This window comes from Sphingobium sp. LSP13-1-1.1 (assembly GCF_040676415.1).
Classification (GTDB): Bacteria; Pseudomonadota; Alphaproteobacteria; order Sphingomonadales; family Sphingomonadaceae; genus Sphingobium.
In genome coordinates, this window is sequence record NZ_JBEGHU010000023.1 from 442,884 (window position 1) to 497,327 (window position 54,444).

Annotated in this window: 60 protein-coding genes, 1 tRNA gene and 1 other RNA gene (1 of these 62 cut by a window edge); 30 read left to right on the top strand and 32 right to left on the bottom strand. The window is 64.1% G+C overall.

The genetic code is table 11. The features are described 5' to 3' along the window. Positions 1-16 precede the first annotated feature (16 nt). From MRBLSP13_RS14260 to MRBLSP13_RS14280, 5 genes are read left to right on the top strand one after another with little or no spacing between them, the layout of a single operon-like run. Positions 17-394 (top strand): hypothetical protein, encoded by a 378-nt coding sequence (locus tag MRBLSP13_RS14260; protein WP_363755157.1) that lies wholly within the window; start codon positions 17-19, stop codon positions 392-394. A 60-nt stretch (positions 395-454) separates the two neighbouring features. Further along, the gene (locus MRBLSP13_RS14265) at positions 455-1,141 is read left to right on the top strand and encodes an N-acetylmuramidase family protein (RefSeq protein ID WP_363755159.1); all 687 of its coding nucleotides are present in this window, start codon (positions 455-457) and stop codon (positions 1,139-1,141) included. Then, positions 1,138-1,410: a hypothetical protein gene (locus MRBLSP13_RS14270; RefSeq protein ID WP_363755161.1), complete on the top strand. Its 273-nt coding sequence runs from the start codon at positions 1,138-1,140 to the stop codon at positions 1,408-1,410. The genes MRBLSP13_RS14265 and MRBLSP13_RS14270 overlap by 4 nt, the downstream gene beginning before the upstream one ends. 22 nt (positions 1,411-1,432) lie before the next feature. Continuing rightward, positions 1,433-1,807 (top strand): hypothetical protein, encoded by a 375-nt coding sequence (locus MRBLSP13_RS14275; RefSeq protein WP_363755163.1) that lies wholly within the window; start codon positions 1,433-1,435, stop codon positions 1,805-1,807. 1 nt (position 1,808) lies between these two features. Next, positions 1,809-2,021, top strand: a complete 213-nt coding sequence (locus tag MRBLSP13_RS14280; RefSeq protein WP_363755165.1) for a hypothetical protein — start codon at positions 1,809-1,811, stop codon at positions 2,019-2,021. A 405-nt stretch (positions 2,022-2,426) separates the two neighbouring features. Here MRBLSP13_RS14280 and MRBLSP13_RS14285 read toward each other — a convergent pair whose 3' ends face one another. Further along, positions 2,427-2,621 (bottom strand): hypothetical protein, encoded by a 195-nt coding sequence (locus tag MRBLSP13_RS14285; RefSeq protein ID WP_363755167.1) that lies wholly within the window; start codon positions 2,619-2,621, stop codon positions 2,427-2,429. A 166-nt stretch (positions 2,622-2,787) separates the two neighbouring features. Between MRBLSP13_RS14285 and MRBLSP13_RS14290 the strand changes: the two genes are divergently transcribed. The 3 genes from MRBLSP13_RS14290 (at position 2,788) to MRBLSP13_RS14300 (ending at position 4,259) form a co-directional block, all read left to right on the top strand. Further along, the gene (locus MRBLSP13_RS14290) at positions 2,788-3,642 is read left to right on the top strand and encodes a DNA adenine methylase (protein WP_363755169.1); all 855 of its coding nucleotides are present in this window, start codon (positions 2,788-2,790) and stop codon (positions 3,640-3,642) included. Positions 3,643-3,931: 289 nt separating this feature from the next. Continuing rightward, positions 3,932-4,117: a hypothetical protein gene (locus MRBLSP13_RS14295; RefSeq protein WP_363755171.1), complete on the top strand. Its 186-nt coding sequence runs from the start codon at positions 3,932-3,934 to the stop codon at positions 4,115-4,117. Positions 4,118-4,173: 56 nt separating this feature from the next. Further along, positions 4,174-4,259, top strand: a tRNA-Ser gene (locus tag MRBLSP13_RS14300). An 86-nt stretch (positions 4,260-4,345) separates the two neighbouring features. On the opposite strand, the gene MRBLSP13_RS14305 is transcribed toward MRBLSP13_RS14300, so the two are convergent. The 4 genes from MRBLSP13_RS14305 to MRBLSP13_RS14320 all read right to left on the bottom strand — a co-directional run bounded on the left by MRBLSP13_RS14305 (position 4,346) and on the right by MRBLSP13_RS14320 (position 12,037). Continuing rightward, complete coding sequence (locus MRBLSP13_RS14305) at positions 4,346-7,924, bottom strand: error-prone DNA polymerase (protein WP_363755173.1); 3,579 nt, start codon at positions 7,922-7,924, stop codon at positions 4,346-4,348. Next, positions 7,921-9,510, bottom strand: a complete 1,590-nt coding sequence (locus tag MRBLSP13_RS14310) for a Y-family DNA polymerase (protein ID WP_363755270.1) — start codon at positions 9,508-9,510, stop codon at positions 7,921-7,923. Before MRBLSP13_RS14310 ends, MRBLSP13_RS14305 begins: the two co-directional genes overlap by 4 nt. Next, positions 9,407-10,297 (bottom strand): ImuA family protein, encoded by an 891-nt coding sequence (locus MRBLSP13_RS14315; protein ID WP_363755175.1) that lies wholly within the window; start codon positions 10,295-10,297, stop codon positions 9,407-9,409. Before MRBLSP13_RS14315 ends, MRBLSP13_RS14310 begins: the two co-directional genes overlap by 104 nt. Positions 10,298-10,453: 156 nt before the next feature. Then, entirely contained in the window at positions 10,454-12,037 is a 1,584-nt protein-coding gene (locus MRBLSP13_RS14320; RefSeq protein WP_363755177.1) for a Na+/H+ antiporter, read from the bottom strand. A 138-nt stretch (positions 12,038-12,175) separates the two neighbouring features. Here MRBLSP13_RS14320 and MRBLSP13_RS14325 point away from each other — a divergent pair, with 138 nt between their 5' ends. Then, entirely contained in the window at positions 12,176-13,780 is a 1,605-nt protein-coding gene (locus tag MRBLSP13_RS14325; RefSeq protein ID WP_363755179.1) for an alpha-amylase family glycosyl hydrolase, read from the top strand. Between the two features lie 162 nt (positions 13,781-13,942). Here MRBLSP13_RS14325 and MRBLSP13_RS14330 read toward each other — a convergent pair whose 3' ends face one another. The 4 genes from MRBLSP13_RS14330 to MRBLSP13_RS14345 form a co-directional block, all read right to left on the bottom strand. Continuing rightward, positions 13,943-14,254 carry a hypothetical protein gene (locus tag MRBLSP13_RS14330; RefSeq protein WP_363755181.1) on the bottom strand — a complete coding sequence of 104 codons (312 nt, stop codon included), beginning with the start codon at positions 14,252-14,254 and terminating at the stop codon, positions 13,943-13,945. An 89-nt stretch (positions 14,255-14,343) separates the two neighbouring features. Beyond that, entirely contained in the window at positions 14,344-15,159 is an 816-nt protein-coding gene (locus MRBLSP13_RS14335; protein WP_363734448.1) for a ferredoxin--NADP reductase, read from the bottom strand. 550 nt (positions 15,160-15,709) lie between these two features. Beyond that, positions 15,710-16,027, bottom strand: a complete 318-nt coding sequence (locus tag MRBLSP13_RS14340) for a hypothetical protein (RefSeq protein ID WP_133654826.1) — start codon at positions 16,025-16,027, stop codon at positions 15,710-15,712. A 132-nt stretch (positions 16,028-16,159) separates the two neighbouring features. Next, entirely contained in the window at positions 16,160-17,755 is a 1,596-nt protein-coding gene (locus MRBLSP13_RS14345; RefSeq protein ID WP_363755183.1) for a phosphoenolpyruvate carboxykinase, read from the bottom strand. Positions 17,756-18,015: 260 nt separating this feature from the next. Here MRBLSP13_RS14345 and MRBLSP13_RS14350 point away from each other — a divergent pair, with 260 nt between their 5' ends. From MRBLSP13_RS14350 to MRBLSP13_RS14380, 7 genes are all read left to right on the top strand, one after another. After that, on the top strand, positions 18,016-18,723 hold the full coding sequence (locus MRBLSP13_RS14350) for a response regulator transcription factor (RefSeq protein ID WP_363755185.1): 708 nt from the start codon (positions 18,016-18,018) through the stop codon (positions 18,721-18,723). Then, positions 18,689-20,284, top strand: coding sequence for a stimulus-sensing domain-containing protein (locus tag MRBLSP13_RS14355; protein WP_363755187.1), 1,596 nt, complete (start codon positions 18,689-18,691; stop codon positions 20,282-20,284). Before MRBLSP13_RS14350 ends, MRBLSP13_RS14355 begins: the two co-directional genes overlap by 35 nt. 156 nt (positions 20,285-20,440) lie before the next feature. Continuing rightward, complete coding sequence (locus tag MRBLSP13_RS14360) at positions 20,441-20,890, top strand: HPr kinase/phosphorylase (protein WP_363734444.1); 450 nt, start codon at positions 20,441-20,443, stop codon at positions 20,888-20,890. Further along, the gene (rapZ, locus tag MRBLSP13_RS14365) at positions 20,887-21,819 is read left to right on the top strand and encodes an RNase adapter RapZ (RefSeq protein ID WP_363734443.1); all 933 of its coding nucleotides are present in this window, start codon (positions 20,887-20,889) and stop codon (positions 21,817-21,819) included. The genes MRBLSP13_RS14360 and rapZ overlap by 4 nt, the downstream gene beginning before the upstream one ends. Before the next feature lie 32 nt (positions 21,820-21,851). Next, positions 21,852-22,256: a PTS sugar transporter subunit IIA gene (locus tag MRBLSP13_RS14370; RefSeq protein ID WP_363734442.1), complete on the top strand. Its 405-nt coding sequence runs from the start codon at positions 21,852-21,854 to the stop codon at positions 22,254-22,256. Continuing rightward, a complete protein-coding gene (locus MRBLSP13_RS14375; protein ID WP_363734441.1) occupies positions 22,253-22,525 on the top strand; it encodes an HPr family phosphocarrier protein in 273 nt (90 codons plus the stop codon). The genes MRBLSP13_RS14370 and MRBLSP13_RS14375 overlap by 4 nt, the downstream gene beginning before the upstream one ends. Positions 22,526-22,643: 118 nt before the next feature. Continuing rightward, positions 22,644-23,639 (top strand): sensor domain-containing diguanylate cyclase, encoded by a 996-nt coding sequence (locus MRBLSP13_RS14380; protein WP_363734440.1) that lies wholly within the window; start codon positions 22,644-22,646, stop codon positions 23,637-23,639. Between the two features lie 360 nt (positions 23,640-23,999). On the opposite strand, the gene sdhA is transcribed toward MRBLSP13_RS14380, so the two are convergent. Genes sdhA through sdhC form a run of 3 tightly spaced genes read right to left on the bottom strand, consistent with a single transcriptional unit; the run spans position 24,000 to position 26,535 of the window. Beyond that, positions 24,000-25,814, bottom strand: coding sequence for a succinate dehydrogenase flavoprotein subunit (sdhA, locus tag MRBLSP13_RS14385; RefSeq protein ID WP_363734439.1), 1,815 nt, complete (start codon positions 25,812-25,814; stop codon positions 24,000-24,002). After that, positions 25,814-26,203, bottom strand: a complete 390-nt coding sequence (sdhD, locus tag MRBLSP13_RS14390) for a succinate dehydrogenase, hydrophobic membrane anchor protein (RefSeq protein ID WP_133654817.1) — start codon at positions 26,201-26,203, stop codon at positions 25,814-25,816. Before sdhD ends, sdhA begins: the two co-directional genes overlap by 1 nt. Further along, entirely contained in the window at positions 26,203-26,535 is a 333-nt protein-coding gene (gene sdhC, locus MRBLSP13_RS14395; protein ID WP_414714716.1) for a succinate dehydrogenase, cytochrome b556 subunit, read from the bottom strand. Before sdhC ends, sdhD begins: the two co-directional genes overlap by 1 nt. Positions 26,536-26,880: 345 nt before the next feature. Between sdhC and MRBLSP13_RS14400 the strand changes: the two genes are divergently transcribed. Continuing rightward, on the top strand, positions 26,881-28,212 hold the full coding sequence (locus MRBLSP13_RS14400; protein WP_363734437.1) for a methyl-accepting chemotaxis protein: 1,332 nt from the start codon (positions 26,881-26,883) through the stop codon (positions 28,210-28,212). A 96-nt stretch (positions 28,213-28,308) separates the two neighbouring features. On the opposite strand, the gene MRBLSP13_RS14405 is transcribed toward MRBLSP13_RS14400, so the two are convergent. Together MRBLSP13_RS14405 and MRBLSP13_RS14410 are read right to left on the bottom strand one after the other, a co-directional pair. After that, positions 28,309-28,587: a DUF2218 domain-containing protein gene (locus tag MRBLSP13_RS14405; protein WP_363755191.1), complete on the bottom strand. Its 279-nt coding sequence runs from the start codon at positions 28,585-28,587 to the stop codon at positions 28,309-28,311. A gap of 2 nt (positions 28,588-28,589) precedes the next feature. Further along, positions 28,590-29,210, bottom strand: a complete 621-nt coding sequence (locus tag MRBLSP13_RS14410) for a PadR family transcriptional regulator (RefSeq protein ID WP_363734435.1) — start codon at positions 29,208-29,210, stop codon at positions 28,590-28,592. Here MRBLSP13_RS14410 and MRBLSP13_RS14415 point away from each other — a divergent pair. Beyond that, on the top strand, positions 29,166-29,423 hold the full coding sequence (locus MRBLSP13_RS14415; protein ID WP_363735429.1) for a hypothetical protein: 258 nt from the start codon (positions 29,166-29,168) through the stop codon (positions 29,421-29,423). The genes MRBLSP13_RS14410 and MRBLSP13_RS14415 overlap by 45 nt on opposite strands. A gap of 18 nt (positions 29,424-29,441) precedes the next feature. Here the strand turns inward: MRBLSP13_RS14415 and grpE are convergent, their stop codons facing one another. From grpE to MRBLSP13_RS14430, 3 genes are read right to left on the bottom strand one after another with little or no spacing between them, the layout of a single operon-like run. After that, positions 29,442-29,996 (bottom strand): nucleotide exchange factor GrpE, encoded by a 555-nt coding sequence (gene grpE / locus MRBLSP13_RS14420; protein WP_363755193.1) that lies wholly within the window; start codon positions 29,994-29,996, stop codon positions 29,442-29,444. Beyond that, positions 29,993-31,036: a heat-inducible transcriptional repressor HrcA gene (gene hrcA / locus MRBLSP13_RS14425; RefSeq protein ID WP_363734433.1), complete on the bottom strand. Its 1,044-nt coding sequence runs from the start codon at positions 31,034-31,036 to the stop codon at positions 29,993-29,995. Before hrcA ends, grpE begins: the two co-directional genes overlap by 4 nt. Positions 31,037-31,080: 44 nt before the next feature. After that, entirely contained in the window at positions 31,081-31,596 is a 516-nt protein-coding gene (locus MRBLSP13_RS14430; RefSeq protein WP_363755195.1) for a DUF6438 domain-containing protein, read from the bottom strand. Between the two features lie 96 nt (positions 31,597-31,692). Between MRBLSP13_RS14430 and rph the strand changes: the two genes are divergently transcribed. From rph to MRBLSP13_RS14450, 4 genes are all read left to right on the top strand, one after another. After that, positions 31,693-32,409: a ribonuclease PH gene (gene rph / locus MRBLSP13_RS14435; protein ID WP_363755197.1), complete on the top strand. Its 717-nt coding sequence runs from the start codon at positions 31,693-31,695 to the stop codon at positions 32,407-32,409. 47 nt (positions 32,410-32,456) lie between these two features. Continuing rightward, positions 32,457-33,086, top strand: coding sequence for an RdgB/HAM1 family non-canonical purine NTP pyrophosphatase (rdgB, locus tag MRBLSP13_RS14440; RefSeq protein WP_133654809.1), 630 nt, complete (start codon positions 32,457-32,459; stop codon positions 33,084-33,086). 98 nt (positions 33,087-33,184) lie between these two features. Then, complete coding sequence (locus MRBLSP13_RS14445; RefSeq protein WP_363734429.1) at positions 33,185-33,985, top strand: TrmH family RNA methyltransferase; 801 nt, start codon at positions 33,185-33,187, stop codon at positions 33,983-33,985. Continuing rightward, on the top strand, positions 33,985-35,304 hold the full coding sequence (locus MRBLSP13_RS14450; protein WP_363755272.1) for an MFS transporter: 1,320 nt from the start codon (positions 33,985-33,987) through the stop codon (positions 35,302-35,304). Before MRBLSP13_RS14445 ends, MRBLSP13_RS14450 begins: the two co-directional genes overlap by 1 nt. On the opposite strand, the gene MRBLSP13_RS14455 is transcribed toward MRBLSP13_RS14450, so the two are convergent. From MRBLSP13_RS14455 to ffh, 8 genes are all read right to left on the bottom strand, one after another. After that, on the bottom strand, positions 35,276-35,812 hold the full coding sequence (locus MRBLSP13_RS14455; protein WP_363755200.1) for a GNAT family N-acetyltransferase: 537 nt from the start codon (positions 35,810-35,812) through the stop codon (positions 35,276-35,278). The genes MRBLSP13_RS14450 and MRBLSP13_RS14455 overlap by 29 nt on opposite strands. Before the next feature lie 90 nt (positions 35,813-35,902). Then, positions 35,903-38,347, bottom strand: coding sequence for a TonB-dependent receptor plug domain-containing protein (locus MRBLSP13_RS14460; RefSeq protein ID WP_363755202.1), 2,445 nt, complete (start codon positions 38,345-38,347; stop codon positions 35,903-35,905). A gap of 373 nt (positions 38,348-38,720) precedes the next feature. Then, positions 38,721-39,089 carry a 50S ribosomal protein L19 gene (rplS, locus tag MRBLSP13_RS14465; protein ID WP_022681436.1) on the bottom strand — a complete coding sequence of 123 codons (369 nt, stop codon included), beginning with the start codon at positions 39,087-39,089 and terminating at the stop codon, positions 38,721-38,723. Positions 39,090-39,100: 11 nt separating this feature from the next. Further along, on the bottom strand, positions 39,101-39,832 hold the full coding sequence (gene trmD, locus MRBLSP13_RS14470) for a tRNA (guanosine(37)-N1)-methyltransferase TrmD (RefSeq protein WP_133654804.1): 732 nt from the start codon (positions 39,830-39,832) through the stop codon (positions 39,101-39,103). After that, a complete protein-coding gene (locus MRBLSP13_RS14475) occupies positions 39,829-40,101 on the bottom strand; it encodes a hypothetical protein (protein ID WP_363755204.1) in 273 nt (90 codons plus the stop codon). The genes trmD and MRBLSP13_RS14475 overlap by 4 nt, the downstream gene beginning before the upstream one ends. A gap of 102 nt (positions 40,102-40,203) precedes the next feature. Continuing rightward, positions 40,204-40,683, bottom strand: a complete 480-nt coding sequence (gene rimM, locus MRBLSP13_RS14480; RefSeq protein WP_363734424.1) for a ribosome maturation factor RimM — start codon at positions 40,681-40,683, stop codon at positions 40,204-40,206. 5 nt (positions 40,684-40,688) lie between these two features. Next, positions 40,689-41,141 (bottom strand): 30S ribosomal protein S16, encoded by a 453-nt coding sequence (gene rpsP, locus MRBLSP13_RS14485; protein ID WP_133654801.1) that lies wholly within the window; start codon positions 41,139-41,141, stop codon positions 40,689-40,691. Positions 41,142-41,185: 44 nt separating this feature from the next. Further along, on the bottom strand, positions 41,186-42,658 hold the full coding sequence (gene ffh / locus MRBLSP13_RS14490) for a signal recognition particle protein (protein ID WP_363734423.1): 1,473 nt from the start codon (positions 42,656-42,658) through the stop codon (positions 41,186-41,188). 308 nt (positions 42,659-42,966) lie between these two features. Between ffh and MRBLSP13_RS14495 the strand changes: the two genes are divergently transcribed. From MRBLSP13_RS14495 to ispZ, 6 genes are all read left to right on the top strand, one after another. Next, positions 42,967-43,182: a hypothetical protein gene (locus MRBLSP13_RS14495; protein ID WP_363755206.1), complete on the top strand. Its 216-nt coding sequence runs from the start codon at positions 42,967-42,969 to the stop codon at positions 43,180-43,182. A gap of 39 nt (positions 43,183-43,221) precedes the next feature. Next, a complete protein-coding gene (locus MRBLSP13_RS14500) occupies positions 43,222-44,622 on the top strand; it encodes an amino acid permease (protein WP_363755208.1) in 1,401 nt (466 codons plus the stop codon). Positions 44,623-44,663: 41 nt separating this feature from the next. Next, positions 44,664-45,464, top strand: a complete 801-nt coding sequence (dapF, locus tag MRBLSP13_RS14505) for a diaminopimelate epimerase (RefSeq protein WP_363734420.1) — start codon at positions 44,664-44,666, stop codon at positions 45,462-45,464. Between the two features lies 1 nt (position 45,465). After that, positions 45,466-46,725 (top strand): tRNA (N(6)-L-threonylcarbamoyladenosine(37)-C(2))-methylthiotransferase MtaB, encoded by a 1,260-nt coding sequence (mtaB, locus tag MRBLSP13_RS14510; RefSeq protein WP_363755210.1) that lies wholly within the window; start codon positions 45,466-45,468, stop codon positions 46,723-46,725. Between the two features lie 54 nt (positions 46,726-46,779). Further along, on the top strand, positions 46,780-47,712 hold the full coding sequence (gene ftsY, locus MRBLSP13_RS14515) for a signal recognition particle-docking protein FtsY (RefSeq protein ID WP_133654796.1): 933 nt from the start codon (positions 46,780-46,782) through the stop codon (positions 47,710-47,712). 101 nt (positions 47,713-47,813) lie between these two features. Then, the gene (gene ispZ, locus MRBLSP13_RS14520; RefSeq protein ID WP_363734418.1) at positions 47,814-48,464 is read left to right on the top strand and encodes a septation protein IspZ; all 651 of its coding nucleotides are present in this window, start codon (positions 47,814-47,816) and stop codon (positions 48,462-48,464) included. Positions 48,465-48,640: 176 nt separating this feature from the next. On the opposite strand, the gene MRBLSP13_RS14525 is transcribed toward ispZ, so the two are convergent. Continuing rightward, a complete protein-coding gene (locus tag MRBLSP13_RS14525; RefSeq protein WP_363734417.1) occupies positions 48,641-49,198 on the bottom strand; it encodes a urate hydroxylase PuuD in 558 nt (185 codons plus the stop codon). 214 nt (positions 49,199-49,412) lie between these two features. On the opposite strand from MRBLSP13_RS14525, the gene MRBLSP13_RS14530 reads away from it, so the two are divergent. Together MRBLSP13_RS14530 and MRBLSP13_RS14535 are read left to right on the top strand one after the other, a co-directional pair. Further along, positions 49,413-50,027, top strand: a complete 615-nt coding sequence (locus MRBLSP13_RS14530; protein WP_363734416.1) for a superoxide dismutase — start codon at positions 49,413-49,415, stop codon at positions 50,025-50,027. 122 nt (positions 50,028-50,149) lie between these two features. Next, the gene (locus MRBLSP13_RS14535; protein ID WP_363734415.1) at positions 50,150-50,596 is read left to right on the top strand and encodes a hemerythrin domain-containing protein; all 447 of its coding nucleotides are present in this window, start codon (positions 50,150-50,152) and stop codon (positions 50,594-50,596) included. Positions 50,597-50,598: 2 nt separating this feature from the next. On the opposite strand, the gene MRBLSP13_RS14540 is transcribed toward MRBLSP13_RS14535, so the two are convergent. From MRBLSP13_RS14540 to MRBLSP13_RS14565, 6 genes are all read right to left on the bottom strand, one after another. After that, entirely contained in the window at positions 50,599-50,937 is a 339-nt protein-coding gene (locus MRBLSP13_RS14540) for a (2Fe-2S) ferredoxin domain-containing protein (protein WP_363734414.1), read from the bottom strand. Next, positions 50,910-51,458: a J domain-containing protein gene (locus MRBLSP13_RS14545; RefSeq protein WP_133654790.1), complete on the bottom strand. Its 549-nt coding sequence runs from the start codon at positions 51,456-51,458 to the stop codon at positions 50,910-50,912. The genes MRBLSP13_RS14540 and MRBLSP13_RS14545 overlap by 28 nt, the downstream gene beginning before the upstream one ends. A 100-nt stretch (positions 51,459-51,558) precedes the next feature. Continuing rightward, an RNA gene (gene rnpB, locus MRBLSP13_RS14550) (RNase P RNA component class A) lies at positions 51,559-51,945 on the bottom strand. 58 nt (positions 51,946-52,003) lie between these two features. Then, positions 52,004-52,702 (bottom strand): N-acetylmuramoyl-L-alanine amidase, encoded by a 699-nt coding sequence (locus MRBLSP13_RS14555; RefSeq protein WP_363734413.1) that lies wholly within the window; start codon positions 52,700-52,702, stop codon positions 52,004-52,006. Positions 52,703-52,826: 124 nt separating this feature from the next. Continuing rightward, positions 52,827-53,735, bottom strand: coding sequence for a CheR family methyltransferase (locus MRBLSP13_RS14560; RefSeq protein ID WP_363734412.1), 909 nt, complete (start codon positions 53,733-53,735; stop codon positions 52,827-52,829). Next, positions 53,735-54,444 carry the 3' portion of a chemotaxis protein CheB gene (locus MRBLSP13_RS14565; RefSeq protein ID WP_363734411.1) on the bottom strand. Its footprint extends 370 nt past the window's final position, so only the last 710 of its 1,080 coding nucleotides appear in the window; the start codon falls outside the window, past its right edge; the stop codon is at positions 53,735-53,737. Before MRBLSP13_RS14565 ends, MRBLSP13_RS14560 begins: the two co-directional genes overlap by 1 nt.

Consider the following 54,444-nt stretch of genomic DNA (forward strand, 5'->3'; position numbering starts at 1 on the left):
TTATGAAAGGTGGACGATGGACGATGGCGGTCTTGCGGGTGACGTGGCGCAGGTAGCAGCGGGCGGCTTCAGTGTGGGGGGTGGGCTCTATGCGGTGCGGTGGCTCATCCTTTGGCTGACGGGCCGGGCCGACAGGGTGGCCGCTGTGAACGACCAGCAGCGGGCCGAACTGGACCAAAGCTGGAAGAGTTATCGGCTGATGCTGGAGGCGCGGCTGGAAAAACAAGACGAACGGATCGACCGGTTGGAACGCGAGGTAGAAGATTGCCACGCGTCGAAGCGGGAAACCGAAGCCCAGCTCGCGCGCCTGCAAGCCTATGTCGATGGTGAGGGGCAAGCCCGGCAGCTTGGGGCAGTGATCGCCGCTCACGACAGGCGGCTTGGGTCAGGTTGATCCAACAAACAAGATGGCATTTGCGGGCGCTTCAGGCGCCCTTTTTCATAGGAGACGCATATGGACCACGCTGCGCTTCAGCGGCGGCTGGCGACGCTCGGCCATTACACCGGCGCGATCGACGGGAAGTTCGGGCCGCTCAGCAAGGCGGCCACGCTCGAATGCCTGACAGACGGGCCTGACTATCCAATCTCCGACGATGATGTTGCCCGCGCGGCTGTCGATCTCGGAGTTGAGCCTGCCAAGGTCTGGGCCGTCTATGATGTCGAGTCGACCGGAACAGCCTTCATCGGCGGCCGGGCCACCATCCTCTTCGAGCCGCATCGGTTCAGCCGCTCCACCGGGCATCGGTTCGACAGGAGCCACCCGGCGCTGTCCTCCCGCGAATGGAACCGCGCCCTTTATCCGGGAAAGCAGGCTGATCGCTGGCAGCAGCTGCTCAGCGCGGTGACGCTCGATGTCGATGCCGGGTTCATGTCGGCCAGCTATGGCGGCTTTCAGATATTGGGAGAAAACTACGCCGTCTGCGATGCGGCCGATCCATGGTCGTTCGCCTGGCGACAGTGCCAGACCGAAGGCGATCAGCTGGACGCCTTCGTGCGGTTCGTAGCAGGCAAGGGCCTGAAGGGCGCACTTCAGCGCGGTGACTGGGCCGCCTTCGCGCGCGGCTATAACGGCACGGCCTTCAAGGCGAACCGATATGATGAGCGGCTGGCCAGCGCCTTCGCACGGCGGCGGGCCGCATGAACAATCAGCATAATGTCATCGCCTATCTCGCTACCCTCGCCGCGATTGTCATCATGTCGATCGTGGCCGCTATCATCTGCGTAAGCGTCGAGCCGGATACGCATCTGGCGCAGATCGTCGCAGCCCTCGGATTCATCAGCGCAGCGGTCACCGGGCTTATCGGCGTGATTGGCACCTTCAAGGCGCGCGACAACAGCGAGGCTGTGAATGAGCAGCTGATCGCCAAGCTGCCGCCTGCGGAACCGCCGGCGAGCGAAACCAAGTCCTGACCCTCACCACAAGGAGAATTCCATGAAACGCCTCATTGCGCTCTGCCTACCGCTCGCCCTGATGGCCTGCGGCAGCATGACGGGCACCTTCAACAGCATCCCCGCATCGCCCGCTGCGGTTGCCAACAGCACTGTTCTTGATGAGCAGGGCGCGCTGGCAGCCGAACTGGCCTACAAGGCGGCGCGAGTCGCGGTCGAGACGGCTGTCGATGCCGGGTTGATACGGGGCCCGGCGGCGGCGAAGGTCGCCAAGCTGGACCGGCAGGCATTCGCCGCGCTCGGAGTGGTTCGCAAAGCCTATGCGGCCGGAAATGCCGCCAGCTACGCCAGCGCCCTGACCGCCGCGCGGTCAGCGATCTCCGACCTTCTGACCCTCACCGGAAAAACGGGAGCCTGACATGAACATCTCTACCCTGTTGAATGTACTGCCCGTCGTCGGGCCTGTCGTCGCCAAAGCGCCAGAATTTGTGGCGCTCTACCAAGCTGCGGTCACGGTGCTGGCCCCGCCCGATCAGGCGACCGCGAAGGAAGCCCTCAAGGATATTCAGGCGGATAATGACGCGGGCCATGCTCGTTTGCAGGCCAAGCTCGCTGCCGCTGCTGCAAGCTAAATGGGAGGGGTGCCTCGCCCCCTATAGGTGAGGCGCTAAAAGCAGAGGGCGAGACCGTGGAGAGACGCGCTGAAATCCGCGCGGTTCCGCCGGCCTCATCCTCTGAACCTGCTCACAATTCGCTTCCACTCGCGTTCGTCCGGCAGAGGCAGAGTGATCTGCGGCGGCTGGTCCGCCAGATCGATGGCATTGGGCCGTATGCGTTTGCCCAGGCGGCGGGCGCACTCCCGGCACCAGAACTTCTCGCGCGCGGACCTGAAACTGTCGTCCCATCCTCGCCTATGGAAATGCCACCAGATGCCATGGGGATGAAACAGGCCCGTGTGGCCACACCGGCAGACGACCTTCACCGTTCGATGCCATGCGGCCGCCTCGAACAGGCAAGTGGCAACCTTCAGGCCGTTCCTATAGCGGGCCACATTTCGCCAGTGCCTCGTCAGCAAGCTCCTGCAATGTCGCGTAGCGGACCTCAACCAGGTCCGCGATGGCGGCAGAGATTGATTTCACATCGCCCCCAGTGAGGCCGCCCTCATCGATCGCCTCATCATCCGCAAGCCTCTCAGCGAAACGGCGGAAGCGCGCTTTCAATCCATCATCCATTTGGTTCTCCTGTCGGTGAGCCAGTGCGTTCCCCCGCCTCGGCGGGGGTTGAGGCGCGCCAACGCCTCAAGCCGGCGGAAACGACCCGCCATGTCCCCGGCTGGCCTGCCGGTTTCATCCCGCCTCCTGGCGCTCGGGAGGGGTGAACAGATATGGAACAAACAGAATGGAGTCGAGTCCGCTTTTTGATGATTTCGTGGCCCCTGTGTCGCCTGTGGCGGCGTACATCGGAGGCAAGCGACGGCTATGGAAGCGCGTCACCCGCGCGATAGATCTGGTGCCGCACCAATCCTACGGCGAAGTGTTCATGGGGATGGGAGGCGTCTTCCTGCGGCGCGGCCGCCGCCCGCGCGCTGAATATGTGAATGACTGGTCCGAGGACGTGGCGACCTTCTTCCGCATCCTCCAGCGCCACTACATCGCCTTCCTGGACATGCTCCGCTACCAGCTCACCACGCGGAGCAATTTCGAGCGGCTGATGCGAGTCGATCCGGCGACGCAGACCGATCTGGAGCGCGCGGCGCGGTTCCTTTATCTCCAGCGCCTTGCGTTCGGCGGAAAGGTGGCAGGCCGCAGCTTCGGCGTCGATGCGGCTAACTCGGGTGGGTTCGATGTGACGAAGCTTCAGCCGATGCTGGAGCAGCTGCACGAGCGGCTCGCTGGCGTCACGATCGAACGGCTGCCCTGGTCGGAGTTCGTGAGCCGCTATGATCGGCCGGACATGCTGTTCTACCTCGATCCGCCATACCACGGCAGCGAGGGTGACTATGGAGCCAATATGTTCGGTCGAGACGAATTTGCCCTGATGGCTGATCAGCTACGCGGAATCGAAGGCCAGTTCCTGATGAGCATCAATGATGTGCCGGAGATCCGCGACGCGTTCGCAGGCTTCCCGATGGCCACGGTCGAGTTGCAATATACCGTCGGGAATGGATCGCCGGTGGCGGCTCGGGAACTCATCATCACCAACAGCCGCGAGGTGTCGATCGAGCGCTTGGTGCCCAACCAGGCAACAGCCTGACGGTCGCCAATATAGGATGGCGCGGGTTCGCTTCCACGAGGCTGGCCCGCGTTTTCCTCTCCGGTGTCATTCCGGTGAAACTCGCCGCTTTTCCCGGTTTGTTCACGGTTTTTAGGTGCGCCGTCGAAAACGGAAACGGCTGATTTCTGCCGCTTTACGCCGTATGCCGTGTGTTGACATCACAGGGCTTTGAAAACAGACGAGGCTCCCTAGGGGCTCGAATTGGAGGGGCATTATGGAACCGAATTTGTATCATCTGCGTGGGGCTAAGGGTGATTGGCCCACTAGCTTGAGCGCTGCGGTGTTCGACGTTCGGATCATCGCCTCTACGGTCGAAAAGGCTGTGGCCTCGGCCAGGGAGCGCTTGGCTTCTGATCTATCAACTCACGACATCGATCACGCGTGGCTGATAAACGACGACGGCTGGACGGTCTGGAGTTCCGCTGAAGGTGACATCGGCGCGGTTGATGGGTAAGGATTTCGGTTCCCCCACGCCGCTGTAACCCGCGAAAAACCGTGGGTCACTGTGGCGGCAAATTGGGGGAAAGATCATTGAAAATAAACAGGAAAATGCTTCCACGGCTGAAACACGGGTTCGATTCCCGTAGGGGTCACCAATAAACTCAAGGAGTTGATACTTCTTGGGCGGAAAGAAGCAGAAGTGCCGTGGCGCATTCCTGTGGCCTGTTGCGACAGCCACCCCTCAATGAAAATCGCGCGATTGCGGCAATATCCGAACATCGCGCGGATGTCCGCGGGCGTGATCGTGGCGCATGCGGGAAGGTTCCTGCACATCGGTTTGAGAAAGCCGCGACAATTCCGCAGTCCGGTCGTGCACGCGGGAAGCCATCAGGTGGACCACGCCTTCCTTGCTGCGCTGCACTTCCCCTTCGACCAGCATCAGTCGCGACGCCATGACCGGGCGCCGCTGCAGTTCGAACAGCCGTGCCCACAGCAGGACATTGGTGATCCCCGTCTCATCCTCGATGGTGATGAAGACCGCATTGCCCTTGCCCGGCCGCTGCCGCACCAGCACCACACCGGCGGTCTTCACCAGCGTCCCGTTCTTCGCCGCCGAAGTCCGGGCACAGCTCAGCACCCCCTCCGCCGCGAAGACCGGGCGCAGGAATTGCATCGGATGCCCCTTGAGCGACAGGCGCGTCACCAGATAATCGGCCTCGACATGTTCGGACAGAGCCATGGCGGGCAGCATCGCATCCGGCTCTTCCCCCAATTCCTGCGCCTTGGCGGCGGCAAACAGGGGCAGTTCATTCGCGGGCGTCCGCCGCGCTTCCCAGAGGGCGGCCCGCCGGTCCCGTCCCAGCGACCGGCAGGCATCGGCATCTGCCAGCAACCGCAACGCCCGTGCCGGCAATCCCGCGCGCCGCGCCAGTTCTTCCATGGTGGAAAACAGCCCTTCCTTCCGCGCCGCGACCAGTTGCTTCGCCCAATCCTGTCGAAAACCATCCACCTGACGCAGTCCCAGACGCAGCGCCAGAGCCCGTCCCTCCCCCTCGCCCCGCCCGCTGTCCCGCGACCGCAGCAGCGGTTCGAGCGCATTGTCCCACCCGCTCATATTCACATCGACATCATGCACGGTGACGCCATGATCCCGCGCATCCCGCACGATCTGGGCGGGAGCGTAAAAGCCCATGGGCTGCGAATTGAGCAGCGCGCAGGCGAACACCGCGGGCTGATGACATTTGATCCAGGCCGACACATAGACCAGCCGCGCGAAGGACAACGCATGGCTTTCGGGAAAGCCGTAGCTGCCAAAACCCTCGATCTGCCTGAAGCAGCGTTCCGCGAATTCCGCTTCATAACCCCGCTTCACCATGCCCCTGATCATCTTCTCGCGAAAATGGTGAATGGTGCCGACATTGCGGAATGTCGCCATGGCGCGGCGCAGGGCATCGGCTTCCGTCGGGGTGAAATCCGCCGCAACGATGGCAAGCTTCATCGCCTGCTCCTGGAACAGCGGCACGCCATAGGTCTCGCCAAGCAGTTTCTCCAGCTCATCGGCTGGCCCATGATGCGGCGACGGTCGCGGATAGCTGACCTTCTCATCCCCGCATCGTCGCCGCAGATAGGGATGGACCATATTGCCCTCGATCGGTCCGGGGCGGACGATCGCCACCTGCACGGTCAGGTCATAGATCGAACGCGGCTTCAGGCGCGGCAGCATGTTGATCTGCGCCCGGCTTTCGACCTGAAAGACGCCGATGCTGTCGCCCTTGCACAGCATGTCGTAGACGGCCTCATCCTGCGCATCGAGATCGACCGTCAGCTGATGGTCGCCCAGCCCCTGTTCCCGCATCAGGTCGAACGCCCGGCGGATGCAGCTCAGCATCCCCAGCGCCAGCACGTCGACCTTCATCAGACCAAGGGCGTCGATGTCATCCTTGTCCCATTCGATGAAACTGCGATCCTCCATCGCCGCATGGTGCAGCGGCACCGTCTCGTCGAGCCGGTTCTGCGTCAGCACGAATCCCCCCACATGCTGCGAGAGATGACGCGGAAAGGGCTGGGACAGCAATTGGTCGACGATCGCCTTCAACTGCGCGATCTGCGGATTGTCGAGCGCGAAGCCCGCCTCCACGATCCGCGCATCGTTCATGTCGCTGGAATAGCTGCCCCAGACCGTGCTGGAGAGGCGGGCGGCCACATCCTCGCTAAGGCCCAACACCTTCGCCACTTCCCGCACGGCGCTGCGCGAACGGTAATGGATGACGGTCGCGGCGATCCCGGCACGATGGCGGCCATAGCGTTCATAGATATATTGCATGACCTCCTCGCGCCGCTCATGCTCGAAATCGACGTCGATGTCGGGCGGTTCATTGCGTTCTTCGGATACGAAGCGCGAAAAGAGCAGATCGTGCCTGAGCGGGTCGATGGACGTCACGCCCAGCAGGAAGCACACCATGCTGTTCGCCGCCGATCCGCGTCCCTGGCAAAGGATTCCCTTCGTCCGGGCGAAGGCGACGATGTCATGCACGGTCAGGAAATAATAGGCATAGTTGCGCTTGGCGATGAGACCGAACTCTTCTTCCAGCAACTGGCGCGCCTTCCGGGGAAGACGCGCGCCATAGCGGGCGTGAGCGGCGGACCAGGTCAATTCCTCCAGCCATTGCTGCGCCGTCCATCCTTCCGGCACGGGCTCATGGGGATATTCGTAGGAAAGCTGATCCAGCGTGAAATGCACCCGGTTCAGGAACCCTATGCTTTCCGCCACCGCCTCGGGGCAATCGCGAAACAGATGGGCCATTTCGGCGGGACTATGGATATGCCTTTCCGCATTCGCCTCCAGCAAGCGTCCTGCCTTGGCGATGCCGGTGCCTTCGCGGATACAGCTCAGCACATCCTGCAAGGGGCGCTGCGCCGCGCCGGCATAGAGCGCGTCCATGGTCGCCAGCAATGGTACGCCCGTCGCCACGGACAAAGCCTTGAACTGCGCCAGCCGCCGCGCGTCCCGTCCGTCCCGGCGCAATGCCGCCGCCAGCCAGACCCGGCGCGGGGCAAGGCGCGACAATCGGGCCAGCAATCCTTCCAGGTCGGACGGAGCAGGCGGCGGCACGAGGCTGAGATGACCCTGCCTGATCGCTTCCTTCGACGGCCGGTCGTCATAATCATATTTCACCGGCTGGCGATGCGCGGTCTGCCGGGTCGCGGTCGAGCCAGGCATCACGATCAGCAGCAGGTCATCCAGATAAGCCGTCAGATCCTCATAACGCAGGATGCAATCACCCTTCACCGATCGGAGATTGCCGACGGTCAGCAATTTGGTGAGTTCGCCCCAGCCCCGCCGCGTCGCCGGATAGGCGACGATGTCCGGCGTGCCGTCCACGAAGACCAGCCTGGCGCCGACGATCAGCCGCAGGTCGGTCCGGCAGGCGCGCTCCTCCTCTGCATCGAGTTCCAGCGGCTGTCCCGCTTCCTTGCGCGCCTCCAGCAAGCCGGCGCGCATCCGTTCGGGCCAACGCTTGCGCGCGACATGGGCGCGAACTACTCCGGCGACGCTATTGCGGTCGGCTATTCCCAACCCTTCAAGCCCCTGGGCAATAGCGCATGTCACCATGTCCTGCGGATGGGATGCGCCGCGCAGGAAGGAGAAATTGGTGGCCGCCACCAACTCGGCAAAGGGCGGCGCCTCCGGCCCGACCGGCGGAGGCTCGCCGCGCGATTTGCGCCGCCCCTTTTCCCGCCCGGCCTCCAGCGCATTCCGTTCGCGCCTGTCGATGGATCTGGGCCTGGACGGATCAGGCCCCTTGCCATGCCGTTTCATGCGAACAGGCCATGGATGTACCAGCCGGGATGCTCTGCCTCGGCGCCGTAAAGGCCATGACGAAAAATCCAGTAACGCCGTCCACGCGCATCCTCGACCCGGTAATAATCGCGGGTCAGCCCCACGCTTTCGCCTTCCAGCGCGCCATCGCTGGCGGTCCACCACTGGGGCGCGATGCGTTCGGGGCCTTCATAGCGCGTCACTTCATGCAATACCTTGCGCCACCGGAAACGATGGGGCGGGCCGTCGGGCACCTCTGCCACCACATCGATCGGCTGGGGCGGATCGAACAGATGGAGCGGGCGCATGGGCGGTTCTTCCTGCGCGCCTTGCGGCCAGTTCATGGGCGCCCGGCTTTCCACTGCGGGCAGTGCAAGCTGGGCCTGTTCGGGGATATGGCTGTCCCTCGGATGAAGCCGCTGGATGCGCGCCCGGCCCGCCCGGATCGACAGCCGGTCGACCAGGGCGGAGACGCTTTCCTCGCGACGTGCTTCTCCACCCTCCAGCGCCAGTTGCGTCGGCGCCATCGGTTCTGTCTGCGGCACCGTGAGGCGCAACATGTCGAAACCGAAACCGGGATCGAGCGGATCGGACAGCGCATCGATCCGTTCCTGCACCAATCGCATGATCGCAGGCGCATCGCGCACCGGCAGGCCCGTTTCCACCCGCAATGGAAAGGCAAGGCCATCGCTGCGAAAGAACAGCGCCTCGAAGCGCCGCCCCCCCTGGCCGCGTTCGCTGAGGCGATCCCCCGCCTCGGTCGCCATCTCCTCCAGCGTCCTGAGGGCAAAGGCGGTGCTGCCCATGGGTTCGGCAAAACGCCGCTCGATCCGGATCGCCGGGCGCAACTGCCGGGGTGCGAGCGGCCGCCGGCCAAGGCCGAGCAGGTTATTCAGCGCATCCACAGCCTCCTCGCCGAAGCGCGACGCCAGCACCGCCGCCGGTCGCGCTGCCAGATCGCCCACGGTACGAAGCCCCGCGCGACGCAGCGCCACCGCGCTTCCCTCCTCCAGCCGCAATGCCTCCACCGGCAGGCGTCGCAGCGCGGCATCCTCATCCGCCGTCGCCCCGACCGGAAAACGGCACAGGGCGTGCGCACCCTCCGCCGTTCCGGCAAGGGCATGACGCACCCGCATGCCATGGCGCTCCAGCCGTTCTGTCGCTTCGCGCGCCAACATCTCCTCGCCGCCCCAGAGATGCGCACAGCCGGTAATATCGAGCATCAGGCCGAAGGGCGAATCCAGCGCCGCCACCGGCGTATAGCGGGCGCAACCGTCGCACAGCCGCTCCAGCCAATCCTGATCGCCATGGGGATCGGCATCGAACACGCGCAGATCGGGCTCGCGCGCACGCGCATCGGCCAGCGTCATGCCGGGCGTCAGGCCCAGTACCAGGGCATCCGCGTCGAGCGTCGCGAGCCGCATCGCGCCGCGCACCTGCTCAACGACGACGCCCGGCCCTTCGCCCTGCGCCGTCCAGAGATCAGGCCGCGCGATCCGCAGCCGGTCGATCGGCAGGAACGGGAACCACAGCGCCAGATAGCGGCGCCTGCCGATCTCGTCCTGCGCCGTCCTTTCCGCCTGCATCCTGCCCGCTGCCATTCCGTTCCCAGGCATCCTGTTCCCAAGCGCCCTTTCCAAGGTCATGGCGTTCATCGCGCCCACCTCCACTCTGTTCAAACATGCCCAGGCCATTGTCCCAGACCAGCCGCCAGCCAAGCCCATCCCGCCCCGCCCGCCGCCGCATCAGATACAGGTCGAAGGCGCTTCTGCCCGGCCCGCCTCCCGGCAAGGTCGGTGAGGGCGCCGCCGCCACGCGCCAGCGCGTGTCCGCTGCGCTGGGCACTGGGTCGCCGCCCACGCGCAGCATGAAGGCCGTGACGCCGGATGCCTCCGCCGCCAGCGCCAGCCGCCGGCTGGCCGTCAGGTCGAGCAAAGGCGCCGGACCGCGCAATTCCACCACCAGCGATCCCAAGGCAGGGCAACGCAGCGCATCGACCGCCGCCCGCAACAGCATGGCATCATCGGCCATCATGCCGATCAGCAGCCGCGACGGATCAATGCCCAATGCCGCCAATCCGGGGCCATAGAGCATCCCTCCGGCCCGACCGGCCGCCGCCGTGCGCAGCCAGAGCAAAGGCGCTTCTCCTGCCGCCAACCTCGCGAGGATGGAGGCCAGGCCTGCCGCCGCCGCCATTTCCTCCGTCGCGGCGAAGAATTCATGCACCCGGCCCCGCGCCAAACCTCCATCCAGCGCCTGGTCGAGCGGGGCATATCCAGTTTCCACGCGCGCATGCGGCTGCGCGGCTGGAACGCTCTCCAGCGATGCGATATGCCGCCTGAGGGCAGCAAGGGTCTTCACCGACTCAGCCATATAATGTTCCCTATTTGTTCTTTTCGTCCCGATGACGCGCCCTGTCAATCGGGTGCGCAAGGGACGAGCCGGAAAGACGCAGGCGACGGACGATGCAGCCGCGCTGCGCTTATGGGAATGTGCCCGCCCTATGCCATGAGGCCAGGCTCCGGCAGGTCATGCCTTGGCCGAAAGAGCGCTCAGTTCCTCCAGGTCCAGGTCGCGCTCCAGTTCCTGAAGCGTCTTTTCGTCAATCTCTCCGGTCCGGTGGAGGCGCAGCAATTCCGCCCGACCCGCGGCGATCGCCTTCAGCACCAGATCGAAATGAGCGTGGAGCGTCTCCGAAAACTGTTCCTCCTGCCCGGCATAGTCGGCCGACAATTCGGCATGGCGCCGATACCGTTCGAGCAGCCTTGGATGAAGCAGCGTGCCCTCCGCATCATAGGCGTGCCGCTCCACGACGCCGACCTGCGCCTGTGCCATGGCGGCTTCGGCCTCGCTCATCGTCATGCGCGGGCGGTCGCTTTCCGGTTCCTCCAGCTTCACCAGCCGGATCACGGCGCCCAGCGTCGTTCCCTGCAGCAGCACGGTGCCGATGATGACAGCGAAAGACGCCGTCAGGATGAAGTCGCGGCCGGGGAAGTCCGCCGGGACGCTGAGCGCCACGGCCAGCGTCACCACCCCGCGCATCCCCGCCCAGCTCAATATGGTGGCCGCCCGGAACCCCATAGGGCGATAACCGCACAGGCCGGTTGCCCTCAGCCCGGCGATCACCGCGTCCGATCCGAAAACCCAGAGGAAACGGGCGACGGTCAGCGCCGCCAGGATCGCCAGGACAGGCAATGCCATCTCGTCCACCACCACCCCGAAACCGCCGACGCGTTCGATCACGTCGCGCAGCGACGATCCGATGAGGAGGAACACAAAGGCCTCCATCAGGAAGATCATCACCGCCCAGAAGGCCGTGCCGTTCATCCTGACCATGGCAGGGAAGACGACATGCTGGTACCAGCCGCAGATAAGGCCGGTGGTGACCGTCGCGATCACGCCCGAGACATGGATGGATTCCGCCAGCAGATAGGATGCCCATGGCGCCAGCAGCGAGGAAGCGATCATCAGATATTTGTCGTCCAGCCGCTTGACCGCCAGCACCCAGAGCGCACCGACGGCGATGCCGATCAGCGCGCCGCCCGCGGCCAGGATGACGAAGCTCTGCAAGGCGTCGACCATGCTGAAGGCGCCAGTGGCTACCGCAGCTATAGCGAAGCGGAAGAGCACCAGCCCCGTGGCGTCGTTGAACAGGCTTTCCCCTTCCAGCAGGATGGAGAGGCGGCGGGGCAAATGGACACGCTGCAACACGGCGCGGGCGGACACGGCGTCAGGCGGCGAGACAATGGCGCCCAGGGCCGCGCAGGCTGCCCAGGGCAGGCCCGGCACCAGCCAGTGCGCAACCACGGCCACGACGACCGTGGTGAAGACCACCGCCCCCAGGGCAAGCGCCATTATGCCGAACATATGCCGCCGAAGGTGCCGCAGCGCGATGAACCAGGCGCCATCCATCAACAGCGGCGGCAGGAAGATCACGAGCACCAGTTGCGGGTCGAGCGAGATCACCGGCAAGCCCGGCAAAAAGGCGAACAGCGCGCCCCCGGCCAGCAGCGCGACGGCCGGCGGCAGGCCCAGCCTGTTGGCCGCATAATGCAGGACGATGATCGCCAGCAGCATCACGATCACCAGTTCGAACATCTCCATCGGGTGCATATCTCCCTCTTCCAATCGGCTGGATAGCCGCTGGCGGACCCCGGACCAAGCGGGCGGCGATCAAGACCCCTATGAAAAGCGCCACAGTCCATCCAGAAAGGCAATATATGCAATCAATGCGTGGAGTGGTCCTGCCCCATGACGGAGAAAAAACTGCCCTGGTGGCGCGGCGCCGCCATTTACCAGATCTATCCCCGCAGCTTCGCCGATTCCAATGGTGACGGCATAGGCGACCTTCCGGGCATCACCGCGCATCTGCCCTATGTCGCATCGCTTGGGGTGGATGCCATCTGGCTTTCTCCCTTCTTCAAGAGCCCCATGCGCGATTTCGGCTATGACGTGTCGGACTATTGCGATGTCGACCCGATCTTCGGCACGCTTGCGGATTTCGACGCCCTGGTGGCACGGACGCATGAACTGGGCCTGCGCATCATCGTCGATCAGGTCTGGGCGCATACGTCCGATGAGCACCCCTGGTTCGTCGAAAGCCGCTCAAGCCGCGACAATGCCAGGGCGGACTGGTATGTCTGGGCCGATCCAAAGCCGGATGGAACGCCGCCCAACAACTGGCAGTCGGTTTTCGGAGGCCCGGCCTGGACCTGGGATGCGCGGCGCGGCCAATATTATATGCACCAGTTCCTGACTCAGCAGCCGCAACTGCACCTGCATCATCCTCAGGTGCAGGAAAGCGTGTTCGACATCATCCGCTTCTGGCTGGACCGGGGCGTCGACGGTTTTCGTATCGACGCGATCAACCATTCGATGCACGACCCGCGACTGCGCGACAACCCGCCCGCCCCCGAAGACGGCAAGGTCCGCACGCGCCCCTTTGATTTCCAGATCAAGAAATACAGCCAGAGCCATCCCGACATTCCACTGTTCCTGGAAAAGGTCCGGAAAGTCTTCGACGAATATGAAGACCGCTTTACCGTGGCCGAAGTCGGCGGCGAAAACAGCGACATCGAAATGAAGGCCTTCACCCAGGGGGATAGCCGGCTGAACACCGCTTATGGCTTCGATTTTCTCTATGCGCCGGACCTGAACGCCGATTTCCTGAGGACGGCGCTTGTCAAATGGCCAGCCCAGACTCATGCGGGCTGGCCAAGTTGGGCGTTCGAAAATCACGATGCTCCCCGCGCCGTCTCGCGTTGGGCCAAGGGCTTGGATGCGGAAGCCTATTGCCGGATGAAGATACTGCTGCTGGCCTGTCTGCGCGGCAATATCTTCCTTTATTATGGCGAGGAGCTGGGGCTGCCGCAGGTCGACATCGCCTTCGAGGATCTGCAGGATCCCGAAGCCATCGCCAACTGGCCGCTGACCCTATCCCGCGATGGCGCGCGAACGCCGATGCCATGGCGGTCCGATGCGCCCTATATGGGGTTTTCCGAGGCCAGGCCGTGGCTGCCGATGGGGGAAACGCATCGCGCGCTCGCCGTCGACGTGCAGGAGGCGCGGCCGGATTCCCTCCTGCACTGGACGCGACGGGTGCTGGCGCTGCGCAATGGGTCGCTTGCATTGCGGGCGGGCGCCATCCATTTCCGGGACGCTCCCGATGACCTGCTCCTTTTCGAACGCGCGCATGAGGATGAACGGCTGCTCTGCGCCTTCAACCTCGGCAGCCAGCCAGTCGCCTGGGCCCTCCAGGAGCCGTGCCAGCCACTGCTGACGACAGGCGGAGTGGAAAACCGGCTCTTCCCGGCGGCGTCCGGCATGGTTGCAAGGATCGTCACCCCGGCACGATAATATCCATCGCCCTCATGCTGCACCGAGCGGTCGGCGCGCAACAAACATGCGGAAAGCGGATATTTTCTTAATCCAGATCAAATCGCCGCGCGAACTTTCGGCTTTCCGTAATTTCCTGGCCGGTCGGTCCCATAGAAGGGGGACCGGCGGTGCCGTTCGCTGTCATCTGGTCGGATTTGCATTCGGCAAGTGGAAAAAGCGCGCCATCCGCGATTGTTCCGGGTCACTCTTTTCCATCACGCAAAACATGGTGGCTGCACGCTCGGCGGCCTCGGCCCGTGCATTGGCCGCTGCGGCATCCTGTTGCGCGACCGCCGCGGTGGAAGCCTGCATCTGCGCGTCGGCGTCGGCGCGCTGGCGGCTCTCGCCAATGGCCGTATCCGCAAATTGCTGCGCCTCGACCGCGGCACGGATCGCCGCCTGCTCCTTGTCGCTCTTGAGCTGCTCGTGCGCCAGCCGTAAGGACGCCTCCACGCGCGCGGCCCAATAGGAGGCCGCGCAAGCGCCGGAAGTGGAAATCCGCCCTTTGCAGTCCGTCAGAACGGAAGTCCGTCCCGGTGCGATCAGCCTACGAAGGCGCGCTCGATCACATAGGCGCCCGGCGCGGCGTTGGAGCCTTCGGCAAAGCCCTGTTCCTCGAAATAGGCGCCGAACTGCTTGATCATCTCCATGCTGCCGCACATCATGATCCGGTCGGTTTCCGGATTGAACCTCGCCTCGCCCGGAATGCCTTCGAACAAGGTGCCGGTTTCCATCAGCTTGTCGATGCGCGCATTGTTCCGAAACGGTTCGCGCGTCACGGTCGGCACATAGTGAAACTGGTTTGCCGCCTGCTCAGCCACCAGCGGATCTTCCGCCAGCTTGCCTGACAGCTCGTCATGAAAGGCAAGGTCGCTGACACGGCGCACCGAATGCACGACCACGACCTGCTCATAAAATTCGTAGACGTCCGGATCGCGCGCCAGGCTGAGGAAAGGCGCCAGGCCCGTGCCGGTCGACAGCATAAACAATCGCTTGCCGGGCAACAAGGCGTCGGTGACGAGCGTCCCGGTCGGCTTGCGCCCAAGATAGATCTGGTCGCCCGGCTGGATCAATTGCAGCCTGGACGTCAGCGGGCCGTCCTGCACCTTGATCGACAGGAATTCCAGTTCCTCGTCCCAGGCGGGGCTGGCGACGGAATAGGCGCGCAGCAGCGGCTTGCCATTATCGCCTTGCAGGCCGATCATCACGAACTCGCCCGACCGGAAGCGGAAGCTGGCCGGCCGCGTGATGCGGAAGCTGAAAAGATGCTCGTTCCAATGCCGCACCGACAGCACGGTTTCCACGGAAAGCGCGCCGGTCGGTTCCAATGCCGGCTTTTCGATCGTCACGTCGTTCAAACCTTTTCCCCTGCCAGATTCAGGGCGACTGTCGCTGGGCAAGAGCGTCAGTTGCGTCAGCTTCGCAATAGGCGATGCAGCGCGAATGCCCCCTGGGGCGTTCCAAGGCAAGGTGAAAAAACTTGTCGGGGCGAAAGCTGATGGCCATCCGCCTCGGTTCAGGACCGCGGGCAAAGGGGCGGCACTGCCCGGCGTCCGGGAACACAGCAGGAAGGATCGCCGGGTCGCGGCCCAAGCAATGCACGATAGGCGGGCAAGCAGGCACCGTCCCGCATCCGCTCGCTGAAGGAAGATAGGCCATGCGCCTGCGCTTGGCCGCTCAACAGCATGGCAATGGCGGCGGCGCCGCGCAGCAGACCCCCCGGCATGATGACTTCCCCTGCTTCGGACACCGACACGTCCATCCCCAGGGCCAGCTTATAAGGGATTCTCTATCCAAAAGCATACCCCATCGGGGGTATGCTTTCACCATCGGCAGTAAAAGCCGGTCGATAATGCCCGCTTACCATCGCGATCCCGGCCCCCTGGACAGGGAAGGCCGCGCGAATTGTCAGCCGAAGAGACCCTTTGCAAGGCCACCCAGTTCGTTGAGCGGATTGCCGTCGCCGTCCCGGTCGAACAGCCCGCCGATCTTCGACAATATCGCTTCAGGTCCGCCGAACTGCGCAAACAATTCCTGCAATTTGTCGGCCGACACGCCATGCTCGGCAGCCGTGGTCGCAAGAGCTGCGACATCGGTTTCACCCGCCCCGATCTTGCCGCCTATTTCGCTCATCAGGGCCTGCATCTGCTCAGGCTGAAGGCCGATCCTGGCGGCCACCGCCTCCAGTCCGCCCATATTTCCGATCAAATCGTCAAAAAGCGCCATAGCTCATGTCCCGCCAATGATTTGCCACAGGATAGCATTGCGGCCGGCAGATCGAAAGCGAAAGAGGTTGGCCGAGAACGAAGGAGGCCGGAAGATCTCTCCACCGGCCTCCTTCGAAAGGGGTCGCGCCTGTCAGGCGGCCGTCAGTGCCGCCTCGCGCACGGAGGCGTCGACATGATTTTCGAACTGGGCGAAATTGTCGACAAACTGCTTTACCAGCTTGCCCGCCGTCTCGTCATAGGCCGCCTTGTCGTTCCAGGTCGCCCGCGGATCGAGGATGGTCTTATCGACGCCCGGCACCGCCACCGGCACCTGGAACCCGAAATTGGGGTCGGTGCGGAATTCGGCATCGTTGAGGCTGCCGTCCAGCGCCGCGTTCAGCAACGCGCGGGTCACCTTGATCGGCATGCGCTGGCCAACGCCATATTTGCCGCCGGTCCAGCCGGTATTGACCAGCCAGCAGGTGACGCCGCCCTTGTTGATCCTCTCCTTCAGCAGATTGCCGTAGACCGACGGATGGCGCGGCATGAAGGGCGCGCCGAAGCAGGTGGAGAAGGTCGCCGAAGGCTCCGTCACGCCGATCTCGGTCCCCGCGACGCGCGCGGTATAGCCCGACAGGAAGTGATACATGGCCTGGTCCGGCGTCAGACGCGCAATCGGCGGCAGCACGCCATAGGCATCGGCGGTCAGGAAGATGATGTTCTTCGGCACCGGCCCCAGATTCTTCTCCGACGCGTTCGGGATGAAGTCGATCGGGTAGGAACCGCGGCTGTTCTCGGCCAGACTGTTGTCGTCCAGGTCAATCTCGCGCGTTTCCTCGTCGATCACGACATTTTCCAGCACCGTGCCGAAACGCTTGGTGGTGGCGAAGATCTCCGGCTCGGCCTCGGCCGACAGGTTGATCATCTTGGCATAGCAGCCGCCCTCGAAATTGAAGACGGCGGTGTCCGACCAGCCATGCTCGTCATCGCCGATCAGCGTGCGGCTGGCATCGGCCGACAGGGTGGTCTTGCCCGTGCCCGACAGGCCGAAGAAGACGGCGGTGTCGCCGTTCGGGCCGATATTCGCCGAACAGTGCATGGGCATCACGCCGCGCGTGGGCAGCAGATAGTTGAGGATGCCGAACACCGACTTCTTCATCTCGCCGGCATAGCGGGTGCCGCCGATCAGGATCAGCTTCTCGGTGAAGTTGACCGCGATGACGGTTTCGCTGCGGCTGCCGTGGCGCGCCGGATCGGCGCGGAAGGTCGGCAGGTCGATGATCGTATATTCTGGCATGAAGCCCGCCAGCTCATCCGCGCCCGGACGGACCAGCAGCGTGCGGATGAACAGGTTGTGCCACGCGAATTCGTTGATGATGCGCACATTGACGCGGTGCTCGGGCTGCGATCCGCCGAACAGGTCCGCGATGTAGAGCTTGTCCTTCTGTCCCAGCGCCGCGAAAAAGTCGGCCTTGAGAGCGGCGAAATGCTCCGGCGTCATGGGGACGTTGGTCTTGCCCCACCAGACGGTGGATTCGGTTCCCGCGTCCCTGACGATGAACTTGTCGCTGGCCGACCGGCCGGTATGCTTGCCCGTCTTTACGACCAGCGGGCCGTCCTTGGCCAAAATGCCTTCGCCATTGGCGAGCGCGGCTTCGACCAGCGGCGCGGTACCCAGATTCCAATATTGAACAGCGCCGGTGGAAATACCCTGCTGATCGAGGGTGAAAGGGGATTTGGCCTGCACGCCTATACTCCTGAATATCATTATCGGTCCGCCTCCCAACGCCGCGATCTTCCTGCCGCTTGGCGCCGTCTGCTGCAGACGCATCGGGCATAGGCCTTTGCATAAAGCGCGTCAAACCCCCGAAAACTTCACGCCTGCTGCATTTATCCCGAATTCCCATGACTACACCGCATAATCCCCCTGCCGACCTTCCTTGCGGGGGCAGCCGGGTTCGTCTAACGCAGGGACATTCCTCTTGCCGACGATTTTCGGGACGCAGCATGACCGCAACCATCGCCCTGGTGGACGACGACAAGAACATACTGACCTCCGTCTCCATCGCGTTGCAGACGGAAGGTTTCCTGACACGCCTCTATTCGGATCCGGAAGCGGCACTGAAGGCGCTGATCGAAAACCCGGCCGATCTGGCCGTGTTCGACATCAAGATGCCCCGCATGGACGGGCTGGAACTGCTGCGGCGGCTGCGTGAGAAAAGCCATATGCCGGTCATATTCCTGACGTCCAAGGCCGATGAGCTGGACGAGGCGCTAGGCCTTGCCATGGGGGCAGACGATTATATCAGCAAGCCCTTCTCCCAAAGGCTGCTGATCGCGCGCATCCGGGCGATCCTGCGCCGGTCGGAGGCCCGCAAGGTGGACGCCGCACCGGACGAGCCGGTCGCCGAACCCATCGTGCGCGGCCGGCTGGAAATGGACCCCGCCCGCCACCGGGTCAAATGGATGGGCCGCGACGTGACCCTGACCGTCACGGAATTCCTGATCCTGGAAACGCTTGCCGCCCGCCCCGGCGTGGTCAAGAACCGCAACCAGTTGATGGATGCCGCCTATCAGGACGACGTCTATGTCGACGACCGCACCATCGACAGCCACATCAAGCGCCTTCGCCGCAAGTTCCGCGAAGTCGACCCCGAATTCAACGCGATCGACACCCTCTATGGCGCCGGCTACCGTTTCTCCGAAGAAGCATGACGCGGGCGCCGGGTGGAGCTGGTCCGGCCGGATCAGCCTGACCCCGCGCATCCTGGCGGTCAATGTGTTCGCGCTGGCGCTGCTGGCGGGCGGCTTCTTCTATCTGGACAGCTACCGCACGCGCATCGTCGACGACCGGTTGCAGCAGTCGGCGCGGGAATTGAAGCTGCTGGCCATCGGCCTGGAAAACGCACCGGCCGACCGGCAGAATGCGCTGATCGCCGCCTATGCGCGGCAGACGGAGGACCGGGTCCGCCGCTATGACGCAGCCGGACGGCTGATCGCGGACAGCTTCACCATGAACGCGCCGCGCTATCGTCTGCGCGTGCCGGAGGAGGAGGAATGGCAGCGCCATGTCGCCCGCTTCCTCGACAGGGTGATCGATCGGGTCGTGTCCGCCGACCGGCCGCCCAATTTCGAGGAACCGGCGGTCGATCGGGCGCAGGCCTGGCCCGAACTGGTGGCGGCGCGCGGCAGCGGCCACACACAGGCGGTGAACCGCTATGCGCCCGATCGCACCTTCATGATTTCGGCCGCCGTCAACGTGAAGGACGGCACCAGCCTGCTCGCGACCGAAAATGCCCGCGACATCACCCGCACTGTCCGGGCAGAGCGCTTCCGTCTGGGCATGGTCCTGGCGGCGGCGGTGCTGGCCTCGATCCTGTTGTCGCTGTTCCTGGCGCGCACGATCGTGCAACCGCTTCAGCGCCTCGCCCGCGCCGCGGTGCGCGTACGCCTCGGCCGGGCGCGCGAGGTAACCGTGCCGCGCCTGCCCGACCGGCGGGACGAAATCGGCATGCTCGCCCGCGCCCTTTCCGACATGAGCCATGCGCTGCGCCAGCGGATCGACGCCACTGACGCCTTCGCCGCCGATGTCAGCCATGAGCTCAAGAACCCCATCGCCTCGCTGCGCTCCGCCCTCGATGCGCTCGACCGGGTGGACAAGCCGGATCTGCGGGCGCAGCTGATGGCGATCGCGCAGGACGATGTGCTCCGGCTCGACCGACTGGTGACCGACATTGCCGAAGCGTCCCGCATCGATGCGCAATTGTCCCGCACCCGTTTCGAGCCGATCGACCTTGGCCTGTTGATCGAAAAGATGGTCGTTGCCCGCGAAGCGCGCGGCGTGCCTCGCGGCGTCGGCCTCGCCTTTGCCCGTCCGCGCAAGAATGTCGCTGTGGTGCTGGGCGAGGAACAACGGATCATCCGCGTGCTCGACAACCTCATCGACAACGCGATCTCCTTCTCCCCCGACGACGGACTGGTCCAGATCGTCGCGACCGTGGCGGACAATGAAGTGCTGGTCAGCGTCGAGGACCAGGGGCCAGGCGTCCCGAAGTCGGAACGCGAACATGTCTTCCGCCGGTTCCACAGCGTCCGGCCGGAAAATGAAGCGTTCGGCAAGCATTCGGGCCTCGGCCTCGCCATCGCCCGCTCCATCGTGGAGGGGCATCAGGGCAAGATCAGCATTGCGGACCGCCAGGACGCGCAGAGCGGCGCCTGCTTCATCGTGCGGCTGCCCATGGCGGTCGAGCGCGATCCGGGCATCATATCGGAATAAGGATGCAAAGCGGGAGCCGATCCGCCCCACCAACTGCGTCGTAATGAGCCAACTGCGTCATAATGGGCCAACTGCATCATAATGGGAACGTGTCGGTTAATTCGATTCCCACCAGCGCCAACAGGGGCTAATATGGCGCCAAAGCGATAAGGCGATATGGCGTCGACACAATCTTCCGAAACCCTGCATGCTACCAGCGTGGCGATTGACGGCCGGGCTGTCCTGCTCTGCGGCAGCAGCGGCATGGGCAAGTCCGACCTGGCGCTGCGCCTGATCGATCGCGGTGCCGTGCTGGTGAGCGACGACTATACCCGCCTGCTGGAAATAGAGGGACAGCTGTTCGCCCGCGCGCCTGACCGGATCGCCGGCATGATGGAGGTGCGGGGCCTGGGCCTGGTCGGCATGCCCCATGCCGACAATGCTCCCGTTGCCCTGGCCGTCGACCTCAGCGACGATGTGGAGCGCATGCCGCTTGAGACCGCGCAGCGCGCGATTGCGGGCGTCGACATCCCTGTCGTCCGCCTCGCCCCGTTCGAAGCCTCCACCCCGATCAAGGTCGAACTCGCCGTCAGGAAGCTGGGCCTGAAAGGCGCGGACCCATTGTGAGCCGGATCGCGCCGAAGACCATCCTGCTGGTGTCCGGCCTGTCGGGCGCGGGCAAGACGACCGCGCTCAAGACGCTGGAGGATATGGGCTGGGAAGTGGTCGACAATCTGCCGCTCGTCCTGCTCGACCGGCTGCTCGACACGCCCTTGCCGGAGGGGCATGAGGAAGGGACGGACCGTCCCCTGGCGCTGGGCATCGACGCGCGGACGCGCGGCTTTGACGCGGCCGCCATCGTCCAGCGGATCAAGGCGCTGCGGACGCGCCATGGCCATGATGTGGACACCCTGTTCCTCGACTGTTCCGGCCAGGAACTGGAGCGCCGTTTCGCGGAGACGCGCCGCCGCCATCCGCTGGCCACCGACCGTCCCGCCCGTCATGGCATCGCCCGCGAACGGGAATTGACGGAACCGCTGCGCCGCTGGGCCAATCAGGTGATCGACACCAGCAGCCTCACCAGCAACGGGCTGCAGCAGGAAATCCGCAACCGCTTCGCGCAGGAGGGGCTGTCGGACCCGGTGCTGACGATCATGTCCTTCGGCTATTCGCGCGGCGTGCCGCTGAACGCGGACCTGCTGTTCGACATGCGCTTCCTGCGCAACCCGCATTGGGAGGATGCGCTGCGGCCCAAGACCGGGCTCGATCCCGACGTCGCCGCCTATATCAAGGAAGATCCCGCCTATGATGAGGCGGTCGGGCGCATCGAACAATTGCTGGCCCTGCTGCTGCCCCGCTACGCGGAGGGCGGAAAAAGCTATGTTACCGTAGCGTTCGGCTGCACGGGCGGCCGCCACAGGTCGGTCCATGTGGCCGAACGCGTCGCCAGATACTTGCAAGATGCGGGCTTTTCGCCCACGGTCTCGCACCGAAATATGGAATCAGCGCCCCAGGACGCCCTGGAGAAGCGCGGACCGGGAGGCCCGAAAGCGTAATTCATGAAAAACAGGTGGGCCACGCAAGCAAGATGATTGGATTGGTACTCGTCACCCACGGGGCGCTGGCGACGGAATTCGTTGTCGCGATGGAGCATGTGGTCGGTCCGCAGCAGCAGATCGAAACCATCTGCATCGGGCCTGAGGACGACATGGAAATGCGTCGCACCGACATCGCCAACGCGGTGGCGCGCGTGAACGATGGAACCGGGGTCATCCTGCTGACCGACCTGTTCGGCGGCACCCCGTCCAACCTTGCCATATCGCTGCTGAAGGCCGGCGAGATCGAGGTGATCGCGGGCATCAACCTGCCGATGCTGATCCGCCTGGAAAGCGCGCGCAAGGTCATGGACGTGCGCCAGGCCGTCGCCGCCGCGCGGGAAGCAGGTCAGAAATATATCAGCGTCGCATCGGAACTGTTGGGCAGCACCACATGAGCGAAATCAGCCAGGAAGTCAGGATCAGCAACCGGCGCGGCCTGCATGCTCGGGCCAGTGCGAAATTCGTGACCCTGGCCAGCGGCCTGCCCGCGCAGATCACGGTGCGCAAGGATGGCAGCGAGGTCACCGGAACCTCCATCATGGGCCTGATGATGCTGGGCGCGGCGATGGGCGACAGCATCACGATCAGCGCCAGCGGGCCTGAGGCGGCCGATTCGCTGGGCAAGCTCGTGACCCTTGTCGAAGACAAATTCGGCGAGGAATAGGACAGGCTGCACCCGTCAAGTCTTTGTCAGCCGGGGCAAAAACGACTATCACAGATTAATGGCGAACGAGAATCGCGGTGCGCGGAAGGGGCGCGCCGCCGGTTGAGGACGGTTGGCAATGCTCGATCCCAAGCTGATGGACGAACCGGCGCGGCTGGCCGCGCTCAACCGCTATGAGGTTCTGGACACGCCGCGAGAGCCCTCTTTCGACCGCATCACCGATCTGGTCCGCAGCATTTTGGGCGTGCCGATTTCCGCCGTCTCGCTGGTGGATACGGACCGGCAATGGTTCAAGTCGCTGGCCGGACTCGACGCAACGCAAACCTCGCGCGATGTCGCCTTCTGCGCGCACACCATCCGCCAGCGGGCGCCGCTGATCATTGCCGACGCCCAGGAGGATGAGTGCTTCCGCGACAATCCGCTGGTGACGGGGGATCCCAATATCCGCAGCTATGCCGGCATCCCGCTGGAAACGCCCGACGGCTATAATATCGGTTCGCTCTGCGCGATCGACACCGTGCCGCGGGAGTTCGACCCGGCGCAGATCGCCATCCTCAGGAATCTCGCGGCGCTGGTGGTCGAACAGCTCGAACTGCGCCGCATCGCGGAGCGCGATCATCTGACCGGCGCGCTCAGCCGCCGCGCTTTCCTGGGCGAAATGAACCGCGCCATCGCCCTATTCGAACGTCATCAGCGGCCCGCCAGCCTGCTGCTGTTCGACATCGACCATTTCAAGCATATCAACGACACCTATGGCCATCCTGCCGGAGACCAGGTGATCCGCGGCATCGCCCAGCTCTGCACCGGCCTGCAACGACCCAGCGATTCGCTCGGCCGGCTGGGCGGGGAGGAATTCGGCATATTGCTGCCCGAAACGCCCATAGAGGACGCCGCCAGGGCGGCGCAACGCTTCTGCGACGCGATCGCCGCCGCGGAAATAGCCGGCACCCCGCCGCTGCGCGCAACCGCCAGCTTCGGCGTGGCGGAACTGCGCGGCGACTGGCCGACCGGCGAAAGCTGGCTGGCGGTCGCGGACATGGCCCTTTACGAGGCCAAGCGTTCCGGCCGGAACCGCGTCGCCGTCGCGCGGCACGGAAGCTCCCACGCCACCTGAAACGCTGCCTTGATGGGACGGAATGGAGGCCTTGGCCCCGCCTGATCATGGACGGAAGAAGCGCAGCTTAGGCGACCATCGTTCCGACACAGTAATATCCGCATGAAAGAAAAGGGCGAGCTGTAAAGCCCGCCCTCTCCGCATAACAGCTTCAAGCGATTGCGATCTGCCGGGTCCCTCGCGACCGTTCCGATCGCCTGGAAAGCCCTTTAGGACGGATCGACGTTCAGATGATGACGAGCCGAAAATGGTGGTTTTTCGTGACCCGGCGCGCAGCCTACTTCCAGTAGGTGAGTTCCGGAAGCACGAAAGGCCGCCATTTGCAGGCCATCAGGGCTGAATGTCGATCCGTCCTTAGTATTAGTAAACGCGCGCCTTCGGCTTGATATATTCCGCCTCGTCGGTGAGCGTATAATCGTGCACCGGACGGTAATCGAGCGACACCTTGCCGCCCGTGCCGCCCCAGCCCTCGAACCAGCTCACGGTGTGCTTCATCCAGTTTTCGTCGTCGCGGTTCGGGAAGTCCTCATGCGCATGGGCGCCACGGCTTTCCTTGCGGTTTTCCGCGCTGACCATGGTGCAGACCGCCTGGCTCATCAGATTGTCCAGCTCCAGCGTCTCGATGAGGTCGGTGTTCCAGATCAGCGAGCGGTCGCTGACGCCGACATCCTGCATGCTGGCATTGACCTGCACCATCTTCTGCACGCCTTCCGACAGCAGCGCGCTGTCGCGGAACACGGCAGCATGCTTCTGCATGGTGTGCTGCATTTCCAGGCGGATCTTCGCCGTGGGCGAGCCACCCTTGGCATTGCGGTAGTGGTCGAGGCGCGAAAGCGCCAGATCGGCCGCATCCTTGGGCAACGGACGGTGCGTGCCGTTGGGCTTGATCGTTTCCTTGAGGTGCAGGCCGGTTGCGCGGCCGAACACGACCAGGTCGATCAGCGAGTTGGAACCCAGGCGGTTCGCGCCATGGACCGAGACACAGGCCGCTTCGCCGACCGCATAGAGGCCCGGCACCACCACTTCCGGATCGTCGCCGACCTTGGTCACCACCTGCCCATGATAATTGCAGGGAATGCCGCCCATATTATAGTGGACGGTCGGCGTCACCGGCAACGGCTGCCGGGTCAGGTCGACGCCCGCGAAGATCTTGCCGCTTTCGGTGATGCCCGGCAGGCGTTCCGCCAGCACCTTGGGATCGATATGGTCGAGGTGCAGGTAGATGTGGTCCTTGTTCGGACCCACGCCGCGCCCTTCGCGCATTTCCATCGCCATGGAGCGGGACACGACGTCACGTGACGCCAGATCCTTGGCCGACGGCGCATAGCGCTCCATGAAGCGCTCACCCTCGGAGTTGGTGAGGTACCCGCCCTCGCCGCGCGCGCCTTCGGTGATCAGCACGCCCGCGCCGTAAATGCCGGTCGGGTGGAACTGCACGAACTCCAGGTCCTGGAGCGGCAGGCCCGCGCGCAGTACCATGCCGCCGCCGTCGCCGGTGCAGCTATGCGCCGACGTGGCGGAGAAATAGGCGCGGCCGTAACCGCCCGTCGCCAGCACCACCGCCTTGCTGCGGAAGCGGTGGATCGATCCATCCTCCATGCAGATCGCGATGACGCCCCGGCATTCCTTGCCGTTCGGGCCGTCTTCCATGATCAGGTCGATGGCGAAATATTCGATGTAGAAGTCCGCGTCATACTTCAGGCTCTGCTGGTACAGGGCGTGCAGCATGGCGTGGCCGGTACGGTCGGCGGCGGCGCAGGTGCGCTGCACCGGCGGGCCGGCGCCCATATTCTGCATGTGGCCGCCGAACGGACGCTGGTAAATGGTGCCATTGTCGTTGCGGCTGAACGGCACGCCGGCATGTTCCAGCTCGATCACGGCCGCCGGCGCTTCGCGCACCATATATTCGATCGCGTCCTGGTCGCCCAGCCAGTCCGACCCCTTGACGGTGTCGTACATGTGCCAGGTCCAGTGGTCGGGCGAATTGTTGCCAAGGCTGGCCGCGATGCCGCCCTGCGCCGCCACGGTGTGGCTGCGGGTCGGGAACAGCTTGGTGATGCAGGCGGTCTTCAGGCCCGCTTCCGCGCTGCCCATGGTGGCGCGCAGACCGGAACCGCCAGCACCCACGACGACCGTGTCATAGCTGTGGTCAATGATCTTGTAGGCTTCGCTCATTATTTGACGATCCCCGTGAAGGCGATCTTTGCGATCGCGAAGATGCCCGCGGACGCGCCGCCAATGGCATAGAAGTTCAGCAGCAGAATGCAGAAGAAGCTGAGGCCCTTGTCGTGGACATAGTCCTCCAGCATGATCTGCATGCCCAGGCGCAGGTGATAGAAGATGCTGACCAGCATCAGCATTAGCGGCACGGCGACCAGCGGCTGCGCGATCCAGTTATGGACGCTCTGATAGTCAAGGCCCGGCAGCGCGATCAGGCTGATCAGCAGCCACAGCACCAGAGCCAGGTTGCCGACGGCCGTATAGCGCTGCGCCAGCCAGTGATGCGCGCCATGCCTGGCCGATCCAAGACCGCGGACGCGGCCGATTCCGGTTCCGGTTCCCATCAGAATTTCCCCGTGCAGATGGCCGCCCAGAAGGCGACGGTGAGGAGCGTCGAGAGGACGAAGGTCAGCACCGACCAGGTCTTGTTGTTCTTGAGCTCATAGCCCGCGCCCAGGTCGAGCACGAAATGGCGAAGCCCAGAGCAGAGATGCTGGAAGAAGAACCAGCTAATGCCCGCCATCACCAGATAGCCGATCGGCGAAGTCGCGCAGGCGACGAAGGTCGCATAGGCATCCGGCCCGGTGGCGGCGGCCATCAGCCACCACACCAGTCCCATCGCGCCCACCGTCGCCAGACCGTTGCCGGTCACGCGATGCATGATGGAAACAGCCATGGCTGGCCCCCATTTCCAGATCGTCAAATGCGGCGAGAGCGGCCGGCTCGTGGTTCGCGCCATATCTTCCCTACGTCCCTGATGTTGTCCCTCGAGTCTCGTCCCCTTAAGAGCGATATGCCGGGAGGGCAAGCCGCCCCGAAGGCGCGATCGACCGTTCGTTCCACAACAGGCGGAACATTTTGCCGTCCGACCACTGCAAATGCCGACTTTGCGCCGCCTGATGCGGACCAGCGGCTTCCTGCCGGTCAGGCGCGTTCGATATCCGTCGGTCCTAAGAAGTGATTAACCAAATGGCGCTATCACCCGAGCTGACAATAAGACCAGATCGGGGTTTTGCCGCACATGAATTCCGCCGCCACGTCCCAAAACGCCCTGCTTGCCATGATCAGGGATATCGACCCGCATGGAGAGCTGGCGCAGGGTCTGCGCCAGATTCGCGACCTGCTGGGTGAACAGGCGACCCTGGCCGCGCGCACCTTCTATGATGTCTATGTCGAGCAGAACGGACTGCGATCCAGGCTCAGTCCTGCCACTCTCGCCAAGATCGAGACGCAAGCGACGGAATATGTGCGCCACAAGCTGGGCCATTATGAGGCCGGGGAATGGGCGCTTTCCTCGGTTGCCTGTGTCCGCCACGCGCGCAAGCACGGCTCGCCCCTGCGCGCCGTTCTGATGCCGGTCGCGATCGCCAACGAGAAGCTGGTCGACCTCATCTGGGAACGCGCCGAGGATGAAGCCAGCCGCCGCCGGCTGGTGCAGATCATGATGCAGGTCAGCATGGTCGATGCCGGATTGATCGCGAATGTGGTTGCGGGCGACGAGGCCGAAGCGCAGCGGAACGAGCGCCAGCGCTTTGGCACGATGTTCGAACAGCGGATCATGGGCGAAATCGACGGCGCGTCACAGCTCGGCGAATCACTGCGCGAGCAGGCAAAGGACGCGTCGGCCGCGACCCGCGGCATGCTGGGCAAGGCTTCGGAAGTCGCCGCCGCTGCGGAGCAATCCGCGCTTGCCATGCGCGAAGCCGCCCGGACCTCGGCCGGGCTGATCCGCGCCATAGAGGACGCCCGGACGGAGGTAGAAAGCGCAGCCGACGTGGCGCAGCGCGCGGCGCGCCAGTCGGGCGACGCGGTGGCCATGTCGACCACCCTGTCCGATCATGCGAAATCGATCGAATCGATCCTTGGCCTGATCCGCGATATTGCCGGTCAGACCAACCTGCTCGCACTCAACGCCACGATCGAGGCCGCCCGCGCAGGCGATGCCGGCCGCGGCTTTGCGGTGGTCGCGCAGGAGGTGAAGAGCCTCGCCAACCAGACGGCCCGCGCCACTGACGAAATCGCCGGCAAGATCGCGGACATCCAGGCCTCGACCCGCCAGTCTGTGGAAACCAACGAACGCATTCGCGACACGGTCGGCGAAGTGCAGGCCAGCGCGGAACGCATCCGCCACGCCATGGACGCGCAGGCGCAGACAGTGACGATGATCACTGCGGCAGTCGACGAAACCGCGCTGGCCGCCGACTCCATGTCATCGACCATCAGCGCGATCCGTCAGGATACCGAAGTGGTGGCCTCCGAAATCGACCAGCTGGAACGCGGCTTCATGAGCGTGGAAGGCAAGCTGTCCACCCTGCGCGCGGCGTCCACTGATTTCGGACGGCAAGTGGCCTGAGAGGCAATCGGGCTGGCGGATGATCGTATCCGCCAATCCCGCGCATCAGGCTGCCGAAACTGCTGTCCGCCGCCTCAGCCCTGTTCCCAATATCCCCTAGCGCCAGTCGAAGGCCAAGGGCGCTTCCCTGAAGGCGAAGCGGTCGAGATGGTCCGCGACCACTCGCTTGAAACGCTCCACATCGGCGCCCTCCTGCGGTTCGATCGTCACGGTCAGGGTGTCGGCCCCGGCCGTCATCCGGATCGGTCCCATGGGAAAGGCGATGCTGCCTTGCTGCGCGTCGAAAGCGGTTTCGAACTTGTGACTCCAATGCTTGCATAGCTGCTGGAGATAGCGGCTGGCGTGCACGGTCGGCACATCCGCGGTCAAGGTCATCGTCAAAGCCTTTCGATCTTGCTGGCTGCATCGTCGATCAATGCAGCGACGTCGAACATGGTCTCGGCATCGGCGCCCTCCTTTTCAAGGCGCGCCCGGACCGCCATCCCCAGATTGTGCATGGCCCGCCGGATCGGCGCACCGTCGGTGCGCTCCGCCTTGCGGGCCAGCGACCGCAGCCGGTCCATGACCAGCGCCACCCCTTCCCCATGGTCGGACAGATGGGCCGCGCCCGCCTCGGTGATCGCGAACAGCTTGCGGCTGCTTTCGCCCGGCTGCTCGGCGATCAGGCCCATGTCGGCCAGCAGGGTCAGGGTCGGATAAACGACGCCCGGACTGGGCACATAGACCTCGCCCGACAGGGTTTCGATCTCCCGGATCAGGTCGTAGCCATGGCGCGGCGCGTCCGCGATCAGCTTGAGCAGGATGAGCCTGAGCGCGTCGTTGCCGAACAGGCGTCGACGCCCGCCGCCCCGGCCGCCGCCAAAATGTCCGCCTCTTCCGCCGCCATGGGGGGCTTCGCCAAAATGGCCCCCGAAGCCGCCCCGTTCCGGGCGCCCTGGTCCAAACATGGCGCCATGGCCGAAGCGGCGATGTCCACGGTGATGATGATGTTGATGCATATTCGAATCTCTAAACTGTTTCATGATAGTTTGAGATATATCTTAAAAACAGCAATCGTCAAGATCTACGATATATCTTTATTCGAGTTCCGATATTGGGTGTCAGGCGGCCTGATCCGACCGTGGCAGGTTCCCGCCCGCATCGGGAACGGGATCGTGGCGGACATTCGCCCACGAAAAAACCCGCCGGACGCTGATCCGGCGGGCACTTGATTGCGTTTTCCGAAGCGATCAGTCGGGCTTCTTCGCCACGCTCACCAGCGCCGGGCGCAGCAGCCGATCCTTGATCATATAGCCCGCCTGCATCTCCACAAGAACTGTACCCGGTTCCGCGTCGGTGGAGGGCACCTCCATCATCGCCTGATGCTTGTTGGGATCGAGCGGCTGGCCGACCGACACCAGCTTCTCGATGCCGTTGCGGCCGAACACGGCCTCCAGCTCCCGGCCCGTCGCTTCCAGCCCGGCGACCAGGCCCTTGAACTTCTCGTCCTCGCGCAGATCGGCAGGGATCGCCTGCAGCGCGCGGCCCAGATTGTCCGCTACCGACAACATGTCGCGGGCAAAGGCCGTCGCGGCATAGGCGCGCGCATCGGCCAGTTCCTTTTCCAGCCGCCGCCGCACATTCTGCGTTTCGGCATGGGCGTAGAGCGCGTCCTGCTTCGCGGCCGCCAGCTCGTTTTCCAGGCCCGCTATCCGTTCCGCCGCCGCATCGCCCGCAGGCGCCGCGTCTTCGGGCAGTTCGTCCACGACTTCCATATTTTCGATATTCTGCTTGTCTTCGCTCATCTCATCAATCTCGACAGCGTCTGTGCGGTGAAATCCACCATGGGGATCACCCGTGCATAGTTCAAGCGGGTCGGGCCGATGACGCCGACCACGCCCACCACCCGGCCGTCACCGCTCCGGTAGGGCGCGGCTATGACCGAAGAACCGGACAGGGAAAAGAGCTTGTTTTCCGAACCGATGAATATTTTGGTCGCGCTGCCCGCCAGGGCGCCTTCCAGCAGCCGGGAAATCTCCTGCTTGCCTTCAAGCTGCTCCAGCAATTGGCGCACGCGCTCCAGATCGGCGGCGGTGCCGTCGTCCAGCAGGTTCGCCTGCCCCCTCACGATCAGCACCGGCCGGTCGTCGGCATCCCGCGACCAGAGCGCAATGCCCTGCTCCACCAGCACCCGCGCCGCGCCCTGCAGGGCATTGCGATCGCCCTCCACCTCGCGCCGCAGCGCCTCGCCCGCCTGCGCCAGCGTCATCCCGCCGAAACGCGCCGACATGAAATTGGCCGCTTCGTTCAGCATGATCGGCGTCACGCCCGCGGGCAGGTCGACGACGCGATTCTCGATCGATCCGTCCTGACCCACCAGCACTGCCAGCGCCTGGCGGTCGTTCAGGGGAACGAAGCCGAATTGCCGCAGCACCGGCTCGCGCTTGGGCACCATCACGATGCCGGCGCAGGCCGAAAGGCCGGACAGCGCGGCGGTCGCGGCGGACAGCGCATCCTCGATCGGGCCACCTTCGCTGATCCCCGCCTCGATCGCGCGCCGTTCCTCGAAAGAGGGTTCCGCAGCCTGCATCATGCCGTCGACGAACAGCCGCAGGCCGGTTTCCGTCGGCATCCGTCCAGCCGACGTATGCGGCGCGGCGAGCAGGCCGAGTTCCTCCAGATCCTGCATGACATTGCGGATCGAGGCTGGCGACAGGCTGAGCGAGGCTATCTTGCTGATCGTGCGCGAGCCGACGGGCAGCCCGGTGCCGAGATAACTCTCCACCACCAGACGGAAAACGTCGCGCGCGCGTTCGTTAAGTTCGGTGATCGGGGTGACCGCCATGACCCTTATCTAGGCAAGCATCGATCGCGGCTCAAGCCCGTCCGTCACCGACCCTTCGCATTCGTCGGCTTCACCATGGGGCCTACGTCCAGCATCCTGGGAATCGCGGAAATGGTGGCGCGCAGCTTGCCATAGCGGGCATCCATGCAGCCTGACTGGAATTCCAGTCGGGTGGGCGGCGCCTCTTCCCGAGTCCATTCTATCACATAGGCGGGCATGTCGGTGGCGAAGCGGACGCAGTTTTCCCCCTGGCCGATTCGCCTGGCCGTGCCCTGCGCTGGCCGGAACTGCGCCAGCGCCGCACGGAAGCGACGATATTGCGCCGGCGTCACGGTGAAACGGGTCGGACCGGGAATGGCGGTGAAACGCTGCGGCTCGATCAGGCCGGACCCGTCCGGGGTCACGCGCAAGGTGTAGCTGGGGCAGACGCCAAAACAGGGACCAGCGGAAAATCTGATCGTGTCGCCCGCCAGTGTCGGCTTTTCCAGTTCCGCCTGCTCCATGGCGCATCCGCCCAGCAGGAGCGTGGCCGCCACGATCGATAATGCTTTCGTCCCCATGGCCGCTCTCTAGCATCTTTCGGCTGCATCGCCACTGGCATGATGGGCCGCCCGACGCTAAGCCCGCTCGACACAACGCTTCGGAGTAGAATATTTATGCGTCCTTCCGGCCGCGCGCCCGACCAGATGCGCGAAATCACCATGGAGCCCGGCTTCACCATCCATGCCGAGGGCAGCTGCCTGGTCAGCTTCGGCGACACGCGCGTGCTGTGCACCGCCTCCATCGAGGAAAAGGTGCCGCCCTTCCTGCGCGGCAAGGGATCAGGCTGGGTCACGGCGGAATATGGGATGCTGCCCCGCGCCACCCATACCCGCGGCAGCCGCGAAGCCGCCAAGGGCAAGCAGTCGGGCCGCACCCAGGAAATCCAGCGCCTGATCGGCCGGTCGCTCCGCGCCGTGGTCGACCTCCAGAAGCTGGGGGAGCGGCAGATCGTCGTCGACTGCGACGTGATCCAGGCCGATGGCGGCACCCGCACCGCCGCCATTTCGGGAAGCTGGGTCGCGCTGCGCATCGCCATTGACAAGCTACTGGCCTCCGGCGCGCTCGCCGAAGATCCCATCGTGCAGAAGGTCGCGGCGATAAGCTGCGGCATCTATAACGGCACCCCGGTGCTGGACCTCGACTATGCGGAGGACAGCAATGCCGAGGCGGACGCCAATCTGATCCTGACCGGCGACGGCAAGTTCGCGGAAGTGCAGGCGACGGCCGAGGGCGCGACCTATGACGAGGAGGAGCTGCTGCGACTGCTGCGCCTCGCCCGCATCGGCTGCGCGCAGATTTTCGCGGCGCAGGACAAGGCGACCGGGAGATAATCCTTCCTTCCGCTCGTTTCCGGCGAGCGACGATATGGGACTACAGAATGAGCGACGATTTCGGGCAGGAACAGGCGATCCGCAAACTGGGTCCGGGACGACTGGTGATCGCCAGCCACAATCCCGGCAAGGTGCGGGAAATCGGCGAATTGCTGGCGCCCTATGGCATAGAGACGGTGTCCGCCGCCGCGCTGGACCTGCCCGAACCGGAGGAGACCGGCACCACCTTCATCGCCAATGCGGAGTTGAAGGCGATGCAGGCGGCGGACCTTGCCGGCCTCCCGGCACTGGCCGACGACAGCGGCCTGTGCGTGGAGGCGCTGAACGGCGATCCGGGCATCTTCTCTGCCCGCTGGGCCGGTCCGACCAAGGATTTCGGCCTCGCCATGCAGCTTGTCTGGGACAATATCCAGGCGAAGGGGCCGGAAGCGGGCCATGGCGCCCATTTCATCTGCGCCCTCGCCCTCGCCTGGCCCGACGGCCATGTGGAGGCGTTCGAAGGCCGCGTGGACGGCACCATCACCTGGCCGCCGCGCGGGGACCGGGGTTTCGGCTATGATCCGATCTTCCAGCCGCATGGCCACAGCATCAGCTTTGGCGAGATGGACCCGGAGAAAAAGCATGGCATGAGCCATCGCGCCGACGCGTTCGCGCAACTGGTGGCGACGGTCTTCTGAAGGGTGTCGGGGGTCCCAAGCCCCCTACCCTTTTCCGCGCTCCCCCTATAGAGAGGCCGTTTCGGCGGACCTTCGGGCAAAGGGCAAGAGACAGGATCGTGGCGCGAGAAATCACCGGATTTTCCAACCCGCTGGTGAAGCGCGTCCGCTCCCTGCGCGAAAAGAAGTTCCGCAAGGCGGAGGGCCTTTTCCTGGCAGAGGGGCTGCGCATCTTGACCGAAGCGCGGGAGGAAGGCGTGCTGCCGGAAATGCTGTTCCATGCCGGCTCCACCCATCCCCTCGCCGCCGAGCTGATCGCGGCGATGGAGGCGGCGGGCGGCGACGTGATCGAAACGACGCCCGACATCCTCTCGAAGATCAGCGGCAAGGACAATGCCCAGGCCGTTGTCGGCGTCTATCGCGACCGGCTGACCCCGCTGGCAAAGCTGGACCGGGGCAAGGCGGACATCTGGATCGTCGCCCAGTCGCTGCGCGATCCCGGCAATCTGGGCACCATATTACGCACCGGCGACGCCGTGGGCGCGGGCGGGCTGATCCTGATCGACGATTGCGTCGACCCCTTTTCGGTCGAATCAGTGCGCGCCAGCATGGGCGCCCTTTTCACCCAGAGCATTACCCAGGCGCGATGGGGCGAATTCATGCACTGGCTGCGCCAGGGGCCGGGCGAGTTGATCGGCACCAGCCTGAAGGCCAGCCACGACTATCAGCAACCCCATTATCAAAGCCCCAGCTTCCTGCTGGTCGGCAATGAGGCGCAGGGCCTGCCCGAAAGCTATGAGGCCGAATGCGACCTGCTGGTCAAGATGCCGATGCTGGGCAAGGCGGACAGCCTGAACGCCGCGGTCGCCTGTGCGGTCATGGCCTATGAATTGCTGAACCAGAAACGGGCGAGGACATGATGGCATCGGGGGGAGCGCAGGCCTTGGAAGCAGGGGCGAGGGACATGGGCGGCATCGGTGCGATGCTGCGGCACAAGCGGGTGCTGGCGGCGAGCCTGATCGGCACGGCGGTCGAATTCTACGACTTCTACATCTACGCCACGGCCGCCAGCCTGGTCTTCGGGCCGCTCTTCTTCCCCGCCTCCTCCCCTTCGGCGCAGTTGCTCGCGGCCTATGGCAGCCTTGCGCTTGCCTTCTTCGCCCGGCCGCTTGGCGCGGCGGTGTTCGGCCATTATGGCGACCGCATCGGGCGGAAGGCGACGCTGGTGACATCGCTGATGCTGATGGGCGGATCGACACTCGCCATCGGATTCCTGCCGACCTATCAGAGCATCGGCTGGTGGGCACCGTTGATCCTCTGCATGCTGCGCTTCGGCCAGGGCCTGGGGCTGGGCGGCGAATGGGGCGGCGCGGCGCTCCTGGCGGTCGAGAATGCGCCTCCCGGATGGCGCGCGCGTTTCGGCATGTTCCCGCAACTGGGCGCGCCGGTCGGCTTCCTCGCCGCCAACGGCCTCTTCCTGGTCCTTGGTATGTTCCTGACGGACAAGGATTTCTTCGCCTGGGGCTGGCGCCTGCCCTTTCTGGGCAGCGCCGTGCTGGTGCTGCTGGGCCTGTGGATCCGCCTCAAGCTGACCGAGACGCCCGAATTCGCCGCCGCCCGTGCCGAAGCGCCCCCGCCCGCGGTGCCGCTCGCCACGTTGCTCCAAAGCCATCTGGGCGCTGCGGTCGCCGGCACCTTCGCATGCGCGGCCTGCTTCGCCGTCTATTATATCGCGACCGCCTTCGCGCTCGGCTACGGCACCACCACGCTCGGGATCGACCGTGAGACCTTCCTCGCGATCCAGTTGGGCGCGATCCTGTTCATGGCGCTCAGCATCATTCTTGCCGGCTGGTGGGCGGACAAGAGCAGCCCGACGCGCGTGCTGGCCACGGGCTGCATCGGCACGGTGGCGATGGGCGTCATCTTCGGTCCCGCAATCGGCACCGGGCAGTTGCTGCCGATCTTCCTGATACTCAGCCTCGCCCTGTTCCTGATGGGCTTCGTCTACGGCCCGCTCGGCGCCTATCTGCCGCATCTCTTCCCCGTGCAGCTTCGCTATACCGGCGCCTCCTTCGCCTTCAACCTGGGCGGGATCATCGGCGGCGCCCTGGCGCCCATCGTCGCGACCTGGCTCATCCAGGTCCGGGGCGTGGAGCTTGTCGGCATCTATATGTCGGCGGCGGCGGCGCTCAGTCTGATCGGCCTCTGGTTCACCAGCCGGAATCGGGGCCGGCAATAGGCTTTCGCATCAGGATCAGCGGCACGCCGCTGTCCTCGAAGGCGCGCACCTCGACAAAACCGAAGCTGCGGTAAAGCGGCACGCCCGCCATGGTGGCGGACAACTCCAGCGCCACGAAGCCCTCCGCCCGCGCCGCCGCTTCGCAAAGCGACAGGATCAGCGTGCCCACCCCCTTCCGCACATGATCGGGATGGGTGTACATCGCCCGCACCCTGGCCGCGTCGGTCGCTGGATCGAGCAACCGGTCGTCCCGTCCCCCACTATGGTTGCCGCCATAGGCGGTCGCGCGCCGGCTCCACCCGCCGCAACCCGCGATCGCGCCGCCATCCTCGATCACGAAATAGGTGCCGTCTTCGATCAGGCGACTGTCGAGACCCATGAAGCCGTGGCTGGCCCGCACCTGGCCAGGGGTGAGGAAATCGGACTGGAGGCGGTCGATCGCCAATGTCATGACGGCGCCCAGGGCGGTTTCATCCGCCAGCGTGGCAAGTCTGTGGTTCAGCGGCATGGCCGTCCCTATCGCGGTGGCCCGCCGTCAGGTCCAATGAAAAAGGAAAGGGCCGCCGCACCCGAAGGCCCGGCGGCCGCGTCAGGCCCGTCAGAAGCTGAAATTGATGCGGGCGTAATAATAGCCGCCATTGATGCCATAAGGCGTGAAGGAGAGCGGGGCGTCCAGCACGCGAGCGCCGTCGATCGGCATATCGCTCGCATCATTGGGCATGGTCGGTGCCTTCTTGTTGAACAGGTTGTTCGCGCCCACGCTCAGCTTGATCGCCTTGCTCAGGTCATAGCCGACTTCCAGATCGGTGATGGCAGCCTCGGGCACCCTGACCGTCGGATTGGTCGTGCCGAAAATCACGACCTCGGACGATTTGCCATAGATCGTCTCGCGCAGGTTGATGCTCAGGCCGCCCATGGTGAACAGCGCCCCGCCAATGATCTTGTATTTGGGCGATGCGTCTTCCAGGGTCGAACGGGCATCTTCCGCGTACAGCGCTGCTGGAATGCGCAGCCTGGTGATCTTGGTTTTATTATAGTTGGCCGACAGCGACCAGAGGATGGAACCGCTGCCCACCGGCGTCGGGTAGCTGGCGGTTACATCGACGCCGCGGGTCCGGGTGTCGGCGCCATTGGTGAACAGGTTGATGCCCGCATCGCCGTTCTGAAGGACATAGGGATCGAGCACATTGCCATGCGCGGCAATCGCATCCAGCACAGCCTGGTTGGTGACCACACCGCCGGCCAGACCCTGGATCGATCCGGTTCCCACGATCCGGTTCTTCACCTTTACCTGATAGGCATCGATGGTGATGTTCAGCTTGGGCACGGGACGGATGACCAGGCCAAGGCTGTAATTCTGCGAGGTTTCGGGCTTCAGATCTTCATAGCCGAGTAGCTTGGCGGCGGCAGAGTTGGGCGGCAACTGCACATAGGCCGTGGTCGGACCGACATTGGTCGAGGAATAATATTCCTCCAGCAGCGACGGCGCGCGGAAGCCGGAACTGACCGTGCCGCGCACCGCGAACTGTCCGGACAGGTCGAGGCGGCTGGTCACCTTCCACGTCCATTTGGTACCGAAATCGCTGTAGTCCTCATAGCGGACGGCGCCATCGACCTTCCACATCTCGATCGGGTTCATCGCGATGTCCAGATAGGCCGCCTTGTTGTTCCGCTTGTGCTTGCCCGCGTCGGTGGACAGGAAGCCGGGATAGGACTGGCCACCCTCGAAATAGGTCGACCCGAAGTCGCCCTTGCCGATCTGGAAGCGATTTTCCCGATATTCGCCGCCGAAGGCGATATTGACCGGCTGGGCCATGCCCAGATCGACCTCCTTCGCGATATCGATATTGCTGGTCCATTCCGACGCCTTCAGGAAGCCGTCATAGAAGTTGGCAGGCGTGGTCCCGGTGTCGATGAACAGCGAACGGTTGGCCGAACCCAGCGTGTAGAGCTTGGCATAGTCCTGGCCATAGGTGGTGCTGATGTCCCAGCGGAAACCGGCCGTCTCGCCCTTGATGCCGCCGGTGTTGGAAAAATCATCTTCCTTGATCGCCTCGCGCGGGCTGAAGCCGGCGGCGCTGTAGAGGATCTGCTCGCCCGCGACGCCCAGGACCGGAGACCGCGACACGCGCCAGGGCTGGCGATAATTTTCATAGGCGCTGGCATCGCGACGGCCGTAGCTGCCAAAGGCATAGAGTTCCACGCCGCCGAAATCATGACCGGCATTGTAGACGATGGTGGTGAGTTCCGATCGCGCATCCCCGACGATACGGTTGGTATAGGGCGCACCCGGCAATCCGATGGCCGCCATCGCCTGATGCTCGGCCGAAATATCGGTGCGGATCGACCCGTCGCGATTGTAGATGCCGCGATCCACACCGCCCCTCTGCGAGAAATCGTGGAAACGGTGGAACATGGTGAAATTCAGATAGCTGTCCGGTCCCATGTCGGGCGCAAAGGTGACGCTGCCCGAATAGGTTTCGCCGTCGCCCTTATAATATTGCCCGGCGGTCAGGTTGCCGGAAATCAGGCCCTTGTCCTCCTTGAGGATGATGTTGATGACGCCCGCGATCGCATCGGACCCATATTGGGCGGCCGCGCCGTCCTCCAACACCTCGATCCGGCCGATCGCGCCCGGCGGAATCAAGTCGAGGTCGGGTGAGGCCGCGCCCTGGTAGGGGCCACTCAACACATGCAGGTTGGAGGTGCCGTGACGCCGCTTCCCGTTGACCAGCACCAGCGCATGATTGGGGCTGAGGCCGCGAAGACGGGCCGCCAGCGTCAGGTTCGCGGTATCTCCGCCAAAGGCTTCCGCGGTGAAGGAGGGGACGAGTTGCGTCAGCACCTGGTTGAGATTGGGTTGTCCCACCTTGGTCAGCGCCTCGCTGTCGAGAACCTTGATCGGCGCTGCGCTTTCCGCCGCAGTGACGCCGGTCGCCCGTGTGCCGGTGACGATGATCGCGGCGCCATCCGTGGCGGAGGCTGCCTGCGGGTCGCTGGTCTGGGCCAGAACGGCCATCGGAGACGAGATTGCGACAACCATGGCGGCGCGAGAAACGAAACTCTTGCAATTCATGAACAGCCCCCTTGCTTCCAATGAAGAGAGCCTCTCCCGACCGATATTTTCTTATTTTCCCTTGTTCATCTTCTTTCCGTTTCTTGGGTAAGCACGACCGGTACGTCAGACCACGCGCCCGATCGTCAGAAATATTCAGCAATATGTGGAAACGGAGTGCTGACACAAAACCGCCATCAGAGAAAAACGAATTTCCGCTGCCGCCCAAAATCGTTTCGCCATGGAAATCGAAAAGGGCGCGGACTCATCCGTCAAATCCCTGAAATTCATAAAAAAAGCGGCGCCCGCATGGGGCGCCGCCTGTCTCTTTTTTACAACTGTCAAGCCAGCGTAAAAGCGATCAATCCTCGCTGCGCACATCGCGGCGCTCGGCGATGCGAGCGCGCTTGCCGGTGCGGCCGCGCAGATAATAGAGCTTCGCACGACGCACGACGCCACGGCGGACGACGGTAATCGAATCGATGTTCGGCGAGTAGAGCGGGAAGACGCGCTCCACGCCTTCACCGAACGAAATCTTGCGCACGGTGAAGTTGCTGCCCATGCCCTTGTTCGAGCGGGCGATGCACACGCCTTCATAATTCTGGACGCGGCTGCGGTCACCTTCGATGACCTTCACGCCGACGCGCAGCGTGTCGCCGGGACGGAATTCGGGGATATCCTTGGCGAGGGCCGCGATATTCTCGGCCTCGATCTGCTGGATCAGGTTCATGACTTCAAGTCCTACTCTTCGCGTTGCGCACCAGAGGGCGACTGGTCCCGAACGCCGATATGGCGTTCCCAAAGGTCCGGCCGCCTTAGCCGTGTGTCCTCTTCCGCCCTTTGTTTCCGCCAGGCGGCGATCTTCGCATGATCCCCCGATCGCAACACTTCGGGGATCGCGCGCCCTTCCCATATGACGGGCCGGGTATAGTGGGGATATTCGAGAAGGCCGCTTTCGAAGCTCTCCTCATCCCCACTGGAAGCGGCGCCCATTACCCCAGGAAGCAGGCGGATGCAAGCATCCAGCAGCATCAGGGCGCCCATTTCCCCGCCGGAAAGAATGATGTCGCCCATACTGATCTGTTCGACCGGCCGCGCCTCGAAAATCCGCTCGTCAAAACCCTCGAACCGACCGCAGAGGATGGTCGCTCCGGGACCGGCGGCGAGTTCGCGAATCCGCCCCTGGGTGATCGGCGCGCCCCGCGGCGTCATGGCGATGACCGGCAGGTCGGGCGCCTTCTGCAGCGCATGATCGATCGCCAGGCCCAATATGTCGGCGCGCAATATCATCCCCGCACCGCCGCCCGCGGGCGTATCGTCCACCGTGCGATGCCGGTCCGTGGCGAAGTCGCGAATATGGATGGGATCGCAGGCCCATTTGCCCTCCGCCAGCGCGCGCCCGGCGAGCGACACCGCCAGAGGCCCAGGAAACATCTCCGGATAGAGCGTCAATATCTGCGCGCGAAAGGTCACGCCCGCCGCGCCCTCAACCAGGCGCCCGCCATGCCGCCCAGCAGCGATACGGCGCCCCCCAGCATCAGCGCGATGCCGATGGCGCGCAGCAGGTCGGCAAAGGGCCGGTCAGGCTGCATCAACGCGGGCAACAGGAACAGCATGGGGATGGGAATGACCAGCCCCGCCGCAGCCGCGATCTTCAGCCCGCGCGACCATGCCATGCCGAACAGGCGCCAGCCGGCGGCGACCATCAGGAGCAGATAGAGAGCGGCAAGAAGTTTCGGCATGGTTCGCCCTCGAACTACACAACGCGCTCCTGCGAAGGCAGGAGTCCAGTTCAGACGGCAGGACTGGGCTCCTGCCTTCGCAGGAGCACGCCAACCGAAAAATCAAATAGCGAACGCCGCCTCGACGACAGCCCGTCCTTCGGCAATGGTCACAGCGTGCATCGGCGCCATGAAGCGCTTGCCGTTGGGCCGCTCCACCTCGATGATGTCGCCCGCGCCGAAATTCTCGACCGCGACGACATGCCCCAACCCTTCGCCATCGCTGGAAAAACAAGGCAGGTCGATCAAATCGGCATGATAATATTCGCCCTCCCCCAGGGGAGGCAAAGCCGCGCGCGGGACGGTCAGTTCCGTGCCGCGCAGGGCCTCCGCAGCGGTGCGATCGCCGATCTCTGCAAAGCGGGCGACGGCGCCGTTCGGACCGGGGCGCACCGACTTCAGCGTCAGCCTGGCACCGGCCGCATCGAAACCGTCATAGGATTTGAGCGTCTCGGCCCCCTCCCCGAACAGTTTCAGGCGAACCTCGCCCGCCACTCCATGCGCGCCGATGATGACGGCAAGAGTGACGGGCTTGTCGGTCAAGGAGCTCAGCCTTCCGCCGATTCTTCGGCCGGAGCAGCTTCTTCAGCAGCGGCTTCTTCGGCGGGAGCGGCAGCAGCCTCGGCGGCGGCAGCCTTTGCGGCTTCGGCAGCTTCAACGGCTTCAGCGGCCTTGGCAGCGCGATCTTCGGCGCGATCCTTGGCCTTCTGGCCCGGCTCGGCCTTCTTCGGGTTGCTGCGGGCGGCACGTTCCTTCACGCCGGCTGCGTCCAGGAAGCGGGCAACGCGGTCGGTCGGCTGCGCGCCGGCGGCAACCCAGTGCTTCGCGCGCTCGACGTCCAGAACGACGCGCTTCTCGTCGCCCTTGGGCAGGACGGGGTTGTAGCTGCCGATGCGCTCGATGAACTTGCCGTCACGCGGGGCGCGGCTGTCGGCCACGACGATACGGTAATAGGGACGCTTCTTGGAACCGCCGCGCGAAAGACGAATGGACGTTGCCATGTTGTTATTGACCTTTCTACTCTAATCTAATCTGTTGAAACTGTTTATTTCTTCATGAAATTCTGAAAACCGGGCGGCAGGTTCGGCATGTTGCCGCCGCCGCCAAGACCACCCAATCCGCCAAGCCCGCCAAGGTCCGGCGCGCCACCCGCGCCGCCCATCAGCTTGTCCATGCCGCCGCCGGTGAACATCTTGGCCAACCCTTTCAGGCCACCCATCTTGCGGATCTTCTTCATCGCCGTTTCCATTTCCTGATGCATTTTCAGGAGCCGGTTGACTTCCTGCACCGTAGTGCCGGACCCCTTGGCGATACGAATCTTGCGCTTGGCGTTGATCAGGGCGGGCTTCTCCCGCTCCTTGGGCGTCATGGATCCGATCATCGCGTCCAGATGGATCAGCGTCTTGTCGTTCGCGCCGCTGTTCGCCATCGCCTGCTGCGCCTTTTTGAGGCCCGGCAGCATGCCCGCCAGCGCGCCCAGCCCGCCCATGCGGCGCATCTGATTGAGCTGCGCGCGCAGGTCGTTCATGTCGAACTGACCCTTGGCCATTTTCTTGGCCAGCTTGTCGGCTTCCTCGGCGTCAATCGTCTCGGCGGCCTTTTCGACCAGCGATACGACGTCGCCCATGCCCAGGATGCGCTGCGCCACGCGCGCAGGATGGAAAGGCTCGATCGCGTCCAGCTTTTCGCCCGTGCCCGCGAACTTGATCGGACGGCCCGTCACGGCACGCATCGAGAGCGCCGCACCGCCACGCGCATCGCCATCCATTCGGGTCAGCACCACGCCGGTCAGCGGCACCTGCGCCGAAAAGCTGGTCGCGACATTGACCGCGTCCTGCCCGGTCAGCGAGTCCACCACCAGCAGGATTTCCGCCGGGTTGGAGACTTCGGCGACCGCCTTCATCTCGTCCATCAGCGCCTGGTCGACGTGCAGGCGGCCCGCGGTGTCGAGCATCACCACGTCGAAGCCCTGGAGCTTCGCGGACTGCAGCGCCCGCCTGGCGATATCGACCGGCTGCTGGCCCGGCACGATCGGCAGGGTCGCGACGTCGGTCTGCGTACCCAGCACCGCCAGCTGCTCCTGCGCCGCCGGGCGCTGAACGTCGAGCGACGCCATCAGCACCTTCTTGCGCTCTTTTTCCTTCAGGCGCTTGGCGATCTTCGCGGTGGAGGTGGTCTTGCCCGACCCCTGCAGGCCGACCATCATGATGACGGCGGGCGGGGTCACGTCGATCAGCAGTTCGGAAGTTTCGGCGCCCAGCGTCTCGGTCAGCGTGTCGGAAACGATCTTGACGACCATCTGCCCCGGCGTGACCGAACGCAGCACATCGCTGCCGACGGCCCGTTCCGTCGCCTGATCGACGAACTGGCGAACCACCGGAAGCGCGACGTCGGCCTCCAGCAGCGCGATTCGCACCTCGCGCATCGCGGCGCGGACATCGTCCTCCGTCAGCGCACCGCGCCCACGCAGCTTGTCGAATACCCCACCGAGACGATCGCTTAGCGAATCGAACATCATCACCTCATATGGGCCGAAAGGCCCGGAAAATCGTGCCTACCCCGCCAAACGACAAAATCGCCGGCGGGCGAAACCTCGCCGGCCAGCGTCCATCCGATGCCCCATTTTGAGCGTCCTGGATCTGTCAGGGTATCGGACGGCAAACCGCCCGATTGCAGGGCGCCTTTAGCGCAACGACCGGGGAGATGCAACCGGCGCGATCTGGGAAGGGCGAGACCGGTTTCGACCTGCGTTTGATATTCAAACCCGCATCAATTTCCAATTAGCTGACATTGCCTCGATGACGGCACACCGGCATAACCTCGCCTATGAGCGAGTATGAATGGGTCAAGCGGCCTCCCAATATCATTGAACGCATTATCGCTGGTGCGTTTGTCGCTGTGCTTCTCTTGGCGTCAGCAAGCTCTTATGCCGGATGGCGCATTTTCGGCGAACATGATGCTAAAGTAGCCATAGGTGCTACCTTTGCCGGAGTGGTCCTGATACGGCTTTTGCCGCAAGTGAGGCGAAAGCCGCCAGCCTGATTAAGACCCTTTCCGGCCGTTGAAGAGGAAATTTGGCCAATGAGCTGGACACGCCGCAAGCCGATGGAAGCAATGATGCCCAGCCATGAAGGGCACCGGCTGGCGCGCACCCTGTCCTGGCCGCATCTGCTGGCATTGGGCGTCGGCGCGATCGTCGGCACTGGCATACTGACCCTGATCGGCGTCGGCGCGGATCGGGCCGGTCCCGCCGTGCTGCTGTCCTTCGCCATTGCGGGCGCGATCTGCGCCTGTGCTGCCCTCGCCTATGCGGAGCTTTCCACCATGATGCCCGCCGCCGGCAGCGCGTACAGCTACAGCTATGCGGTGCTGGGCGAAGGCATTGCATGGATCGTCGGATGGAGCCTGATCCTCGAATATTCGCTGGTGGTGTCGACGGTGGCGGTGGGCTGGTCGGGCTATGCCGCACCACTGCTGATCTCGGCGGGCTTTCCGGAGTTGCTGACCAGGGGGCCGGAACTGGGCGGGCTCCTGAACGCACCGGCCATCTTCATCATCGCCGTGGTCGCGGGCCTGCTGATGCTGGGCACGCATGAAAGCGCGCGGCTGAATAGCCTGCTCGTCCTCATCAAGATCGCCACCCTCAGCCTGTTCGTCGCCATCGCCCTGCCCGCCTTCGACGCGCAGAATCTTCACCCCTTCATGCCATTCGGCTTCGCCAAGTCGACGGGACCGGACGGCGTCGAGCGGGGCGTCATGGCGGCCGCCGCGATCATCTTCTTCGCCTTTTACGGCTTCGACGCCATTTCTACCGCCGCGGAGGAAGCGAAGAACCCTGATCGCGACCTCGCCATCGGCATCGTCGGATCGCTGATCGTCTGCACCCTCATCTACGTCCTCGTCGCCGCGGCGGCGATCGGCGCGATGCCCTTCACCCGCTTCGCCGACAGCCCGGAACCGCTGGCGCTCATCCTGCGCGAAATGGGCCAGGGGCAGGTGGCGCGGATCGTCGCCATCGCGGCGGTGATCGCGCTGCCCACGGTGCTGCTCGGCTTCCTCTATGGCCAGAGCCGCATCTTCCTCGTCATGGCGCGCGACGGCTTCCTGCCGCAAAGGCTGGCGCTGATCTCCCGGCGCGGCACGCCCGCCCGGATCACCGCCGTCACCGCCATGCTCGTCGCCATCATCGCCGGCCTGCTGCCCATTGACGAGATCGCGGCGCTCGCCAATGCGGGAACGCTGATCGCCTTCACCGCGGTGGGTGCATGCCTGTTGATCCTGCGGCGGCGGATGCCCGACCTGAAACGACCCTTCCGCACGCCTGCTGCCACGCTGGTCGGCCTGGGTGCGGTGCTGGGCTGCGCCTATCTGTTCATCAGCCTGCCGGTGAAGACCATCCTCGCCTGCCTGATCTGGAACGCCGTCGGTCTGGCGGTCTATTTCCTCTATGGGCGCCGGCGTGCCGCGCTGAACGCAGGATAGTCTGGCCTTTTGCCCTTGCAGGCCTTACATGCGCGCGCACTATGGGCCGTTTTTCGAAGATGCATGGACTGGGCAATGACTTTGTCGTGATCGACGCGCGGGAAGCCGCGATCGACATGACGCCTGCGCGCGCGCAGGCCATTGCCGACCGTCATGCCGGGATCGGCTGCGACCAACTCATCCTGATCGGCAACAGCGAAGGCGCCGATGTATCGATGCGCATCTTCAACAGCGACGGCAGCGAGGTGGAGGCCTGTGGCAACGCGACCCGTTGCGTGCCCCTGTTCGTCGGCCGGGACGTGCTGATCGAGACGAAGGCGGGCCTGCTCGACGCGAAGGGCGTCGATGGCGGCGCGAGCGTCGACATGGGCGCCCCGCGGCTGGAATGGGACGCGATCCCGCTCGCCTATGCCATGGACACGCTGACCATGCCGGCAAGCTGGGAAGACCTGCCCGCCCCGGCCGCGGTCAATGTCGGCAATCCGCATGTGATCTTCTTCGTGGACCGTCTGGACGGTGTGAACTTCGACCGCTTGGGGCCGCTGATCGAACATGATCCGCTCTTCCCCGCGCGCGTGAATGTGAACTTCGCGCAGGTCGTGGGGGAAAATCACATCCGCCTGGTCGTCTGGGAACGCGGCGCCGGGCTGACCCGCGCCTGCGGTACCGGCGCCTGCGCGACGGCGGTGGCGGCGGTGCGGCGCAGGCTGGTGAACGGGCCGACCACGGTGAGCCTGCCGGGCGGCGATCTGGTGATCGACTGGGCGCCGGGCGGACATATCATGATGACCGGACCTGCCACCCATGTCTTCGACGGCGAGGCTGACTGGGCCCGCTTCTGAGATGAGCGGGCCGCAGATCATCACGCTCGGCTGCCGCCTCAATATCGCGGAGAGCGAGGCGATTCGAGAGATTATCGGCCGCGAAATGGCCGACGGACAGGATGACCTGATCGTCGTGAACAGTTGCGCGGTGACGGCCGAGGCGGTTCGCCAGACCCGCCAGGCCATCCGCCGCGCCCGCCGGGACCGACCCGATGCGCGAATCATGGTGACAGGCTGCGCCGCGCAGACGGAGCCGGAAACCTTCACGAAAATGGCCGAGGTCGATGCGGTGATCGGCAACCGCGACAAGATGGACCCCGCCCACTACACGGCCCACGCGTCGGAGAAGGCCCGGGTATCCGACATCATGGCGGTACGCGAAACCGCGCCGCATATGGCGAGCGCCTTCGCCGAACATGCCCGCGCCTTCCTTGAAGTCCAAAATGGCTGCGACCATCGCTGCACCTTCTGCATCATCCCCTTTGGCCGGGGAAACAGCCGTTCCGTGCCCGCAGGCGCGGTGATCGACAAGGCGCGTGAACTGGTCGGCGCGGGGTACAGGGAAATCGTGCTTACCGGCGTGGACGTCACCAGCTATGGCCCGGACCTGCCCGGCGCGCCCTCGCTCGGCCTGCTTGTCGAACGCATCCTGAAGGGCGTGCCCGACCTTTCCCGCCTGCGCCTTTCCTCGCTCGACAGCGTGGAGATCGACGAACGGCTGTTCGACCTCCTCGCCCATGAGCCGCGCATGATGCCGCATCTGCATCTGTCGCTCCAGGCCGGGGACGACATGGTCCTGAAGCGCATGAAGCGCCGTCACAGCCGCGCCGAAGCCATAGCGATCGTCGAACGCCTCAAGGCTGCCCGTCCGGACATCAGCATCGGCGCAGACATCATCGCCGGCTTTCCGACAGAGGATGATGCCATGTTCGAAAACAGCGTCAGGCTGATCGAGCAATGCGCCGTCGTCCATGGCCATATCTTTCCTTATTCCCCGCGCGCGGGCACCCCCGCCGCCCGCATGCCGCAGGTTGACCGGGCCGTGATAAAAGCCCGCGCCGCCCGCCTTCGTTCGGCCTGCGAGGCGCAACGGGAAAGCTGGCTGCGCAGCCTGATCGGCAGCCGGCAATCCGTGCTGGTGGAGCGCAACGGCCTTTCCGGCCATGCCGAAAATTTCGCGCCCGTGCGATTTGCGACGCCGCAATCGCCCTCCTCCATCGTCCCTGCGACCATCACGGCCCTTGAGAATGGCGCGCTGATCGCGCAAGAGGCGGCGTGAAAGACAATTTTTCGCTCATTCCCGCGCAGGTGAGGATGACGCTGGTGGATAGACATGGCTGAAACATCCTGGCGCGATCGGCTCTTCGGCGGCCTCAAGCGCACGTCCGACAAGCTCGGCGAAAATCTCACCGGCCTCTTCACCAAGGCGGCTCTGGACGAACAGACGCTGGACGAGATCGAGGAAGCGCTGATTATCAGCGACCTTGGCCCCGCCATGGCCGCCCGCGTGCGCGACCGCCTGTCCGAGGGCCGCTACAATCGCGAACTGACCGAAGATTATCTGCGGGAGATCATCGCGGAGGAAATCGAGAAGGTTCTCGCTCCCGTTGCCCGTCCGCTGGAGATAGAGGCTTTCCCCCGTCCGCAGGTGATCCTGGTCATCGGCGTTAACGGATCGGGCAAGACCACCACCATCGCCAAGCTCGCCAACCTCTTCCTGGAGCAGGATTATGGCGTGATGCTGGCGGCGGGCGACACCTTCCGCGCCGCCGCCATCGGCCAGCTCAAGGTGTGGGCCGAGCGGCTGGGCATTCCCATCGTCGCGGGCAAGGAAGGCGGCGACGCGGCGGGCATCGTCTTCGACGCGGTCAAGCAGGCCACCGCCACCGGCATCGACGTGCTGATCGTCGACACGGCGGGCCGTCTCCAGAACAAGACCGAACTGATGGATGAACTGGCGAAGATTCGCCGCGTGCTCGGCCGGTTGAACCCGGCGGCGCCGCATGACGTTGTGCTGGTGCTGGATGCGACGACGGGACAGAATGCGTTGAACCAGATCGAGGTGTTCAAGGAATTCGCGCAGGTAACAGGCCTTGTCATGACCAAGCTGGACGGCACGGCGCGCGGCGGCGTACTCGTCGCGGCGGCGGAGAAATACCGCCTGCCCATCCATGCCATTGGTGTCGGTGAGAAGATCGGGGATCTGCGCCCCTTCGATCCAGGCGACATGGCGCGGGCGATAGCGGGAACCGCCTATGCGCGGTGAACCGACCCCTCCCAAGGCAACAACGTGCTCCTGCGAAGGCAGGGGCCCAGTTCAGACGGCAGGCCTGGGCTCCTGTCTTCGCAGGAGCACGGAAGCGCACAATGGATAATCGAAAAAAAACCACCCACAACGGCAACCTGTCCCTCGCGCTCGACTTCGGCCCGCTCCTCGTCTTCTTCCTCACCTACAAGGGCGCGGGCTGGCTCTGGGGTCCGGGCAATCCGATCACCGCCATGATGTTCGGCACGGCCGCCTTCATGGCTGCGATCGTCATCGCCGTGATCATCTCCCGCGTGAAGCTCGGCCGGGTCTCCCCCATGCTCTGGCTGTCGGCTCTGCTGATCCTCTTCTTCGGCGGCCTCACCATCTATTTCCGCGACCAGAGCTTCATCCAGATCAAGCCGACCATCATCTACGCCTTCTTCGCACTGATGCTGTTTGCCGGGTTGATGCGCGGCAAGGCGCTACTCAAATATCTCCTCCAGGCCGCCTATGACGGCCTGACCGAGACCGGCTGGCGAAAGCTGTCGCGCAATTGGGCCTTCTTCTTCGTGGCCATGGCGCTCGCCAATGAGGTGATGCGCCGGACGATGAGCTTCGACAGCTGGCTCGCCGTCAAGGTCTGGGGCGTTACCATAGTGTCGGTCCTGTTCGCCGCCGCAAACATCCCGATGCTGATGCGCCACGGCCTCGACCTGGGCGAAACGCTCGACAGTGACGAGGTTGGCGAAACGACCCCGCCGCAGGGCTAGAGCATCGTGCGCAAAAGTGGGAACCGGTTTTGCGCAAAAACGATGCGACATCAAAAGCATAGAGCGCGCTGCATGATTCGGATTTAACGCAACGCGCTCTAAGGCCGGTGGATCTGATCAGATCGAAACCTGCCCGGGGGCAGGCGTCACCAGACACCCGCCCCCTTGATCAGGCATCAGCTGAAATTGACCATGCAATAGAGCATCGCCAGCGAAAGCAGGGTGTTCATGCGACTGAACATCATCGCGGTGGTCGCCGCCTTCGCTTTCACGTCATCCTCTGCCGGAACGATGCCGAGCGCCTTTTTCTGGTTCGGCCAGATCACGAACCAGACGTTGAACGCCATGATCAGCGCCAGCCACATGCCGATGCCGATCAGCAGATAAGGCTGCTGCAAGGTCAGCGCCTGGACGACATAACCCGCCAGCCAGGCCACGATCAGACCCGTGAGCACCGTCATGGCCGCGCCCCAGCGGAAGAAGAACAGGGCCGCAGGCGCGATATGCTTGGAAACGCCCGGCTTCAGTTCAGCCGGAATTTTCGGCATGGTGGGGATCTGGACGAAGTTGAAATAATAAAGCAGCCCGATCCAGGTGATGCCGAAGAACAGGTGCAGCCATCGAAAGATCGTGTTCGCATCCACCATCCCCGCATGCGCGCCGAACATCACTATGATCGCGAGCAGCAGCCCCGCAGCCAGGACAAGATGCAGATTGCCGAAGAATTTTGCCATGGACCCTTCCCCCAAAGTTCCGACCGCCGCATTCTCCTGACGGCCTGACCGATGATGCTATGCGATCGTTACGCCGATGTCACATGGATATTTCCGTATCTTAGACGAAAATATCCTGTTTTTCGTCAATCGATAACACTGCTAGGGGCGGGGAGCCTTCCGGCCGCATCATCGTTATGCGGCCATCCGATCCAAGAACCCGAGGAGTTCCGACATGGCCTTTGTTTTGCCCCCCCTGCCCTATCCCAAGGATGCCTTTGGCGACATCCTGACCGCCGAAACCTTCGACTTCCACCATGGCAAGCACCACAATGCCTATGTCGTGAAGGCCAATGAACTGGTCGCGGCCGACGCCTCTCTCCAGGGCAAGTCGCTGGTCGAGTTGATCAAGTCCAGCAAGGGTGGCCTGTTCAACCAGGTTGGCCAGATCTGGAACCACAGCTTCTATTGGCAGTCGCTCTCTCCCACCAAGACCGCGCCGTCGGGCCAGTTGCTGGACCTCATCAATGAGGGTTTCGATTCGGTCGATGCGCTGATCGAAAAGCTGAAGGCCGAGGCGGTGGGTCATTTCGCCAGCGGCTGGGCTGCGTTGATCCTGAAGGACGGCAAGCTGGAAGTCACCAGCTATCATGATGCGGACACGCCCGTCGCGCATGAGGGCCACCAGCCCCTGCTGATCCTCGATGTGTGGGAGCATGCCTATTATATCGATTATCGCAACGCACGTCCCAACTATGCCGACCGCGTCCTCAAGGAAGCGATCAACTGGGACTTCGCCGCGCAGAATCTCGACGGCCAAGGCGTCAGCCGCGCCGACCAGCCGGCCTGATTGGAGAAGGCCCGCCGCTCGCAGTGCGCGGCGGGCCTCCCGCTCCTCGAACCTTTGAAGTCCCGACAACTGTTTCTTAACCCGGCTTGGGGGAATATCCCACGGGGATGAGGGAACAGCGCATGGACCTCGAAAGTTTGCAGAATTTGCAGAAGCAGCATGATGAGATAGAGGCGATGGCCGTCCGTTTTCGTCAGGCGATCGCGGATGACAATGTTCCGCAAAGACTGGGTACGCTGCGCTGGCAGTTCGCGCGGCTGCTGATGGCGCATCTGGCGCTGGAAGACCGGATTTTCTATCCCAACATGCAGCGGCAGCGACATGAAAAGCTGCGAAGCACGGCCGCCCGTCTCGAAAGCGAAATGGCTCCCATCGCCGGCGATTTTGCCGCCTATATGGCACGATGGAGCGATGACCGGATCGAACGCGAATGGACCGGCTTCTGTCGCGAAACCCGTGAGATATTGGCCAGCATCATGAATCGGCTGCACCAGGAAGAAGGATTGCTGATGCCCCTGCTGTCCGATGCCGGATTGATCGAACCGGCCCGGATAATGCGCGGAGGCTGAACTCAGCCTTCCCCCACCGGGACGAGATTCAGCGCCTCGGCCAATTCATTCAGGTCAGCGCCAGCCCGCACCAGCAACCAGTCACGGGATTGCGCGCCGTCGACGACCGTCACTGCCCCTTTTGGACAGACGCCCAGGCAATTCACCTCCACGATCCCCGCCGCCGCCTTGCGTCCCTTCTTCAGCGAAAGATGCCGCCGCAACGCCTTGGCGAGCCGCTCGTCGCCCTCAGGACCGAAGCCACCGTCCAGCTTCTTCGAACATTTACGGCAGACAAGCACCGCATGATCCCAGTTCGACCCGATGCGATCCTTCAATCCGTCCGCCCCCGCGGTTTCCATGTCCGACGCTCCTCCGCGGCCCTCAGCACTTCATAGGCGGCCTGGATCGTCTGGAAGCGTATGGCGGCCTGTGCATCGCCAGGCTTCACATCGGGATGATATTCCTTGGCCAGACGCCGCCAGCTTTTCTTCACGGCATCGAAATCGGCGTCGTCCTCCAGTTCCAGCGCCTGCAGCGCATGCAGTTCGTCACGGGAACGGGTGCCGTCTCCCGGCCCGCCCCAGCCATGATAGGCGCTGTTCTGATAGCCGCCCGCATCACGCCGCTCGGTACGTTCGCGCTGATCGCGTTCTTCCTGGTCGAGACCCTGAAAATAATCCCAGTTGCGATTATATTCCGCCGCGTGATCGGTACAGAAATACCAGCGCTCGCGGCTGTTCGGCGATTTGGGCGCGGGGCAGTCGCCAGGCCGGTCGCAGCCATGCCGGTCGCACAGGCGCACCTGCTGCGCCTCACGCGATGCGCCATAGCTGCGCCAGCGGGGAAAGCCCCAGTCATTGGATCGGCTGCTTCTTGCCATGGTTCCAAATTAGGCCGGCCGCAGGCGGATGACCACCCCGGCTGCTGATGAAAATTGCCTTCATTTCAAATCCTCCCCATCGTCGGATGGCGAGAATCCCAATGCCAGAGGGCCTGTAAGCCGGGTTCTGTCCCCCTCTTGCGAGGGGTGGCGACCATTCCTCTAGGGGACGGATCGCTCCGTCCCTCAAGCAACCAACCCGGGCGGTCTCAGCCGAAACAGGCCTAGCAGCCTAAAACTGCGCGCCGCCCCTATTCGGTCTTGCTCCCGGTGGGGTTTACCGTGCCGCCTTCCGTTGCCGGAGGCGCGGTGCGCTCTTACCGCACCCTTTCAATTTCGCTGAGCCGAAGCTGTAGCGACCTGCTTTCTGTTGCACTGTCCCTTGGATCACTCCAGCCGGCCGTTAGCCGGCACCGTCATTTCGTGGAGCCCGGACTTTCCTCGCCGTGGAAGTTACCCGCCACGCCGCGGCCGCCCGGCCCTCTGGCAGAGGCGCCTATACACAGGTCAGCGGCGCTCGTCATCCCTTTGCATCATCATTCCGCTCAATCGTCGCCCTGCGGCTTCGGCAACAGCAGGGCCAACAGGATGGCGCGACATTCTCCGTCGATGATCCCGTCGATCAGTTCCGGCCGGAACCGGCGCTGAAACGCCACCACCGCCGCCCGCGGCTCGGCAATGTCATAGCCGAAGCGTTCGAGCGCCAGCATGAAGCCCCCGTCGCTCCAATGCGGGTCCATGAGATTCCTGGTGGGGCGCGGCAGGGCCAGCCGCAGCCGCGCCAACTGGGCCCAGGGAAACAACTCGCCAGGATCCTGCTTGCGGGCCGGAGCAACGTCACTGTGCCCGACGATATTGCCGCGGGTGATCTTGTGGCGCTGCACGATCTGGTGGATCAGCGGGATCAGCGACCCCATCTGCGCGTCCGGAAAGGGCCGATAGCCCCATTCATGGCCTGGATTGACGATCTCGATCCCGATGCTGGCGGAATTGATATCGTCAATGCCGCGCCAATGGGCCCGGCCCGCATGCCACGCGCGCTTTTCTTCATCCACCATGCGAATGACCTCCCCGTCCTCGGTCACGACATAATGGGCGGAAACCTTGGATTCCGGGCTGACGAGCCAGTTGATCGCCGTCGCCGCATCCACCATCCCGGTATAGTGCAGCACCAGCATCGAAACCGGCAGGCCGCGTTCGTCGAAATTGGGTGATGGCGTGTCGATCATGGGAAAGTCGTTCATCGCCAGAGGCCCGTCGCTCGCATTCGTCCGTCAACGCCTCGATAGGGCGCGAACAGACCATGGCCGACAGCGGCAGGCCAATCAAGCGGGCTGGGGCATTTTCCCGCGGCAGCTATCAGATCGATCAGATCGCCCGCCGCCGCTCTTCATTCCCCTGCCCCACCGCCTCGGCGCGGCGTCCATAGCCGCCGCGAAATTCCGCATGAGGCACAAAGTCCTCGCTGTGGCCGATCACCGTCTCGCCCGCGCCCAACAGCAGGACCGAGCCGGAATGGCTGTGCCGCGCGAGGAGGCGCAGTACGGACTGCCGGCGTTCGGGGGTGAAGTAGAGGAGCACGTTGCGGCAGAGCAGAAGGTCATATTCCCCCAGCGGCGCACGTGCGTCGAACAGGTTGTCGGTTCGAAAATCGATCATCTGCCGCAGAGCCGAATTGGCTCGCCAGTCATCGCCCGCAGGATCGAACCATTTGAGCAGATCGCCCACCGGCAAGCCGCGTTGCACATCCATCTGGGTGAAGATGCCTGCTTTTGCCTGGGCTATGGCCGCAGTGGAAATATCGGTCGCCAATATCTCTATCCGCCAGCCGCGCCACTTCGCCATATCGTTGCAGAGCTGGATCGCCAGCGAATAGACTTCCTGCCCTGTCGAACAGCCTGCGCTCCAGATGCGCAGCGTCCTGTCGGATCGCTGGGCATGAATGCGCGGCAGGATATGGCGGTGGATCATGTCGAAAATCTGGAGGTCGCGGAAAAAACTGCTTTCATTGTTCAGCAGCGCATTGACCACGTCGTTTTCCAGCGCCGCGTCCTTATGTGCGATCAGCCGGGCCGCCAGCGCATCCATGTCACCCAGGCCGTGGGCGCGCAGCACGGGCTTCAGCGCCGTCTCCATCCGCCATGCCCGGTTTTCGGACAAAACCTGCCCGGTGCGCGCCTCCAGCAGGCCGGAAAAAATGCGCGCCGCGCCGCGTGCCGCAGGGACCGGCGAAGCGGCACCGGACGAAAGGGAGTCGGCCGAAGGGGGCAATGCCATCAGTTTCTGTTCTTTCCTCTTCGCGCCACGAAGTCCATGATCGCATGGGGTTCGAGCAGGGCGCAGTTCAATCCTTCTCCGGCGACCGATCCGGGCATTCCCCAAACGACGCTGCTTGCTTCATCCTGCGCCACGATCCATCCGCCGGCCGCGACGATTTCGCGTGCACCCGCCGTCCCGTCCCGCCCCATGCCCGTCAGCACCACGCCCGCCGCGCCGGCGCCATAGGCCTGGGCCATGCTGGCGAACATCGGGTCGACGCCCGGCAGGTTGCCGGTGGGCGTGCGCTGCGCATTCAGCACCACGGAAACCCGGCCATAAAGACCTGGTCGAAGCTGGAGATTGGCGTCGCCCGGCGCGACATAGACGACGTCCGGGACCAGTATTTCTCCCTGTTCCGCCACCTTGACGCGCAGGAATGTCATGCGTCCCAGTTGCTCGACGAAATAATGGGTGAAGCTGGCGGGAAGATGCTGGGTCAGCAGGATCGGCACACCCAATGGATCAACCAGGCCCGCGAAAAGCCGCCCCAGCGCGTGGATGCCTCCGGTCGATGCACCAATGCCGAGGCAGGCGAGTGGCTGGGTCACCTGCTGCGGGCCGATATGCTGGGGCGGCTGAACCGCGACAGCCATGGGGTTGCCGCTGAACAGGCGCGACAGCCGGTCCATCAGCGCCTGCGGAAACTGCTCGCCAAAACTGCCGCTAC

Coding starts and splice junctions, on each gene's coding strand:
- MRBLSP13_RS14460 (WP_363755202.1), bottom strand. CDS start 38,347: ATGGTTGTCGCAATCTCGTCTCCGATGGCCGTTCTGGCCCAGACCAGC.
- MRBLSP13_RS14415 (WP_363735429.1), top strand. CDS start 29,166: ATGGCCGAAGCGGCGATGTCCACGGTGATGATGATGTTGATGCATATT.
- grpE (WP_363755193.1), bottom strand. CDS start 29,996: ATGAGCGAAGACAAGCAGAATATCGAAAATATGGAAGTCGTGGACGAA.
- hrcA (WP_363734433.1), bottom strand. CDS start 31,036: ATGGCGGTCACCCCGATCACCGAACTTAACGAACGCGCGCGCGACGTT.
- sdhA (WP_363734439.1), bottom strand. CDS start 25,814: ATGAGCGAAGCCTACAAGATCATTGACCACAGCTATGACACGGTCGTC.
- MRBLSP13_RS14400 (WP_363734437.1), top strand. CDS start 26,881: ATGAATTCCGCCGCCACGTCCCAAAACGCCCTGCTTGCCATGATCAGG.
- MRBLSP13_RS14360 (WP_363734444.1), top strand. CDS start 20,441: ATGGCGTCGACACAATCTTCCGAAACCCTGCATGCTACCAGCGTGGCG.
- MRBLSP13_RS14450 (WP_363755272.1), top strand. CDS start 33,985: ATGGCATCGGGGGGAGCGCAGGCCTTGGAAGCAGGGGCGAGGGACATG.
- MRBLSP13_RS14560 (WP_363734412.1), bottom strand. CDS start 53,735: ATGGCATTGCCCCCTTCGGCCGACTCCCTTTCGTCCGGTGCCGCTTCG.
- MRBLSP13_RS14290 (WP_363755169.1), top strand. CDS start 2,788: ATGGAGTCGAGTCCGCTTTTTGATGATTTCGTGGCCCCTGTGTCGCCT.
- MRBLSP13_RS14310 (WP_363755270.1), bottom strand. CDS start 9,510: ATGCAGGCGGAAAGGACGGCGCAGGACGAGATCGGCAGGCGCCGCTAT.
- MRBLSP13_RS14285 (WP_363755167.1), bottom strand. CDS start 2,621: ATGGATGATGGATTGAAAGCGCGCTTCCGCCGTTTCGCTGAGAGGCTT.
- MRBLSP13_RS14320 (WP_363755177.1), bottom strand. CDS start 12,037: ATGCACCCGATGGAGATGTTCGAACTGGTGATCGTGATGCTGCTGGCG.
- MRBLSP13_RS14260 (WP_363755157.1), top strand. CDS start 17: ATGGACGATGGCGGTCTTGCGGGTGACGTGGCGCAGGTAGCAGCGGGC.
- MRBLSP13_RS14500 (WP_363755208.1), top strand. CDS start 43,222: ATGAGCTGGACACGCCGCAAGCCGATGGAAGCAATGATGCCCAGCCAT.
- MRBLSP13_RS14430 (WP_363755195.1), bottom strand. CDS start 31,596: ATGGGGACGAAAGCATTATCGATCGTGGCGGCCACGCTCCTGCTGGGC.
- MRBLSP13_RS14370 (WP_363734442.1), top strand. CDS start 21,852: ATGATTGGATTGGTACTCGTCACCCACGGGGCGCTGGCGACGGAATTC.
- MRBLSP13_RS14535 (WP_363734415.1), top strand. CDS start 50,150: ATGGACCTCGAAAGTTTGCAGAATTTGCAGAAGCAGCATGATGAGATA.
- MRBLSP13_RS14350 (WP_363755185.1), top strand. CDS start 18,016: ATGACCGCAACCATCGCCCTGGTGGACGACGACAAGAACATACTGACC.
- ffh (WP_363734423.1), bottom strand. CDS start 42,658: ATGATGTTCGATTCGCTAAGCGATCGTCTCGGTGGGGTATTCGACAAG.
- MRBLSP13_RS14275 (WP_363755163.1), top strand. CDS start 1,433: ATGAAACGCCTCATTGCGCTCTGCCTACCGCTCGCCCTGATGGCCTGC.
- MRBLSP13_RS14540 (WP_363734414.1), bottom strand. CDS start 50,937: ATGGAAACCGCGGGGGCGGACGGATTGAAGGATCGCATCGGGTCGAAC.
- MRBLSP13_RS14305 (WP_363755173.1), bottom strand. CDS start 7,924: ATGAAACGGCATGGCAAGGGGCCTGATCCGTCCAGGCCCAGATCCATC.
- rdgB (WP_133654809.1), top strand. CDS start 32,457: ATGAGCGACGATTTCGGGCAGGAACAGGCGATCCGCAAACTGGGTCCG.
- mtaB (WP_363755210.1), top strand. CDS start 45,466: ATGAGCGGGCCGCAGATCATCACGCTCGGCTGCCGCCTCAATATCGCG.
- MRBLSP13_RS14280 (WP_363755165.1), top strand. CDS start 1,809: ATGAACATCTCTACCCTGTTGAATGTACTGCCCGTCGTCGGGCCTGTC.
- rph (WP_363755197.1), top strand. CDS start 31,693: ATGCGTCCTTCCGGCCGCGCGCCCGACCAGATGCGCGAAATCACCATG.
- MRBLSP13_RS14525 (WP_363734417.1), bottom strand. CDS start 49,198: ATGGCAAAATTCTTCGGCAATCTGCATCTTGTCCTGGCTGCGGGGCTG.
- MRBLSP13_RS14355 (WP_363755187.1), top strand. CDS start 18,689: ATGGCGCCGGCTACCGTTTCTCCGAAGAAGCATGACGCGGGCGCCGGG.
- MRBLSP13_RS14375 (WP_363734441.1), top strand. CDS start 22,253: ATGAGCGAAATCAGCCAGGAAGTCAGGATCAGCAACCGGCGCGGCCTG.
- MRBLSP13_RS14410 (WP_363734435.1), bottom strand. CDS start 29,210: ATGCATCAACATCATCATCACCGTGGACATCGCCGCTTCGGCCATGGC.
- ispZ (WP_363734418.1), top strand. CDS start 47,814: ATGGATAATCGAAAAAAAACCACCCACAACGGCAACCTGTCCCTCGCG.
- MRBLSP13_RS14530 (WP_363734416.1), top strand. CDS start 49,413: ATGGCCTTTGTTTTGCCCCCCCTGCCCTATCCCAAGGATGCCTTTGGC.
- MRBLSP13_RS14555 (WP_363734413.1), bottom strand. CDS start 52,702: ATGAACGACTTTCCCATGATCGACACGCCATCACCCAATTTCGACGAA.
- sdhC (WP_414714716.1), bottom strand. CDS start 26,535: ATGGCTGTTTCCATCATGCATCGCGTGACCGGCAACGGTCTGGCGACG.
- MRBLSP13_RS14380 (WP_363734440.1), top strand. CDS start 22,644: ATGCTCGATCCCAAGCTGATGGACGAACCGGCGCGGCTGGCCGCGCTC.
- MRBLSP13_RS14405 (WP_363755191.1), bottom strand. CDS start 28,587: ATGACCTTGACCGCGGATGTGCCGACCGTGCACGCCAGCCGCTATCTC.
- MRBLSP13_RS14455 (WP_363755200.1), bottom strand. CDS start 35,812: ATGCCGCTGAACCACAGACTTGCCACGCTGGCGGATGAAACCGCCCTG.
- MRBLSP13_RS14545 (WP_133654790.1), bottom strand. CDS start 51,458: ATGGCAAGAAGCAGCCGATCCAATGACTGGGGCTTTCCCCGCTGGCGC.
- MRBLSP13_RS14265 (WP_363755159.1), top strand. CDS start 455: ATGGACCACGCTGCGCTTCAGCGGCGGCTGGCGACGCTCGGCCATTAC.
- sdhD (WP_133654817.1), bottom strand. CDS start 26,203: ATGGGAACCGGAACCGGAATCGGCCGCGTCCGCGGTCTTGGATCGGCC.
- rplS (WP_022681436.1), bottom strand. CDS start 39,089: ATGAACCTGATCCAGCAGATCGAGGCCGAGAATATCGCGGCCCTCGCC.
- ftsY (WP_133654796.1), top strand. CDS start 46,780: ATGGCTGAAACATCCTGGCGCGATCGGCTCTTCGGCGGCCTCAAGCGC.
- rpsP (WP_133654801.1), bottom strand. CDS start 41,141: ATGGCAACGTCCATTCGTCTTTCGCGCGGCGGTTCCAAGAAGCGTCCC.
- MRBLSP13_RS14495 (WP_363755206.1), top strand. CDS start 42,967: ATGAGCGAGTATGAATGGGTCAAGCGGCCTCCCAATATCATTGAACGC.
- MRBLSP13_RS14475 (WP_363755204.1), bottom strand. CDS start 40,101: ATGCCGAAACTTCTTGCCGCTCTCTATCTGCTCCTGATGGTCGCCGCC.
- MRBLSP13_RS14325 (WP_363755179.1), top strand. CDS start 12,176: ATGACGGAGAAAAAACTGCCCTGGTGGCGCGGCGCCGCCATTTACCAG.
- MRBLSP13_RS14270 (WP_363755161.1), top strand. CDS start 1,138: ATGAACAATCAGCATAATGTCATCGCCTATCTCGCTACCCTCGCCGCG.
- dapF (WP_363734420.1), top strand. CDS start 44,664: ATGGGCCGTTTTTCGAAGATGCATGGACTGGGCAATGACTTTGTCGTG.
- MRBLSP13_RS14315 (WP_363755175.1), bottom strand. CDS start 10,297: ATGGCTGAGTCGGTGAAGACCCTTGCTGCCCTCAGGCGGCATATCGCA.
- MRBLSP13_RS14340 (WP_133654826.1), bottom strand. CDS start 16,027: ATGGCGCTTTTTGACGATTTGATCGGAAATATGGGCGGACTGGAGGCG.